This is a genomic window from Paraburkholderia panacisoli, from assembly GCF_008369935.1.
Classification (GTDB): domain Bacteria; phylum Pseudomonadota; class Gammaproteobacteria; order Burkholderiales; family Burkholderiaceae; genus Paraburkholderia; species Paraburkholderia panacisoli.
The window spans coordinates 56,202-113,872 of the sequence record NZ_VTUZ01000026.1; the positions used below are offsets into that span (position 1 = coordinate 56,202).

Here is a 57,671-nt window from a genome sequence, read left to right on the forward strand (position 1 = left end):
TGTAACACCTTGGGTTGCACGTCCCATTTCGCGAATTTCCGACACGCGCGTGCGAATCAGCACACCCGTGTTCGTGATCAGCATGATCTGCGCTTCCGAGTCCACCAGCGTCGCGGCGACGACCTTGCCGTTTCGCTCCGAGGTCTGGATTGCGATCATGCCTTTCGTGCCGCGCCCGTGACGGGTGTATTCGATGATCGGCGTGCGTTTGCCAAAGCCGTTTTCCGTTGCGGTGAGCACCGATTGCTGCTCGTCGCCGGCGACCAGCAACGCGATCACGTTCTGTCCGTCTTCGAGCTGCATGCCGCGCACGCCGCGCGCTTCACGGCCCATGGGGCGCACGTCGTTCTCGTCGAAACGAACCGCCTTGCCCGAATCCGAGAACAGCATGACGTCGTGCTGGCCGTCCGTGATCGCGGCGCCGATCAGGTAGTCGCCGTCATCCAGACCGACCGCAATAATACCCTTGCGCAACACGCGGCCAAAGGCTTCCAACGGCGTCTTCTTTACGGTTCCTAACGCGGTGCCCATAAAGACGAATTTGTCGGCCGAAAATTCCTTGACCGGCAAGACAACCGTAATCTTTTCGCCTTCCTGAAGCGGGAAGATATTGATGATCGGGCGGCCGCGCGAATTCCGCGAACCTTGCGGGACTTCATAGACCTTCACGCTGTAGACGCGACCGCGATTCGAGAAGCACAGAATGTGATCGTGCGTGTTCGCGATGAACAGCGTGTCGATCCAGTCGTCTTCCTTCATCGCCGTGGCCTGCTTGCCGCGACCGCCGCGCTTCTGCGCGCTGTACTCGGACAGCGGCTGCGATTTCACGTAGCCGGCATGCGACATCGTGACGACCATCTCTTGCGGCGTGATCAGATCTTCGGTGTTCAGCTCGGTGGCGTTCAGCTCGATCTTCGAGCGGCGCGCGTCGCCGAATTCGGCCTTGATCGACGTGAGTTCGTCGACGATGATCGCCGTAATGCGCTCCGGGCGAGCCAGAATGTCCAGCAGGTCGGCAATCTGCGCCATCACTTCGCGATACTCGCCGATGATCTTGTCCTGCTCCAGACCGGTCAGGCGCTGCAGACGCATCTGCAGAATTTCCTGAGCCTGGGTGTCGGACAGACGGTAGAGGCCGTCGGACTGCATACCGAACGACGGATTCAATCCGTCGGGACGATAGGCTTCGCGGCCACCCGCCGACGCGTTTTCCGTCTCGGCGCGCGACAACATTTCGCGCACCAGCGACGAATCCCACGGACGCGCCATCAATTCCTGCTTGGCGATCGGCGGTGTCGGCGCGGCTTTGATGATCGCGATGAACTCGTCGATGTTGGCGAGCGCAACCGCGAGGCCCTCGAGCACGTGCCCGCGTTCGCGCGCCTTGCGCAGTTCGTATACAGTGCGCCGCGTTAGCACTTCCCGGCGATGCGACAGGAAGCACGACAGCATTTCCTTCAGGTTCAGCAGCTTCGGCTGGCCGTCGACCAGCGCGACCATGTTCATGCCGAAGGTGTCCTGAAGCTGGGTCGCCTTGTACAGATTGTTGAGAACGACTTCCGGCACTTCGCCGCGCTTCAACTCGATCACGACGCGCATGCCGCTCTTGTCGGATTCGTCGCGGATGTCGGAAATGCCTTCGAGCTTCTTCTCGTTGACCAGCTCCGCGATGCGCTCCAGCAGCGAGCGCTTGTTCACCTGATACGGCAGTTCGTCGACGATGATCGCCATGCGCTGGCCGCGGTCGATTTCCTCGAAGTGCGTGAGCGCGCGCATCACTACGCGGCCGCGGCCCGTGCGATAGCCGTCGCGCACGCCGGCCACGCCGTAGATGATGCCGGCGGTCGGGAAGTCGGGAGCCGGAATGATCTCGATCAGTTCCTCGATCGTGGCTTGCGGGTTTTTAAGCAGGTGCTGGCAAGCGTCGACAACCTCGTTGAGATTGTGCGGCGGAATGTTGGTCGCCATGCCGACCGCGATGCCGGACGAGCCATTGATCAGCAGATTGGGAATGCGTGCGGGCAGGATGGCCGGCTCGTTTTCACTGCCGTCGTAGTTCGGCGTGAAGTCGACCGTTTCCTTGTCGATGTCGGCCAGCAGTTCGTGGCCGATCTTCGCCATGCGGATTTCGGTGTAGCGCATCGCCGCGGCGTTGTCGCCGTCGACCGAACCGAAGTTACCCTGACCGTCCACCAGCATGTAGCGCAGCGAGAAATCCTGCGCCATCCGGACGATGGTGTCGTAAACAGCTGTGTCGCCGTGCGGGTGATATTTACCGATCACGTCGCCGACAATACGCGCCGACTTCTTGTACGCGCGGTTCCAGTCGTTGTTCAGCTCGTGCATCGCGTACAGCACGCGCCGGTGCACCGGCTTCAGGCCATCGCGAACGTCGGGAAGCGCACGCCCTACGATCACGCTCATCGCGTAATCGAGATACGAACGGCGCATTTCCTCCTCTAGGGAGATTGGCAGAGTCTCTTTGGCGAATTGATCCATTATCCGTATCTTTTACGTGCCAAGGCGCCGGGTACCGCGCGCCTTCGCGTAAGCATTGCAGGCGCAATGCATCACACGATTCTAACATGCCGTGAATCCGCGCCCGGCGAGGGTACGTATACCTATTAGCAGGACCTTGGGAACGCGGCCGCCGAGGCCCTGCTTTCGCGCCGTCCAGGCGCGATTCGTGCGTGGGGCAATCCGCCGCTCAGCCAAGACTGGCGGTGCGTTCCGGCGATTACTTCTGTTGCGCATGCACCACAATTGAGGGGCGATTTGATCGGGGGCGGATTTTTTTATCGTCGGAAGGGAACGATATGGCAAAATGCCAACGCACAAAGAGTTAGACACTGCTCGAAGTCTACACACCGAGTTTTTTGTTCCGCACCAATGTTATACTTCGAGCAATGTATGACTTGTCTTCGTCAACAGGCTCGCAGTAAACCTGCGGTAATCTCAATTTCGAGAGGAGAAATATGAATAAACTTTCAAAGCTCGCGTTCATTGCAGCTACCGCGGTTATGGCTGCATCCGCCATGGCACAGTCGGTGCCGGCGTCGCGACAAGCTACGAACGACAACTGGGTGAATGGTACTGGCGAATACGTGTGGATGAACGGCACGAACGAGCTTTGCTGGCGCGATGCATTCTGGACGCCCGCAACGGCCAACGCAAAGTGCGATGGTGCCCTGGTTGCTCAAGCTCCGACGCCGCCGGCCCCGGTCGCACCTGCACCGGCCATCTCTAGCGAAAAGATTACGTATCAAGCTGACGCGTTGTTCGACTTCGACAAGGCAATCCTGAAGCCGGCAGGCAAGGACAAGCTGAGCGAACTGGCATCGAAGATTCAAGGCATCAACCTGGAAGTCGTCGTCGCAACGGGTCACACGGACCGCATCGGTACGGACAAGTACAACGACCGTCTGTCGCTGCGCCGTGCACAAGCTGTGAAGGCATTCCTGGTCAGCAAGGGCGTCGAAGCCAACCGTATCTATACGGAAGGCAAGGGCCGTCGCAACCCGGTCACGACCGGCTGCAACCAGAAGAACCGCAAGCAACTCATCGCCTGCCTCGCACCGGATCGTCGCGTGGAAGTCGAAGTTGTGGGTACGCCGAAGCAGTAAGCTTCAGATTACCGCAGTATCAAAGCCCCGCTTCGGCGGGGCTTTTTTTATGCGCAGTTCGCACGGTGCGATCTCGGGCGCGCCTCCCGTCAGTGAGTGGTGAACGCACGCGCCCCGCGTTCGGGCGACGAGCCACGAAGCGAAGCCGCCCCACAGCCGCGCTTTTGCCGCCCTGTCCCTCGACCTATATACTCAGGGTTTATCCTCGAGCGCCCGCTCAACGCTCTCATCGAGGCAGCTTCCGCCATGACCAACGCCGATCCCCACGAACTACAGAAATTCAGCGACCTCGCGCATCGGTGGTGGGACCCGAACGCCGAATTCAAACCGCTGCACGAACTCAACCCCATTCGTCTGAGCTGGATCGACGCCCACGCGCATCTGGCAGGCAAGAAGGTGCTAGACATCGGCTGCGGCGGCGGCATTCTCTCCGAGTCGATGGCCGGCCTCGGCGCGGATGTGAAGGGCATCGACCTGTCGACCCAGGCGCTCGGCGTCGCCGATCTTCACAGTCTTGAAAGTGGTGTAACCGTCGATTACGAAGAGATCGCCGCCGAGGCACTCGCCGCCCGCGAGCCGGGCACGTTCGACGTGGTCACCTGCATGGAAATGCTGGAGCACGTGCCTCAGCCCGGCGCGATCGTCGAGGCCTGCAAGACGCTCGTCAAGCCTGGCGGCTGGGTGTTCTTTTCCACGCTGAACCGCAACGTGAAGTCGTACCTGTTTGCGGTGATCGGTGCCGAATACATCGCGCGGATGCTTCCCAAGGGCACGCACGACTACGCGCGCTTCATCCGTCCGTCGGAACTGGCGGGCTTCGTGCGCGCCGCCAGCTTGCGCACAGCCGACATCAAAGGCATCGTCTACAACCCACTCAGCAAGCATTTCACACTGTCCGCCGACACGAGCGTGAACTACATGCTCGCCTGCCGGCGTGACGCCTGAGCCGCCCCGACCCGCCACACTGAATTCAACAATGAGCGATCCCACCCCTCTGCCCCAACGCGAAGACAACGACGACGCGCTCGGCCTTTGCCACGCTGTGCTGTTCGATCTCGACGGCACGCTGGCCGACACGGCGCCCGATCTCGCGGCCGCCGTCAACAAGATGCGCCACGACCGCGGACTCCACATGGTGCCGCTCGAAGACCTGCGTCCGCTCGCGTCAGCGGGCGCGCGCGGGCTGCTCGGCGGGGCGTTCGGCATCGGGCCAGACGATCACGAATTCGCGTCGATGCGCGAGGAGTTTCTCGCCAACTACGAAGCGGATTTGTGCATCGAGACCACGCTGTTTCCCGGCATCCCCGAATTGCTCGACGAGCTCGACGCGCGCGGCGTGCGCTGGGGCATCGTCACGAACAAAGTCGCGAGGCTCACCGAACCGCTGATCGCGCAACTGGGCCTTGAAGAGCGCGCGGGCTGTGTCGTAAGCGGCGACACGACCGCGCATTCGAAGCCGCACCCGGCGCCCTTGCTGCACGCCGCGCGCGAGCTGGACGTGGTGCCGGAGCGTGTCGTCTACGTCGGCGACGATCTGCGCGACGTGCAGGCGGGCTTCGCGGCCGGCATGAAGACCGTGGCGGCTGCATACGGCTACTGCGGCAACGACATTCCGCCGACGCAATGGCACGCACAGCATGTCGTGCAATCACCGGTCGAATTGCAGAAGCTGTTGCGCGATATCGGCTGAAGTGCCGCGGCGGCGGCCCGCACCAATGAGTCAGGACGCGGCCGTCAATCTACTGTAAAATCTACGTTGGCTCAGAGAACTTGAGCAACGAACCGCGGGGGCGACCTGGTTTCGACAGGGGTTGCAAAGCGGCTAGGGCATGTCGAGGACCCGTCACCTCGTTAATCAATGGGAAAAACGTAACTGCAAACGACGATACGTTCGCACTGGCAGCCTAAGGGCCGCCGTCCTCTGCCTAGTTCACTGACGGGCTAGTGTCGCAAGACCGGTAGCAATACCGACAGAGGTCATATACGTCAGTTAAGCCTTGGTGGCGTCACGACATCCGGGTCGAAAATTTAGTGAATCGCCTTAGTGCAGCGTGTTCGTCCGCGTCACTGGGGTTAAATCAAATGACAGAACTAAACATGTAGAACTGGTCGTAGAGTGCTTCTGGACGCGGGTTCGATTCCCGCCGCCTCCACCAAACATCCTGCAAGCAACGCTGCTTTGTAAGAAACCCCGCTAGCCTCAGGCTCGCGGGGTTTTTTGTTGCCACAACCCTACCCCGCTCGTCAGCGAGTCGCCGCAAGCGCCTTCTGCTGCGCGAGGCGCAACGCTTCGATCGGGGTCATCGGCGCCGGCCCGGCACTCGCCGTTGTCTGTTGCGCGCTCCGACTGGCGACGCCTTGCTCATTTACCGCAGGCGCCGCGCGCTCCGCCTCCACCGCCTGACGATTCGCCACCGCGCCGCGCCCCTCCGCCGCCCCGGCCAGCAACCCATTCGCCCGCGCCACCTCGTCCAGGTCCAATGTCGCCGTCGCGGCCTTGAGCTGCAGCAACGCCACAATCGCCGTATAGCGCGCCCGAATCAGATCGCGACGACCCGTGTAAAACGAATCCGCTGCCCGCAGCACATCGGTGCTCGTGCGGCTGCCCACCTTGTAGCCCGCCTGCGTCGCGCTCAACGCGGCCCGCGAGGTCTGCGCGACGCGCATCAACCCTTCGACCCGCGTCACGCCGTCATGAAAGCGCGACCAGTTCTCCCGCGCGGTCGCGCCCGCTACTCGAGTTGCGCCAAGCAGTTCTTCCACCGCCTTGTCCTCGAGTGCCCGCGTCTCGTCGATGATCGCGTCCGTCTCGCCCCCCTCGAAAAGTGGAATCGTCACCGACAACATCGCGGTCGTGGTGGTGGTCGGACGGGCGAAGCCGGAGGCCGCGCCGGCCGGCGTATGGTTCGCCGTCAAATTCACGACCGGCAGATTCCTGGCGCGCGCCTTCTCCACTTCAAATTGAGCGATCCGCCGGTCGATCTGCTTCAACTGCACCATGTAGTCGTGCGCTTCAGCCCGCGTGACCCAGCTATCCCGGTCGTCGGGACTAAGGTGCGGCATGAGCGCGGAGTCCGACAAATGCGACAGTCCCGCAAACGGCTCACCCGTGATCTGTTCCAGCGCCAGGCGCCGAAGTCGCAAATCGCTGCGGGCATCGGTCTGCTGCAGCCGGGCCTGCTCGCGCGCCGCTTCGGCGTCCCGCAAGTCGATCACGGTCGCCTCGCCCGCCGCCTGCCTGCGCTGCAACCGCTCGATATGCTGTTCGAGCGCGAGCGTGTAGTCATCGGCGCGCGCCAGTTCGTCTTCGGCGGCGAGTTCGTCGAAGTACGCGCGCACCGCTTGCAGGATGGCCCGTTGCTGAGCGCGCGCAGCGTCGAGCGCGCCGCGCGCGTTGACAAAGTCGGCCTGGCGGTATGTAGTCCAGCGGCTCCAGTCGAAGACCGGCTGCGTCAGCGTGACGGTCCACCCGTTTTGCCAGTAGCTGTCGCTCGGAAGGCCTTCGATGGAGGTTCGGTTGTACGCGCGCCCCCAACCGCCCGACAGTTGCGGCAGCAATGCCGCGCGGGCCTTCGGCACTGCCAGCCGCGCGGCCCTCGAGCCTGCGCGCGACGCCGCCAGGTCCGCGTCGTGAGCGACCGCCTGCTCGGCGACCGTGAGCAGGTCGACGGCCGCCGCGGTGCTCGCGTGAGTGACGCTGGCGAGCGCGATCAGCAAGCCCGGCACCATCCGCCTATTCATCGACGACCGCTTCCGCACTCGCCTCGCACAGCAGCTCGCCGTCGACCAACCGATAACGCGTATCGAACGCGGCGGCGAGCGACATGTCGTGCGTAATCACCACGACGGTCCGCTCGATCCGCCGCAGCAACGCGACGATCTTGCGCACCGACGCGGGATCGAGATTCGACGTCGGTTCGTCGAGCAGCAGCAGTTGGCGTTGCTGGTAAAGCGCCCGCGCGAGCAGCAAACGCTGCCGCTGGCCAGCGGAAATATTCGCGATCGTGTCGCTGATCACGGTGCGGGTGCGCATAGGCAGGCGCATCACGTCCGGCAGCAGGCCGACCTCGTCGAGCAACGCGTGAATGCGCGCTTCGTCCACGTTGCCGGCAAAGAGCGACACGTTATCCGCAATCGAACCGTGCAGAATCAGATCGCCCTGCCGCATATGAACGGCATGCCGGCGGATTTCGTCGACGGTGAGATTGGGCCACGCGATCCCGTTCAGCAGGATCTCGCCTTCCTGAAGCTGTTCGGCCGCGGCGAGCAGCTTGAACAGCGTGGACTTGCCGCTACCCGACGCGCCGGTGATCACGATCTTGTCGCCCTTGCGAATCACGACGTTCGCGTGCTTGAGCACCGGCTGGTCCGACACACCGTAGCGGAACGTGACGTCGCGCACGTCGATACGCTCGAAGCTGCGCACCTCGACGGTCTTGTGCACATCGGCCGGCGGCGTGTAGCGCTCCGCTTCGCCGTCGACGATATCGCCGACCCGCGCGACCGGCACGCTCAGCATGAAATACTCGAAGGCCGCGTTGATCGAGCGCGCGAATCGCTCCGACAGCAACGACTTGTAGATCAGAAACGAATAGAACACGCCCACCGAGATCGCGCCGCCGAGCATCAGGCGCGCGGCAAACCAGGTGATCGCGATCATGTCGGCGTAGTTGACGAGCTTGAGGATCGCGTCGCGCGCGCTGCCGAGGCGGCTGTTGTGCACGACCGCCGCGAAATACGCGCGGTACTTCGCCATGAAGATCGCGGTGCGCCGCGTCTCGCCCTGCGACAGCTTGATTAGCGACGCGCCGCGAATCGTCTCGATCAGCGTGTCGTCGCAACGCGCCGACTCTTCGAGCACGAGCGTGTGCGTGTCGCGCATCCGCGTGAAGAGCGCGAACGACACCACCACGTAGAGCACGAAAACCAGCAGCGCGATCAGCGTCAGTTGTGGGCTTTGCACCAGCATCAGCGCCAGCGCGAGCAGGCCGACGACCAGGTCGATGCCGAGCGCGATCATGGTGCGGGTCGCGTACACGCTGATCTCGTCCTGCGCCTTCACGCGCGCGAACAGATCGCCGACGTGACGCTTCTCGAAGTACGGGATCGGATTGCTCAGCAGTTTCGCCAGCAGGCCCTCGGTCATGTTCATCTGCACGAGGCCGTGCAACAGTTCGACGAGGTAGGTCTCGATGTACTGGCTCAGCGCGCCGACGATGAAGATGCCGGAGAACGTCAGCACCAGCACGTTAAGAAGATTCAGGTTGTCAGCGGCGACTACGTCGTCGAGCACCAGATTGCCGAGATAGGGCATCGCGAGAATCGCGAACTGGCTGCCGAGCGCGATGAACATCACCTTGGCGATCTGCGCGTTGAGCTGCGGATTCAGCGCGCGCACCCGCGCGAGCGCCGCCGGCACGCGCGACTTGTTGCGGATGCGCGGCATCGTCGCAGTCGGCGCGCATTCGAGCAGGTAGCCGGACACGTTGGCGACGAAGGTGTCCATCGAAATGCGCCGCCGGCCGGTCGCCGGATCGATCACTTGCACATAGCCGCGCCCGTACTTCTCGAACACGACGAAATGCGCGCCGCCGAAATGCATGATCGACCCGCGTTTGACGCTCGCCAGATCGCCGCTGCCGAAACGGTAGGCCTGCACCGCCAGCCCGAACTCGACGGCGACGTCGTACAGGTCCATCAACGACAATCCGTTCGCCGAGACCGGCCTGAACGCCTGCAACTCGCGCACTTCGGTCGCCCGGCCGAAGTGCGACAGCACCATCGCCAGACAGGCGTAACCGCATTCGGCGACTTCGTTCTGATAGATCGCGCGCACCGTCAACCTCGCAGCACGCGGAACAGTGGCGCGAGCACCCATTCGGCGATGGTGCGGCGCTCGATCACGATACTCGCCGTCGCAACCATGCCCGGCAGAATGTCGAAGCGCTGGCGCTCGAAGTTGAATGTGTCGCCGCTCAGCGTGGCCCATGCCATGTAATCGCCCTCGGCACTGCGCGGCTCGGAGGCGCCCGCCGGCGACATCGGCGAGCGCACGGTGGTGCGGGAAATCGAGTCGATCCGCGCCGGGTAGCTGCCGAATTTCGCGTACGGAAACGCATCGAACTTGAGCCGCACGATCTGCCCTTCGCGCACGAAGCCGCGCCGCCGCGACGGAATGCGCAGCGCGGCGCGCAGCGCTCCCTTCTCGCCGGTCGAGATGACGAGCGCGACGTCGTCCGGCGCAAGGGTGCGCCCCGGCACCAGTCCGGAATAGGTCACGACGCCCGCTTTCGGCGCGGAAATCGTTGCGTCCTGACGGGTCTGTTCGAAGCGCATGCGAATGTCCTGCAACTCGCGCGCGTGGCGCGCATCCAGTTCGTTGAGCTGGGCGCCGAGGCCCGTTTGGCTGCTCAGCGCGGCACCGAGATCCGCCGCGAGCTGCTGACGACGCGCGGCGCTTTGCGCAAGAGCAACCTTCGCCTGATGCGTATCCCCGCTCGCCTGCTCGATCCGGTCGGCGGTGATGTAGTCGGCCACCGACTCCAGCCGCGCGAGCTTGCGGCTGGCCTCGGCGGAGAGCGCGCGGTTTTGCGCCAACTGCTCGTCGAGCGCGGCGATTTCCGCGCGCCGGCTCTGTGCGGCGAGCCGCGCGGCATCGCGTTGCGCGCTCAGATCAGCCTTGCGCTGAAGGTACTGCGCGTCGCTCGTGCGGATCTGCTCATCGCGATCGTGTTCGTCGAAAGCCTTGCGTTGCAGACCGTTGCTCGCGAGCGAGAAATCGCGGTCGAGACGAAACAGCGGCTCGCCCTGCGCCACGCGCGACGCGCGGCTCACGTAGATATCCGACACGAGGCCGCTCAACCCTTGAATCTTGATTTCGGCCGGCGACACGATTTCGGCGCGCACGTCCTGCTTCAATTCGACATCGTGAACGAACGCGAAGACGATCGCGACGGCCACGAGCGTGGAAGTCGCATACGCGATCCAGCGCCATGAGACGTCCCTGAACTGGGGAAGATTGATGGGTTCCATAGCGTCATTGCCGCCGGTTGGCAACCGGCACTGTGTCTGTCCGCCTGAGGCGGGCGTACTGCCGTGCGGCTGGATTGCCTCACGGATAAGCGTCTAGCGGGTCGGCGCGAACGCGTACATCGACGGATGTCCTGCGACAAGCCAGTCGCGATAGTTGTCGACCACCGCTGTTTCGATACACGTGGCGAGCCGTTGCGGAGCGTCCGGATCGGCGAGCGGCAACGGCTCGAACAATTCGCCGCTGAACCGCCCGCGCTTGAAACGCAAATAGAACGGCAGCAGCACGGCATCGAACGGTGCGCCCAGCCGGAACACGCCGTTATGGATGCGCGCGTCGCGTCCGAATATCGACACGCCGACTGTCTCCATCGGGTAGCGGTGCAGCGTGAAGGGCGGCACATCGGCGAACAGCACCGCGACGCCGTTGCGTCTCAACGTTCGGGCCACCCGCAGGCCCAGCCCGTTGCGGTCGCCGTCGCCGTACGTGTAGAGCACGGTCACGCTGGGGATCAAGGTCTGGTCGTCGCCATACATGTCGCGCGGCACGCCGGACACCACCGAAATCGATTCGAGCCCGAGCACTTCGCGCAGTTCGTCGATCACATAAATGTTTGCGTATTGCGATACGTAGTGAAACGGCGACACGATGACGGGCCGCCCCGGCACCTCGGCCTGCAGTTGGCGGACTTTCCTGGCAAGCGTTGCCGCGACGCCTTGCAGATCCGGCCATGCTTCGCTGCCGCGCGACAGCCTGCCGTAATAGATCCGCTGGTCGATCAGGCTTTCGCGCAGGCTGCCGGACGACACGTGGGTTGCGTTGAACGGCGGCAACCCCAGAACGTCACGGCCGATCTCGCAGCGCGCAATGCCGTTCCAGCGCGTGCGCGCGTCGACGAGACTGTGGATTCTCCACACGGCAGCGGCGAATGGTTCGATTGCCGAAGCCGGCATGCGGGCGATCAACCCGCTTTGCAGTCCGCGCCTTGCGTGCGTAAATCTGATGCGCATCGAAGCCAGCATGACTGACGCGGTGGCCCACGACCCCATGTTTCACTCCACGTTGATGCTTTGGACCGGGGAGGTCCCCATGAGGACTTCCCCGGCATGCCAGACTATTACGCCCTAACGACGGCCTTCACCGGCGTGGCTACTACCGGCGCCGGCTTGGTGGCGGTCTTGCAGCAGCCACCAGCAACAGTGGATTTAGCCAGTTCGTTGCGATTGATCTTTTGCATTTCACGTTCCTTTTTAGTGGTTAAACAGATTAGCTCGTCAGCAATTCCCCGCCTCACTGAGCGACGCAATCCTAGCATTGAAAATTATTCAGATATCGTAATTTTCTTTATTTTACACATTTCATTTTATTTTTTATAAAACGTGCGCTGCCCGCTTGAATTGGCACACAAGCCCGACGTAGTTTCTCTGTTCCGATACAGACCTCTAGCCCCTCTCAAATCGCCGCCCCGAGCCCTACCAGAAGGAAATCCAGCTTTTTAGCCGCCCATTCAAACGATATTTTTCCTCAAACAATAAATTAACCATCTGCTCCACAAAATCGCACTTCCAAATAAGCCCACAAATATGAAAATCCGCAATAATAAATATCCCACGCTCCAAGCAGAAATTTCCCAAATTTCTCCGGATAATTCGCATTGGTCAATAATCACTCATTTTAATTTCACCACTAGAATCGACTCACCTCACCAGGGATCACCCCGACCCGCGGAATATTCACCCGCCCGCATGCGTTTATGGGTGGCAGGCGAACGGCAGCCAGCGAGTGCCCGCCTGCTGCCTATACTCCAACCACACGTTGTCAATTCAGGAGCCCGCATCATGCGCAAGACGATCCTCTTCCTCGCCCCGCTCGCGCTGGTTGCGCTGCAACAGAGCGCGTTTGCCGATCCGCCGAAGGTGAACAACGGCCGCTTCGTCAATGCGGACGGCATGACGCTCTACACGTTCGACAAGGACACCACGCCCGGCGTGAGCGCCTGCACCGGCGGCTGCATGAGCAACTGGCCGGCGGCGACGGCCAGCCCGGCAGACAAGCCGTCAGGCGACTGGACGCTGATTCCGAGCGCCGACGGCAAGCAGCAATGGGCGTACAAGGGCCATCCGCTGTATCGCTACGCGGCGGACAAGCAGGCGGGGGATGCGAAGGGAGACGGCTTCAAGGACATGTGGCACACGGCCAAGCCTTGAGCGCCAGCCGGTGGGTTGCACACCGGCCGTCAAACAGCGGCGCCCGCGTCACGCCGGCGCCGCTGCGAGTGGGATGTCACTCGTCTTTAGGGCACTGCAGATTGCAGCCGTTCGGGTCGCCAAGGTCGCCGCGCTTGCGCCTGGCCGACGTATTGCCGTGTTGATACTTGTCCGAAGGCGCCGACGCGGCGAACGGCATTTGCGGATGCTCGGCCAGGCGGAACTCGTCCTGCAGGATGCCGCCTGGCACGCCGGGCGAATTCTGCGCGAAGGCAAGCGGAGTGGTGGCGAGCAGTACACCCGCCGTCGCGGCGGCGGCACATGCGTTTAGAAGAACTTTCATATCGATTCTGCCGCGGCGTGGCGCGCGGTCAAGGCGGGAACGGAAGCTGAGAGATTAGCCGAAACGGAAGCGATCCGCAGCGGCACGTGCAGCGCGAAGTTTACAGCCTCTTACTGCAGCCCACTCACCGCGGTTTTTACTGCACCGCATCAGCGCGGTTCGCCGAGGCCCGCCGCGAGATCGACCAGCTTCCCGCAGTCGCGTGGATCATAGCCTTCCAGATGTTCGACGCTGTGCAAAAACGCGCTGCCGCGCAGCAACGAGATGACTTCGGCGAGCGGTGCGCGTTCGAGATTCGCGCGGTCGCATGCGAAGTAATAATCCTCGTCGACGACCGGAATGAAGTCGAGCCCGAAGTGATGCGCCGCGGGCTCCACGCCGAAACCCACGTCCGCCATCCCGCTCGCGACGAACGCCGCGATCGCCGAATGCGTGAGTTCGGTCGACGCATAGCCGTTGACCCGATCCGGATCCACGCCGAGCTGGCGCAGTGCGAGATCGAGCAGCATGCGCGTGCCGGAGCCGGGCTGACGATTGACGAAGCGAATGTCGTCGCGCGCGAGATCGCGCAGGCCGGCGATCCGCTTCGGATTTCCCTTGCCGATGAACAGCCCCTGCTTGCGCCGCGTGAGATGCAAGAGCACATGACGCTGCGGATCGAGCCAGCGCCGGTAGGTATCGGCGCAGACCGCGCGGAATTCGCCGAGCGGCAGGTGAAAGCCAGCCAGATCGCATTCGCCGCGCGCCAGTGCGCTGACCGCGTCCGCGCTGTCGCGGTACTTGATGTCGACTGGCAGATCGTTCGCCACCAGCGCCGTCACCAGCGCCGCCACCGCGTAACCGTGCGACGCGTGGATGCGCACGTCGTCGGCGGGCGAAGCAAGCCAGCGGTTCAGGTCGCTTGCCACTTCGCTCGCGAGCGCCTGCATGTTGCCGTTCAGCCGCTCGCCGCACAGGCGCTGCGCCCGCAACACCGCCTGCCCGAGTTCGGAGAGCACCGAGCCGCGTCCGCGCTCCTTCGCGATCAGCGGACCGCCCAGACGCTCTTCGATGCTGCGCAGCAAACCCCATGCGTGGCGGTAGGACAAACCCTTAAGCGTTGCCGCCTGCGCGATGCTGCCGGATTCGTCGACGAGCGCGAGCAGCGGCACCACGTCCGACAGGCTTGCCTCGCGGCCGTCCACGCCCTTCACCACCAACTGCGCCTGACATTCGATCCTGATCATATATGTTCAACTCTTTCCTATTGCGCGCGCCGATTCACCCGCCTATCGTTCGCCTATCCTATATTTAATAAACGAAGCATACGTGCACGCATTATGAATAACAAGTGCATATATGACCTCGAAGGAGCCCCCTTTTGGACGAATCACTCGCCATCGCGCCCGATCAGCTCGTGCAGACTCACGCACGGCCGGGCATGTCGCTGCTCGCAGTGCTGCACGCGATTCAGGACGAACTCGGCTACGTGCCCCCGGCCGCGGTTGCGCCGCTCGCGCGTGCGCTGAACCTGTCGCGCGCCGAAGTGCACGGCGTCATCACCTACTACCACCACTTCCGCAGCGAGCCGGCCGCGCCGGTCACCGTGCAACTGTGCCGCGCGGAAGCGTGCCGCAGCATGGGCACCGAAGCGCTCGCGCAGCACATCGAGGCGCACACCGGCTGCCGCTTCGACGCCGGGCATCAGCATGGCGCGACGGTGGAGCTGGAATCGGTGTATTGCCTCGGCCAATGCGCGCTGTCGCCGGCACTGATGCTCAACGGCACGCTGCACGCCAAGGTCACGCCGCAGAAGTTCGACGCGATCTTCGCCGCGGCAAGCAAATGCGTGGAGGTGACGGCATGACCCGCATCTACGTTCCCTGCGATTCGTCGGCGCTCGCGCTCGGCGCCGACGCGCTGGCCCAGGCTATTCAAACTGAAGCCACGCGCCGCGGTGTCGAGATCGAACTGGTTCGCAACGGCTCGCGCGGCCTGTTGTGGCTCGAACCGCTGGTCGAAGTCGCGACTGCCGAAGGTCGCGTCGGCTACGCGAACGTCGAAGCGCACGACGTGGCGGCCCTCTTCGATGCCGGCTTCGTCGAAGGCGGCGAGCATGCGCGGCGCGTCGGCGTGGTCGACGAGATTCCGTATCTGAAGAAGCAGCAGCGCCTGACCTTCGCGCGCATCGGCATCACCGATCCGCTCTCCATCGACGACTACCTCGCGCACGGCGGCCTCGAAGGCTTGCGCCGCGCGCTGCAAACCGACGGCGACGCCGCCTGCGAAACGTTGATCGAATCCGGTCTGCGCGGGCGTGGCGGCGCGGCCTTCCCCGCCGGCATCAAATGGCGCACGGTGCGCGGCGCGCAGGCGGCGCAGAAGTACATCGTCTGCAACGCCGACGAAGGCGACTCGGGCACCTTCTCGGATCGCCTCGTGATGGAAAGCGATCCGTACATGCTGATCGAAGGGATGCTGATCGCGGGCGTCGTGACCGGCGCGACGGTCGGCTACATTTACGTGCGCAGCGAGTACCCGCACTCGATCGCGACGCTCGAAGCGGCCATCGCCCGCGCGCGCGCCGCCGGCTGGCTCGGCGACAGCGTGCTCGGCTCGCAGGCGCATCGCTTCGAACTGTTCGTCGCGAAGGGCGCGGGGTCATACGTATGCGGCGAGGAAACGGCGCTGCTCGAATCGCTCGAAGGCAAGCGCGGCATCGTGCGCGCGAAACCGCCGGTGCCGGCGCTCGCGGGCCTGTTCGGCCAGCCGACGGTGATCAACAACGTGATCACGCTCGCCACCGTGCCGGTCATCTTCGCGCGCGGCGCGGCGTTCTACAAGGACTACGGCATGGGCCGCTCGCGCGGCACGCTGCCGTTCCAGCTCGCCGGCAACGTCAAGCAAGGCGGCCTCGTCGAACTCGCGTTCGGCGTGACGCTGCGCGAATTGCTGTACGACTACGGCGGCGGCACGGCGAGCGGCCGGCCGGCGCGCGCGGTGCAGGTGGGCGGCCCGCTCGGCACCTATCTGCCGCAAAGCCAGTGGGACATTCCGATGGACTACGAGGCGTATGCGGCCGTCGGCGCGGTGGTCGGCCACGGCGGTCTGGTCGTGCATGACGACACGTCGAATCTTGCCGAACTCGCGCAGTACGCGATGCACTTCTGCGCGATCGAATCGTGCGGCAAGTGCACACCGTGCCGGATCGGCTCGACGCGCGGCGTCGAAGTGATCGGCCGGATTCGCAACGGCGACACGTCCACGCGCCAGGTGCAATTGCTGCGCGATCTGTGCGACACGATGGTGTCCGGCTCGCTGTGCGCGATGGGCGGCATGACGCCGTTCCCGGTGCTGTCCGCACTCGACCATTTCCCCGAAGACTTCGGTCTCGCCGACGTAACTCATCACGCGCCCAAAGCGGCCGCGGCCTGACCCAGGAGCCCACCATGTCCGACGTGATCAACTCCCCCACCGGCGGCTGCGGCTCCGGCAATTGCGCGTGCAAGTCGCAGGCGCAACAACGCGCAAGCCGCTCGTTCTTCGACGACACCGACTACGGGACGCCCGCGCGTCACGCGGACGTCGACGTCACGCTCGAAATCGACGGCCAGGCGGTGACGGTCCCCGCCGGCACTTCGGTGATGCGCGCCGCCGCCGAAGCCGGCGTCAACGTGCCGAAGCTGTGCGCGACCGATTCCCTCGAACCGTTCGGCTCGTGCCGCCTGTGCCTCGTCGAAATCGAAGGCCGGCGCGGCTATCCGGCGTCGTGCACGACGCCGGTCGAAGCGGGCATGAAGGTCCGCACGCAAACCGATCGTCTGCAATCGCTGCGCCGCAACGTGATGGAGTTGTATATCTCCGATCACCCGCTCGACTGCCTCACCTGCCCCGCCAACGGCGACTGCGAACTGCAGGACATGGCGGGCGTGACCGGCCTGCGTGAAGTGCGCTACGGCTTCGACGGCGCAAACCACCTGAAGGACAAGAAGGACGAGTCGAACCCGTACTTCACCTACGACCCGTCGAAGTGCATCGTCTGCAATCGCTGCGTGCGCGCGTGCGAGGAAACCCAGGGGACGTTCGCGCTGACCATCGCGGCGCGCGGGTTCGAATCGCGCGTGGCGGCCAGCGAAAACCAGCCGTTCATGGAATCGGAGTGCGTGTCGTGCGGCGCGTGCGTCGCCGCGTGCCCGACCGCGACGCTGCAGGAAAAGTCCGTGATCATGCTCGGCCAGCCCGAGCATTCGGCCATCACCACCTGTGCGTATTGCGGCGTCGGCTGCTCGTTCAAGGCGGAGATGAAGGGCAACCAGGTGGTGCGGATGGTGCCGTACAAGAACGGTCAGGCCAACGAAGGCCACGCGTGCGTGAAGGGCCGCTTCGCGTGGGGCTATGCGACGCATAAGGACCGCATCACGAAACCGATGATCCGCGCGAAGATCACCGACCCGTGGCGCGAAGTCAGCTGGGAAGAAGCGATCGCTTACGCCGCGTCGGAGTTCCGCCGCATTCAGGCGAAGCATGGGCGCGATTCGATCGGCGGCATTACGTCGTCGCGCTGCACGAACGAAGAAACCTATCTGGTGCAGAAGCTCGTGCGCGCCGCGTTCGGCAACAACAACGTCGACACCTGTGCGCGCGTGTGCCACTCGCCGACCGGCTATGGGTTGAAGACGACGCTCGGCGAATCGGCGGGCACGCAGACCTTCGCGTCGGTCGACAAGTCCGACGTCATCATGGTGATCGGCGCGAATCCGACCGACGGGCATCCGGTGTTCGGCTCGCGTCTGAAGCGCCGCGTGCGCGAAGGCGCGAAGCTGATCGTCGTCGATCCGCGGCGCATCGATATCGTCGATACGGCGCACGTGAAGGCGTCGCATCACCTGCAATTGCGGCCGGGTACCAACGTGGCGATCGTGAACGCGCTCGCGCATGTGATCGTCACCGAGGGCCTAGTGGACGAAGCATTCGTCGCCGAGCGCTGCGAAACGCGTGCGTTCGAGCAGTGGCGCGATTTCGTCGCGCTGCCGGAGAACGCGCCGGAAGCCACCGAAGCGCTAACCGGCGTGCCGGCCCAGCAAGTGCGCGAAGCCGCCCGCCTCTATGCGAGCGGCGGCACTCCCAACGGGACGTCCAGAGGTAACGCCGCGATCTATTACGGCCTGGGCGTCACCGAACACGCGCAAGGCTCGACGATGGTGATGGGCATCGCCAACCTCGCGATGGCGACCGGCAACGTCGGCCGCGAAGGCGTCGGCGTGAATCCGCTGCGCGGCCAGAACAACGTGCAGGGTTCGTGCGACATGGGCTCGTTCCCGCACGAACTGCCGGGCTACCGCCATATCAGCGACACAATCACGCGCACGCTGTTCGAAGAGGCGTGGAACGTCACGCTGCAGCCGGAACCCGGCCTGCGCATTCCGAACATGTTCGACGCCGCGGTCCATGGCACCTTCAAGGGTCTCTATTGCCAGGGCGAGGACATCGTGCAATCGGACCCGAACACGCATCATGTGTCGGCGGCGCTGTCGTCGATGGAATGCATCGTCGTGCAGGACATCTTCCTCAACGAGACCGCCAAGTACGCGCACGTGCTGCTGCCCGGTTCGTCGTTCCTCGAAAAGGACGGCACCTTCACCAACGCGGAGCGCCGCATTTCGCGGGTGCGCAAGGTGATGCCGCCGATCCCGGGCTACGCCGACTGGGAAGTCACGGTGCTGCTCTCGCGCGCGCTCGGCTACGAGATGGACTACACGCATCCGTCGCAGATCATGGACGAGATCGCGCGTCTCACGCCGACTTTCCACGGCGTGTCATACCGCAAGATCGACGAGCTCGGCAGCATCCAATGGCCCTGCAATGAGGACGCGCCGGACGGCACGCCGACCATGCACGTCGATGCCTTCGTGCGCGGCAAGGGCCGGTTCGTGATCACGAAGTTCATCGCATCGCCGGAAAAGGTCACGCGCAAATTCCCGCTGCTGCTCACGACCGGCCGCATCCTGTCGCAGTACAACGTGGGCGCGCAAACGCGCCGCACCGAGAACTCGCGCTGGCACGACGAAGACCGGCTCGAACTGCATCCGCACGACGCCGAGGAACGTGGCATCAAAACCGGCGACTGGGTCGGCATCGAATCGCGTGCGGGACAGACCGTGTTGCGCGCGAAGGTGACCGAGCGGATGCAGCCGGGCGTGGTCTACACCACGTTCCACTTTCCCGAGTCGGGCGCGAACGTGATCACCACCGATAGTTCGGACTGGGCGACCAACTGTCCGGAATACAAGGTGACCGCGGTGCAGGTGACGCCGGTCGAACAACCGTCGCAGTGGCAGCAGGACTATTCGCGCTTCAATACCGAACAGCTCGATCTGCTGAAGCAGCGCGAACTGGCCAACGCTACGTCAGGCAAGTGAGGCGACGATGGACACTGAAAATCTGATCGACATGGCGAACCGCATCGGCGACTTCTTCGATTCGATGCCGGACCGCGAAGAGGCGCTCGCCGGCGTCGCCGATCATATCCGCCGCTTCTGGGAACCGCGCATGCGCCGCGCGCTGCTGGCGACGCTCGACGATGCACCGGACGCGCACGCAACCGCGATGTCGGATTTCGTGAGGGAAGCGCTGCTCAAACATCGCGAACGGTTGATGCCTGCCGCGGTGGCGTCATAAACAGGCGGCGCGCTGGCGGTTCGCACCGCTCGCGCGCCCCGTTGCTTCACGCAGCGCTTGGATCACACAGTCAACGATCGGAAGCACGACTCGAAGGCCGCCGGCATCACAGCGCGGCCTGCTCCGGTATCTCGCCGCCCACCGTGTACCACGCTTCGCAATGCCTCAGCAGCCCGAGCAGATCGGAGCCGGTACGCCCGCGCGCGCTGATATATCCGTCAGGCCGCACCAGATAGAACGACGGCCGCGTGCGTCCATACGATTCGGAGAGCGGCGGGCCCCCGTCGCCGGTCGTATCGGTGATGCGCCAGATCCGCACCGCGCCCGGCAACAGCCGCTCGACCTCGGCGGTGAGCCGCTCCAGCTCCGCGTCCGGCGGCGGCGCATGTTTCGCGGCCGGATCGAGCGGCGTATCGTCGACGGGCAGCGGCGGCACCAGCAGAAACAGCGAGAAGAACGCCGGATCGTGCAAATCGAAAAGACAGCCGACACCCGGCGCGCGCCCAAGCGGTCCGTCCACCACATGCACCAGCGCATCGGGCGCGCGTTCGCCGGCGCGCGGGCCGCCGTCGAGCACCCGTTCAAGCGTGAGCGGACTGCGCCGGTACTGGATCGACAACTCGCTGATGGTCAGACGCGCGGCATCGCGCAGCGGACCGAGCGCGGCCAGCACCGGCATCACGCGCTCGCGCAGCAGCTTCAGCGGCCCATGATCGGCTTCGGCCATCTGTGTGATGAAGCCGGTCTGGCGCAGCACGTCGCGCTCGATCGGATGCCGTTCGAGGTGGTAGGTGTCGAGCAGGCGGTCCGGCGCCGCGCCCTTCAGCACGCGCGCGAGCTTCCAGCCTAGATTGAACGCTTCCTGAATGCCGGTGTTCATTCCTTGGGCGCCGGCCGGACTGTGCACGTGCGCGGCGTCGCCGGCAAGGAAGAGGCGGCCGACACGCAGCCGGTCCACCATCCGGCTATTCAAATGGAAATACGACGACCAGGCCAGCTCGGACACGTCGACACGCTCGCGCACGCGCCGCGCGATCAAGGCCTTGCATTGGTCCAGCGTCGGCGCCGGCACCTGGTCGAGCGGCGGCTCGCCCAGCACCGCGGGGGTCGGGGGCGCAGCGACGGCGCGCGGCTCCACCGCATGATCCGCGATCAGCCGATGGCGGCCGTGACCCATCGGAAACAGTGCCACCAGGCCCTCGCCCGACGCGAAGATATGGAACTCGTCTTCGGGCCAATCGGTTTCGGCGTGCAGATCGGCAAGCAGGAAAGTCTGCTCGAAAGTCTTGCCCTCGAAGTTCAGACCCAGCCGATGACGGATCGAACTATGCGCACCGTCGGCGGCGATCATGTAAGAGGGGCGCAGCGTCTCGGTGTGGCCGTCCGCGCGACGCAGCGTCGCCTGGATGCTCGCGGAGCCTTGCGAGAACATCGTCAGTTCGGTGCCGCGCTCGACCTGCACGCCGAAGGTCGCGAGATGCTCGGTGAGCAGACGCTCGGTTACGGACTGATCGAGAAACAGCAGATACGGATAGCGCGTGTGCAGCGGGTCGAAATCGAGTTGCGCGAGACGCATGCCGTTGGAAAACAGATTGGCGATGCGCGCGCGATGCCCGAGTGCGAGAAACGGTTCGATCAGCCGATGCTGTTCGAGCAGTTCGAGCGTGCGCGCCTGAATGCCGATGGCCCGTGAATACGGGTTCGGCTGCAGCGCTTTGTCGATCAGACGCACGGGGATGTGGGCACGCGCCAGACTCATCGCCGCCGCAAGTCCGGTGGGACCCGCGCCGACGATCAGCACCGGCGCATCGTATGCAGCAGCGTCCATGCGGCACTCCGGAGGCAACAATGCGCTCTAGTGTACGCCGCCGATAATTCAGTCAGCGGTGCGCTGCATCATTGATGAGCCCTCGTGGGCTTGCCGCGTCAGGCAATGTCATGCAGCGTGCATATCGTCGTGCGGTGCCGGCTGCGTCAATGCGCGTGCGGCGCGTGATCCATCGAGCAACGATGGTCGGTGGTGCCGAGATCGACTTGCAGCGTCGCGTGCTGCATCGAAAAGCGCTCGCGCAATGCGATGACGATGCGATCGAGCCACTCGTCGCCGGGATGGCCCGCCGGCATCACCAGATGCGCGCTGAGCGCGTTGCCCGTGGTCGACAGCGCCCACACGTGCAGGTCGTGCACGTCGATCACGCCGGGCTGCGCCGCCAGATAGTCGCGGATGCTTTGCAGATCGACGCCGGACGGCACCGCGTCGAGCGCGAGGCGCAGCGAATCGCGCAACAGGCTCCACGTGCCCGCCACCACCACCGCGACCACCAGCAGGCTCATCACCGGATCGAGCCACAGCCAGTGGGTGTACAGGATCACAAGGCCGCTGAGCGCGACCGCCGCCGAAATGCCGGCATCGGCGGCCATGTGCAGGAAAGCGCCGCGTATGTTGAGGTCCTCCTTCTGACCGCGCATGAAGAGCCATGCGGAAATCCCGTTGATCACCATGCCGATCGTCGCGACGACGAACACCGCGAGCCCGGCCACCGGCGCCGGGTTCATCAGCCGTCCGAGCGCCTCGGCGACGATCACGCCGCATGCGAACAGCAGCAGCCCCGCATTGACAAGCGACGCGAGAATCGACGAGCCGCCATAGCCGAACGTGTAGCGCGCCGACGGACGCCATGTGGCGAGCCACGCGGCGCCCCATGCGAGCAGCAGGCCGAGGACGTCGGAAAGGTTGTGGCCCGCGTCGGCGAGCAGCGCGGTGGAGTGTGCGAGCACGCCGTAGACGGCCTGCATGATGACGATCGCGACGTTCAGCGCGACGGCGACTGCGAAGGCGCGGCCGTGGCCTTCGGCGGGGGTGTGGGCGTGGTGGTGGTGGCCGGCGTGGTTGTGCGCGTGGTTCGCGTGGCTGGCGTTGGTGGACTTGGGGTGGTCGTGCTTGCTGTGGTCGTGCTTGCTGTGGTCGTGCTTGCTGTGGTCGTGCTTGCTGTGGTCGTGGTCGCTGTGGTCGTGATCGCTATGGTCGTGGTCGCCGTGGTCGTGCCCACTCAGGTCGTTGCCGCCGTGCTCGCGGCGATGCCCTTCATGCGCATCGTGCCCGCCAAACCCGCCCTGCTCCGCTCCACGCGCTTCATCATCCCGGTCCGACCTATCGGCTTGGTTCATCACGCGTCCTGGGACAGGTTGTCGGCCGGCTCGGCCACATGTTCGAGCATGGCGGCCAGCATCGCGCTGATATGGCTATCCGCAGCCCGATAGAACACCTGCTTGCCCTGACGCTGCGCGCGCACGATCCGCGCGGCGCGCAGCAACCGCAGGTGATGGCTCACCAGCGACGGCGACAAGTCCAGTCCTTGCGCGATCGCCCCGACCGCGCGCTGCCCGTCGACGCACGCGAGCACGATGCGCAAACGCGTCGGATCGCCGAGCAGGCGGAACAACTCGGCCAGCGGCACGACTGTATCCGCTGCGTCGCCTTGGCCGCTCCCCGGGGACGTAGCCAAAGCGGAAGCGGCGGAAGCCCCCAACGAATTCCCCGTGAAAGTCGGCACCGAAACAGACATGGCAGCCACACATATGAACAGATGTTCAAATGTTATAGATGGCGATCGAACCGGTCAAATCGGGGTGTCGTCCGGCGAGTGTGGGAAAATGCGGCCTCTGCCTCACCCAAATGCCATCCCCCGTCATGCAACCTGTATTTGAGCGCGCCTTCGCGGCGCACCGTGACGGCCGCCTCGACGATGCCGAACGCGGCTATCGCGCGACGCTCGACGGCAATCCCAAGCACGTCGACGCGTTGCACCTGCTGGGCGTACTACGCCACCAGCAAGGCCAGCACGCCGAAGCCGCCGACCTCGTGCGGCGCGCGGTGAACCTGCGCCCGGAAGACGCCGCGCTGCAACTGAACCTCGGCAACGCGCTGAAGGCGCTCGGCCAGATCGACGACGCGATCGAGCAGTTCCGCAATGCGCTGACGCTCGCGCCGTCGTTCCCGATGGCGCACTACAACCTGGGCAACGCGTACGCGTCGCTGGGCCGCCACGAAGACGCCGCCGACGCGTTCGAGAAATCGCTGCGCCTGCAACCCGACGACGCGTCGTCGCACAACAACCTCGGCAACGCGCTGCACGCGCTCGGCCGTCACACCGATGCGATCGCGTCGTTCCGGCGCGCGCTCGAACTGCGTCCCGGCCACGCCGGCGCGTTGAACAACATGGGCATGTCGCTGAACGCGCTGGGTCGCGCGGACGAAGCGATCCCCTGCTTCCAGGCAGCGCTCGCCGCCGAGCCGCGCTTCGTCGCCGCCCACTTCAATCTCGCCAATACGTTCGACGCCACCGGCCGCCCTGCCGAAGCGGTCGCGTCGTTCGAGGCCGCGCTGAGCTACCAGCCGAATCTGCCGCCCGCCATCTACGGGATGGGCAACGCGCTGGCGGCGCTGGGTCGTCACGAGCGGGCGCTGCCGTATCTGGAGCGCGCGGTCGGTCTCGATCCGCAATTCGCGCTCGCGTGGCTGAGTCTCGGCACCGCGCACCAGGCGCTGAACGCGCACGCGCCCGCCGTACGCGCGTTCGACCAGGCGCTGCGGCTGCGCCCCGACCTCGCGTCCGCGCACCTGAACCGCGCGCTCGCGTGGCTCGCGCAGCGCGATTTCGCACGCGGACTGCCGGAATACGAATGGCGATTGCAGATGGCCGCGCAGCCGGTCATCCAGACGCTGCCACGCTGGCACGGCGAGCCGATCGAACAGCGCACGCTGCTGATCCACGCCGAGCAGGGTTTCGGCGACACGCTGCAATTCGTGCGCTTCGTGCCGCTCGCCGCACAGCGCGCCGCGCGCGTCGTGCTCGAAGTACAGCCGCAACTGCTGCCGTTGCTGGCGCCGGCCGCACGGGCCTGGCGCGTGACGCTGATCGCCCAGGGCGCGCCGCGCCCCGCCGCCGATCTGCAATGCCCGCTGCTGAGCCTGCCGCTTGCGCTCGGCAGCAGCTTCGACACGATTCCGGAGCGCACGCCGTATCTCGACGTGCCGCCCGCGTATGGCCGCAAATGGCGCGGCTCGCTCGGCGGCCAGGCCAAACGCAAGATCGGCATCGCGTGGTCGGGACGCATCCAGCCAAACGAAACGCGTTCAATGCCGCTCGACGCGCTCGCGCCGCTGTTCGCGCTTCAGGGCATCGACTGGATCGTGCTGCAGCCCGACCTGAGCGCCGACGAACGCGCGGCGCTCGACGCGCATCCGCGCGCGGCGTCGATCCATCGCTTCGACACGCGGATCGGCGACTTCGCGGACACCGCGGCGATCATCGAGCGGCTCGACGCGGTGGTGTCGATCGACACGTCCATCGCTCACCTGGCCGGCGCGCTGCGCAAGCCGCTGTGGCTGATGCTGCCGTTCGCGGCGGACTGGCGCTGGTTCGATGGCGACACGCGCAGCCCATGGTATCCGGGCGCGACGCTGGTGCGTCAGCCGCAGCCCGGCGCGTGGGGCGAAGTCGTCGACGTAGTGGCGAGCGAATTGCGCCAAGGCTAGCCGGACGCGCCGCTCGTAACGCGAGTCGCGCAATCCTTGCAAGCTGGCGGAGCACACGCGCAACGCGGCGCCACGCCAGCGGGCACCCAACAAAAAACCCCGCGTTCTCACGAACGCGGGGTTTTCCTCAACCAGACCCGCAGCGGGCCAACAGCCCCGTCAAGCCGCCCGATACTGATTGCGCGACTCCGGCGTGCGATACAGCACCAGTGTCGCGATCAGCCCGCAAATCGCCGCCACGCCGAGGAACAGACCCGGCGCCGCCTTGTTGCTCGTGACGTGGATCAGCAGCGTGGCGATCGCCGGCGTGAAGCCGCCGACCGTCGTCGCCAGACTGTAAGCAAGCGAGAACCCGGCGGTGCGCACTTCGACCGGCATCACTTCGGTCAGCGCCACCACCATCGCGCCGTTATAGCTGCCGTACAGGAAGGACAGCCACAACTGGACCGCCAGCAGGCGCGCGAACGACGGCTCGGCGACCAGCCATTGCAGCGCCGGATACGCGGTGACGATGGTCAGGATCGTGAACGCGAGCAACACCGGACGGCGGCCGATACGATCCGACAGCGCGCCCGAGAGCGGCAGCCAGAGCAGGTTCGACAAACCCACGCAGACCGTGACGACGAGCGTGTCGATCGCCGACAGCTTCAGCACTTCCTTGCCGAAGGTCGGCGTGTACGCGGTGATCATGTAGAACGACACGGTGGTCATGATGACCATGCCCATGCCGCCCAGCACGACGCCCCAGTTGGTGGCCATCGACTTCATGATCTCGCCCATGCTCGGACGATGCTTGCGCGCCTTGAATTCTTCGGTTTCCTTCAGCGACCGGCGAATGATGAACAGGAACGGCACGATCAGGCAGCCGATCAGGAACGGCACGCGCCAGCCCCATGCGGTCATCTGGTCGGCGGGCAGCACCTTGTTCAGCAGTACGCCGATCAGCGCGGCGAACACCACGGCGACCTGCTGGCTGCCCGATTGCCACGAGCAGTAGAAGCCCTTGTTGCCCTTGGTGGCGATCTCCGACAGATACACCGACACGCCGCCCAGTTCGACCCCGGCGGAGAAACCCTGCAACAGCCGCCCGAACAGCACGAGCACCGGCGCGAGCAGGCCGATCGTCGCGTAGCCCGGTATCGACGCGACCGTGAGCGTGCCGAGCGCCATCAGGCCGAGCGTGAGGATCAGGCCTTTGCGGCGGCCGTGATGGTCGATGTAGGCGCCCAGTACGATCGCGCCGAGCGGTCGCATCAGGAAGCCCGCGCCGAACACCGACAGTGATAGCATCAGCGACGCGAATTCGTTGCCGCTGGGGAAATAGGTCTTGGCGATCGCCGAGGCGTAATAGCCGTAGACCATGAAGTCGTACATCTCAAGAAAGTTGCCGCTGACCACGCGGAAAACTGTCTTGACCTTGGATTCTTCCTGAGCGGAAATGGCGTGCGACGCAGTAGACATGACATTCTCTGAAAAGCCTGCCGCCATATGGACATGACAGCCAGGCAGTTGAAACGATCCGCCGGGAGTGGCGAGCGGATGCCGCAGGCGAACGGAAAGGAAAGGACGCGCCGAGGGCGCGGCACTGTCATGCTGAACGCATTTACGCGGTATCAGGGTAAACGTTGTAGCTCAGGTAGGAGCCGCGCCAGGTAATGTTACCGTTGATGGCGCTGTTGCGAAATGCATACAATTTGCTTACGGGCCGTACTGCCCGTTGTCACTTTGGGCGACCATCATCGCGGTAGACTTTGCGGTCCGGCATTTCTGTTGAACACGATCCCGATGCGAACCACCCCCGCTCTTTCGCTGCGCCCCGCGACTGTCGACGACGCCGCGCTGATTGCTTCGATCCACAGCGCTAGCTGGCAGGCCACGTACCGGGGGCTGCTGCCCGATGCGTTCCTCGACGGCGAAGTCACACGCGAGCGCGCCGCCTATTGGGAAGCGCGGCTGGGCGCGCCAGGCGGCGAGCGCCGCACCGTGCTGATCGCCGAACTGGCGGGCGAGCCGATCGGCTTCGTGTGCGTCGAACGGCAGCCGGAGTCGGCGTGGGGTGTGCTGCTCGACAACCTGCATGCGCTGCCCGGCTACCAGGGCATCGGCGTCGGCAAGCTGCTGATGCGCGCCGCCGAAGACTGGGCGCGCGCGCAAGGCGAGACGCAACTGTATCTTTACGTGCTCGAAGGCAACACGCCGGCGATCGGCTTCTATGAACGGCAGGGCTGGCAGTTTGTCGGCGCCGAGCCGGATCATATGGGCGGCGTCGACATCACCGCGTTGCGCTACGTGTACCGGCTGAAACGCTGATCGCGCCGCTCGCGGGGCGCGGCCGTCGGCCGTGCATCAGCCGGGCCTGTGCGAAGTGTCGCTATGTTTCAGAACTATCTGATCGCTGAATCGGCGGCCTGCAAGCATCATCGTCTGTAGCCGATGGCTTCACCGTGTCGCGCCCGCGCATTCATCATCTGTACGTGTTGAGCGCTGTGCTTCACGGGCATGCGACATGCGGAGCGGCGCGTTCGCACCGACGTACGGCGTGCATGAAGGCGTTCCGCCCGCATCGCCCCGAGGCCTGAGTCCCTACGACCCCGCAGCCGCCCACCGGCGGCTCCACTACGAGGCGCCGCGAGAGACCAATGTCCACCATTCCGCTCACTTTGATCGATGGCTCCATTGCAATGCCGAGCCTGCGGCCGCTCGATCATCTGCCGGCACCGTTCGGCCGCGACTGGGCGTTGCTGCCGCCGGGCTACAGCTGGCGTGCGGAACTCAAGGCGCTGTATGCAGCGATGCTGCGCACCTTCTGCATGAGCGACCAGACCATTCTGTCGTTTTGCAGATGGGTGCCGTTGAGCGCAAGGCGTGCCCCGACTTCTGCTTCCGCTGCGACGGCGAAGCGTGCAACGGTCTTCGAGGCACCACGCGAACAAGCGCCGTGTGTGCTTGCCGAAGCAACGGTGATACCGGCAGTGGAACAGCCCGCGCTCGCCACCGTTGCGCGGAACGCGCCGCCGCATTGGGGAGCGCTGGCGGGCGGCGTGTGCGCACTCAGCGGCGCGGCAATGCTTACGTGGATCGCGTTCAGTCATCTGGCACATCGCCATACGGCCGACGACGCGAAGCCCGTGGACAGGGTGACGGCAAGCCTCGACGCACAGGTAGTGGAGCGTCGCGTACCTGATGCGGCTACGGTCCACGGGGTGGTCCGCGAAGTAGTCAGTGAAGCGACTGCCGCCAAGGTCGATGCGCGATCTGGAAACATGACATCGGCAAGCGGGCACGTCGTGCCCAACCATGCGCGCCCGCCCGCTTCGACCGAAGCAGCGGCAGCGGCGCCTACCGTAGTCAACGATGCGCTCTCGCGCCGCCGTAATGCGGTCCGCGAAGCGGTGGACAGCCCGCGCGTAAAAAACCGCCGTCACACCGCGCGCCGCGCCGCGGCAAACCCGCTCCCACGAGCCGCGGCAGTGAACGACGACATGCTGCACACCGCCGTCCCGCGGACTACACAGCGAGTGTTGCCCAGACCGTCGGCCGCGGGCGCTTACTCGCCGCGCGCGTCGGCACAGCCCGGTCTCGACGAATACGTCGACGTGACGATGTCCGCCGCGACGCAGCTGCGCGACGTCGCGTCGCCACGCTCCTCCATGTCGAACAATCTGCCGGCAGCCGGTTCGACCGAATGGATGAGTCACCTGTCGCAGCGTCGCGTGACCGAGATCCCGGATCAGTTCGCGAAGTAACCGTCAATGTGCCGCTGCCCGGAAAATGGCGGCACAACAAAGAGCCTGGCTGTTGATAAGCCGGGCTTCTTTCATTCACTGCGGCTGCTTCGAGACCGGCAATCCAGACTCCGTCTGCCGCTGCAACTGCATGATTTCGCTCTGAACCTGACGCAGTTGCGCCTGCGCCTTTTCCTTCTCGGCATGCAGTGTGACCGCCTCACCCAGCGTTTGCCGCTGGTAGTCGTTGACCTTGGCCTGCTGCGTGCGCGCTATGTCGAGATCGACCTGCAAGCGTTTCGCGTGATCCTGCGACATCGCAATGATGTCTTCTATGTACGCTTTCTGCGCCTGCAACCCCACGCGGCGAATTTCGACTTCCGAGAGCTGCGCCGTTTGCTGCGCAAAATCCGCATAGATCGCTTCCGCGCGATCCATGTTCTCCGACTTGATCACGCGCCAGAAATGTTTGCTCTGAAACAACGCGACGTAGTACGTCACCTGCTGCGGATAGAAAAACAGACTCGCGCCATAACTGCCGTTATAGGTGGTGCGCAGTTCGCTCAGCTTTGCGTCGTGAATCATCTGCATCAATTCGGCGACGTTGCCTTGCGCATCGTTGGCCGGCGCGTCCGGCGCGCTCGGTGTGTTCGCCGCGTTTGAAGCGTTCGTTGTGTCGGGCTTGACCGCCTGCGCGCCAGGCAGCTCGGCGAGGTCGGACGACGGCGCGCTCATGACCGGCCGCATACCGGCTATCAATGCCGCTTCTGCGCTTTGCGCCGCGCGCGCCAGGTCGCCATGCTGCAGCGGCGCACACGAGGCCGCGAGTAGCATGACACGTCTCATTATTAAGGAATACTCCATACCTGCTTGCTCCATTCAATTCCGAAACAGCGGCAGATTATCGCGCGGATTTAACGTCAGGCGAAGCACACAAATGGCGCCTGAAAAGGCTCTAATTCGAGATAAACCGGAAGAAAATGATTCCGAGCAAATGTACCCGTCTATCAGGAAATAAACCTGTTCAGATAGGGCAAAACCACGGCAAACTGCCTCGTTCGGACGCTTCCGAATTTTCGATGGATTTGGACCAATCCAACGGCAAGCGCGTTTGCAATATTGCGATGAATAGGTGGCTCGTTCGCGCGAACCGATTTATGGTCTATTGCGATTGCAATCGGTGTATTGAAGGCGTAGCTGAAGCGACGGAAAATTCGCGCGACGAATCCTATATGCTCTAAGGCCGTGCGTGAAAACTCGGAATGCTGATTATCTTGATAACGAGGCCGCGGTGATTCGAACCCGTCGCTGCCGTGTCGGATAGATGAGACCCGGCATCGCGAACTGACCGGGAAAGACGCTTAGGAACCAGACAAGACCAACGTGGGGAACAAAGCAAAGCGCACCGCCCTATACCGCGACGGTGCGCCACACAAATCAGCATCGGGAAACGGCAATTACCGCAAGCTCAAGGGCAGACCCAACCCACGCCGCCCAACTACAAACATCCTAATCCCACCAATCTCAAAACCGCGTCTCACGCGCAACCCGCAGAAAAGTGTCGAGCAAAGGCGTGCAATCGAGCAACTCCGGACCGCCCGCGCGGTGAAACTCCGGATGCCACTGCACCCCCATCACGAATGGCGCGCGCCGATAGCGCACGGCCTCGATGAGGCCGTCCGACGCCGACACCGCTTCGATGTTGAGGTCGCGGCCGAGCGACTTCACCGCCTGATGGTGAATCGAGTTGACGATCGCATCGCGCCGGCCCGGGAACATGTTGACCAGCGTCGAGCCGTCCGGAAAGTGAATCCCGTGCCGGTGCTGATCGTAGTCCTCGTTGACGTGCGCGGCCGCGGTCGGCACATCGGTTGCGATGTCCTGATACAAGGTGCCGCCGAACGCCACGTTGATCAGCTGACAGCCGCGGCACACGCCGAGCACCGGCTTGCCCGATTCGACGAACTCGTGCAGCAACTCCAGCTCGTACATGTCGCGCACGCGGTCGCCGGGCCACTCGTGACTGGTCGCCGCTTCCGCGTATGTCTGCGGCGAGACGTCCGCGCCGCCTTGCAGCAGCAGGCCGTCGAGATGCTTCGCGTAGTCGCGCAGGCGGATATTGCTCGGATGCAACATGCCTTGATGACCGACTGTCGGAATCATGAACACCAGCACGTCGCGCGACATCACCCAATGCGCGATCGACTCTTCGAGGTACTGCAAGGTCTTGCCGCGCAAGCCCTTCGCGCCCGGCTCCGGATGGAAGATGCGTGCCGATACGCCGATGCGCAGCGTGCGCTGCGTGATCCGTTGACCTGCGCGATCGAAGATTTGCCGTGCGCGCGCCGCGACGATGCGGCCGAACACCGTCCACGCCGAATCGTGCTGCTTCAGATAGCGCGGCGGCGAGGGCGGCAACGCGTTGGGCGGCGGCGGATTGGTCGCGGTGAAGTCGGGTGCCGCGCCGAAGCCGGGCGGCGGCGAGCCGGCCGCACGCGCACTGGACGCAGCGGCTGCTTCGGCGGCGACGGTGTCGTCGGTCGACGTGGTCAGCTCGCCGGCAAGCGGCTCGCTGCTCGTCAAGGTAGGCGCGGAAGGCGCGCTCTTCGTGCTCGTGGTGCTGGCCGTGCCCTGCGTGGCCCGCGCGCCTTTCATGATGTCTGGACGCGCGGCAGGCGCGCCAGCCCGCCGCGCCTCGCGCTCATGAACCTCAGCTTCCTGCTTCGCGGTGGATGCCGCAGCCGAGCTGCGCGCTTCGGCCGCGTCGCGTTGCCGGGCCGTTCGTGCATCGGTGGGCGTGACGGCCGACGCGCTGCCGGGATCGTCGGTCGATGACCTCGCCACTGCCTGTTCGGCGGCCGGCGTCAGCGGGTCCTTGATCGGCGACTGGATCGCGTCTTCATGCGAGGGAGGTAGCGAAGCCGCCGGGTCTGCCGGCGCCGCACTGGGTGTCGACCCGCCGGAGATTGCGCCGGACGGCATTGGCGACGCCGAAGGCGACGATGGGCTGCCGGGCGCGCCGGCGTTGTCGGGTTTATTTTCGCTCATGACAGTCAGTCAGGCGCCTTCCACGCGAACGGATGAATATGCCCTGATTATCCGCCAGCGCAGCACGCCCCGCAAACCTGCACACAATTGCTCACATTGTTGCGAAGGGTCAAGAGGCGGTCCCGTTGGGGGCCGCGTTGAACGAGGCCTCCTCAAGGAACCCGGGCGCGGGCCCCAATGACTCAGGGGTCCGGCTGCTCCTCGAAAGTTTCACGCAAGGAGATCTGCATCGCCGCGTGGATCTTCACGCACCAGCGCCACACGAACGCGAGCAGCACCGCCGCGCAGATCAGCACTGCGGCGAGCAAACCGACCGGCGGCAGGATGCTGCCCGAGAGCGCCGCGACCAGCAGAAACACGCCGGCCATCGACACCACCGGCACCAGATCCGAGATCGCATAACGAAGCGCGCTCGTGAAGCGGCCCGCTGTCGCGGGCTGCACGCTGACTTCGGCGAGCAGCAACGCAAGCGATTTCGTCTTGCGATAGACCGCCACCAGAAACGGCATCGACACAACCAGCGCGACACCCCACAGCACCGCGCGCTGGATCGGTTCGGAATCGATCCAGTGCGCGAGCAGCTTGCCCGTGTAAGGCGCGCTATACGACACGCCGAGAAAGATCGCGGCGACCAGCGCGAGATTGACGGCAATCTGCAAGATGATCCGCCGCGTCATGCTGAAGAGCGTCGGCTCGCCGCTTGCCGTGCTGAGGCTGCGCAGCCACTGGCCGTACAGGCCGAACACGTTGGCGAGCGTGCCCGGCATCGCGCGGCCGAGGCGCTGCGTAAACGGATCGGCCGCGCGGATCAGATACGGCGTGAACAACGTGGTCAACGCGGAGACCGCCACCGCGATCGGATACAGAAATGCGCTGGTTACCTTCAGCGTCAAGCCGAGCGACGCGATGATGAACGAGAACTCGCCGATCTGCGAAACGGTCATGCCGACGCGCATCGACGTGCGCGCGTCCTGCCCCGAGAGAAAGGTGCCGAGCCCGCACGAGACGATCTTGCCGACAATCACCGCCACCGTGATCACCGCGATCGGCCATGCGTAGTCGAGCAGCACGGCCGGGTTCAGCATCAGCCCGATCGTCACGAAGAAGATCGCGGAAAAGGCGTCGCGCAACGGCGCGATCAGATGTTCGATCCGATGCAGATGGCGCGATTCGGCCATGATCGCGCCGATCAGGAACGCGCCGAGCGCGATGCTGTAGTCGAGCTTGACCACCAGCAGACAGAAGCCGAAGCAAAAGCCGAGCACCGACACCAGCAGCATCTCGTCGCTGCGCGTGCGCGCCACGTAGTTCAGCGCGCGCGGGACCACCAGCACCCCGACCAGCAGCGACACCGTCATGAACAGCAACAGCTTGCCGAGCGTGACCATCGCGAGGCCGGCGCTCAACTGCCCGGTCTGCGCGATGCCGGTCAAGAGCACCAGCATCGCGATGCCGAGAATGTCCTCGACGATCAGAATGCCGAACACCAGTTGCGCGAAGCCCTCGCGCTTCAAGCCCAGCTCGGACAGCGCCTTGACGATGATGGTGGTCGACGAGATTGCGAGGATCGCGCCGAGGAACAGCGAATCCATCGAACTCCAGCCGAACGCGCTGCCGATCTCGTAGCCGATCCACAGCATCAGCACGATCTCGGAGAGCGCCGCGACGATTGCCGTCGCGCCGACCTGGAAGAGCTTGCGCAGGCTGAATTCGAGCCCTAGCGAAAACATCAGGAACACCACGCCGAGTTCGCCGAGCGTCTGGATGGTCTGCTCGTCGTGGATCAGCTGGAACGGCGGCGTGTACGGTCCGATGATCAGGCCGGCGGCGATGTAACCGAGCACCACCGGCTGCTTCAGGCGATGGAACAGCACGGTGACGACGCCGGCGAGCGCCATCACGACCGCCAGATCCTGAATGAAGCCAATGCCTTGGTGCATGAATGCGTCCCTTACAAAAAGTAATCTACAAGAGCGCAGTGTAACAGCCGAAGCGGACCCGTCGAATCGCGCAAAGCGCCGAAGGACGCGGGATTGCGGGTGGGCGTCGAGCCCCCGCGCCGTCGGCGGACTCAAAAATGTTTTTGACAGGCTGGACTCCTGTGAAATATCACAATAATATTTGTCGAATATTTTTCTGGGAGTCGAGTGATGCGGCAGTTGTCGTTCAATGTTATAGACCGCGCGGGCCAAGGCCGCGCCGAGCATGTCGAAGTGGGCCGTCTGACGATTGCCGGGTGGGCCGGCCGCGATCAGGCGGCCATCGAGCATCACATTGCCGAGCTGGCCGAACTGGGCGTGAAGCGTCCGTCCACCACGCCGTGCTTCTACCGCCTCGGCGCGGAACTGCTGACGCAGGCCGAACAGATCGACGTGGTCGGCGTGAAGTCCAGCGGCGAAGCCGAATGCGTGCTGGTGCAGTCGCCGGCGGGCCTGCTCGTCACGATCGGCTCCGACCACACCGACCGCGAAGTCGAGGCCTACGGCGTGACCGTTTCCAAGCAGGTCTGCCCGAAGCCGCTCGCACGCGACGCATGGCGTTTCGACGAGGTCGCCGGCCACTGGGATCAACTGGAACTGCGCGCCTATGCGCTCGCGAACGGCGAGCGGCGCGTCTATCAGCAAGGCAGCGTCGCGTCGCTGCTGCCGGCCGCCGATCTGCTCGCGCGCGCGCCGCTCGCGAACGGCGCCGCGATGTTCTGCGGCACGCTGGCGGTGCTGGGCGGCATCGTCGGGATGGCCGACGGCGACGCGCTGGAACTCGAACTGCACGACCCTATCCTGAACCGCACGCTGCGTCACGCCTATCGCGTGCGCGCGCTACCTATCGTCGAATGAGGCACGCATGAACTCCCCCTCGCTCTCCGTCGGCGCCGACGCGTCGTCCGACGCGTGGCTCGAAGCCACCGCGTTGCGCAAGATCACCTGGCGCATCATGCCGTTCCTGTTTCTCGTCTACGTGCTGTCGTACCTGGACCGCGTCAACATCGGCTATGCGAAGCTCCAGTTCACCGGCGACCTCGGCCTGTCGAACGCGGCCTACGGACTCGGCGCGGGGATCTTCTTCTTCGGCTACTTCGTGTTCGAGGTGCCGAGCAATCTGCTATTGAAGAAGTTCGGCGCGCGCGCCACGATCGCCCGCATCACGATGCTGTGGGGCCTGCTGTCGTGCCTGATGATGTTCGTGCGCAGCGAAACGATGTTCTACGTACTGCGCTTTTTCCTCGGCGTGGCCGAAGCCGGGCTGGTGCCGGGCGTGGTGCTGTATCTGACCTTCTGGTTTCCGTCCGACCGGCGCGCGCGGATGGTCGCCGTGTTCATGGCGGCGATTCCGGTGGCGGGCATCATCGGCGCGCCGCTGTCGGGCTTTCTGATGTCGGCGCTGCACGACGCGCACGGGCTGCGCGGCTGGCAGTGGATGTTTCTGATCGAAGGCATTCCGTCGATTCTCGCCGGCTTCTGGGCGCTCGCCGTGCTGCGCAACACGCCCGCCGAAGCCACGTGGCTCAGTGCCGACGAAAAGCGCGTGATCACAGGCCGCATTGCGCGGGAAAACAGCGCGGCGCAGGCGGCCGGCGCCGAACACAATCTCGCCACCGCGTTGCGCTCGGGCCGCTTCTGGCTGCTCACGCTGATCTACTTCTGCCTCGTCACCGGCAACGCGGGCTTCTCGTTCTGGCTGCCGCAGATCGTCAAGGATCTCGGCGTGACGAACCTCGTCACCAATGGCTTCGTCACCGCGATTCCGTATCTGGCGGCGGGCATCGGCATGATCCTGATCGGGCGCTCGTCGGACATCACGGGCGAGCGGCGCTGGCATTACGCGGTGTGCTGCTTCATCGGCGCGGCGGGGTTGCTCGGCAGCGCATCGGTGACGAACTCGATTCCGCTCGCCGTCACCGGCCTGTCGATCGCGTATGTCGGCATCCTCGCGGGCTTCGGCATCTTCTGGTCGATGTCGACGACGTTCCTGCAAGGCACGGCCGCCGTCGCCGGGATCGCGGTGATCAACTCGATCGCGAACCTCGCGGGCTATGTGAGCCCGTACGTGCTCGGCATCGTCAAGGACGCGACGCACAGCGTGACGTTCGGGCTGGTGTTGATCGCGGGGGCGTTGATCGTCGGCGGGCTGGTGACGCTGATGATGCCGCGTGTGAAGGTGCAGCACGCGGCTGCGGTTTCGCCGCGGCGTGCCTGAGTCGCGGTCGGGTTGCGGTTGAGGCGCGCCTCGCGCACGCCGATCGCACCTGCCACGCCGATCACCCCACCCCGCCCACGCAAAACCTTGCTCTACAATGCGGACGACATTGCCCGCTTGCCTTCCACATGACGCTTTCGCAGACCGCCCGCCCTTCCCAGCCCACCCGCGCGACCGCCGCCGCGAGCCTCGCCGAGCAGGCGTATGCGTTCGTCAAACGCGAGATCATCACGATGCGGCTGCGGCCGAGCGAAGTGCTCAACGAAGCCGAACTGATGGCGCTGACCGGGATCGGCAGAACGCCGGTTCACCAGGCGCTGCATCGCCTCGTGCACGAGGGCATGCTGACCATCATGCCGAGAAAGGGCATCATGGTGCGGCCGGTTTCGCTCGACGACGTGCTGGCGATCATCGACGTGCGCCTCGTCAACGAAAGCTACTGCGTCGAACTCGCCGCGCGCCACGCGCAGCAGCACGATTACGATGCGATGCAGGCGCTGCTGGAGCGTTCGTCGGGGTGCGTCGCCGCGCACGACATCGAAGGCATGATGGACATCGACCGCGAGTTTCATCTGGCGATCTCGGCCGCCTCGCGCAACCCGGTGCTGGCCGATATCCTGCGCGGCCTGCATGAACGCTCGCTGCGCTTCTGGTTCATTTCGCTGTCCGAGCCGCATCATCTCGTAGACGTGCACGAAGAACACCTCGAATTGTTTCGCCTGCTGCGCGAGCGCGATGCCGAAGGCGCGCGTCGATCGGTGCAAAAGCATATCGAAGCGTTTCGTGCGACGCTGTTCAATCGCATCTGAACGCATGCAACGTAGCGAGCCGCGCACCGTGCCCCGACCCGCATCACCCCGACCCTTTGCCAGCGACCGCGTTTCTCCGATCAACCGGCTTCACCCCGTTCAACCGGATTCTTACCGACATCATGGCCACTGAATTCACGCCCTTCCCACCGCTTGCCCAGCTTGCCGCCGACCTCGCCGCCGGCCGCACCATGAGCCGCGCGCTCGTCGAAACCGCGCTCGAACGGATCGCCGATCCGGCCGGCCAGGGCGCGGTCGCCTTCATGCACGTCGACGCCGACAGCGCCCGCGCCGCCGCCGACGCGCACGACCGGCTGCGCGCCGCCGGCACCGTGCTGTCGCCGCTCGCCGGGATTCCGGTGTCGGTCAAGGACCTGTTCGATATCGAAGGCCAGCCGACCCGCGCCGGTTCCGTCGTCCTCGCCGACGCTCCCGCCGCGCAAGCGGACGCCGTCGCGGTCGCGCGCCTGAAGCGGGCCGGCGCGGTGATCGTCGGGCGCACCAACATGAGCGAGTTCGCGTTTTCCGGACTCGGGCTGAACCCGCACTACGGCCATCCGCTGTCGCCGTACCAGCGCAACGTGAAAGGCGACGAGCGGATTTCGGGCGGCTCGTCGTCGGGCGCGGCGGCGTCGGTCGCGGACGGCATGGCGGCCGTCGCGCTCGGCACCGACACCGGCGGCTCGATCCGCATCCCGGCCGCGCTGTGCGGCCTGACCGGTTTCAAGCCGACCGCCGCGCGCATCCCCAAGCAAGGCGGCGTGCCGCTCTCGCCGACGCTCGACTCGTTCGGCCCGATCGGCGTGTCGGTCGCGTGCTGCGCGCTGGTCGACCGGATGCTGGCGGGCCTCGAACCGCGCATCCCGTCCGCCCGTCCGCTCGAAGGCGTGCGCCTCGGCGTGCTGACCAATTTCGTCACCGAGGGCGTCGAACCGGCGGTCGCCGCCGCGATCGACACGGCGCTGAAACATCTGGAAGCAGCCGGCGCGATCGTCAGCGAAGTGCGTTTCGCGCCGCTCGACCGCTTGCCCGAGATCAACCGCTTCGGCTTTTCGCCGATTGAAGCGTATGCGTGGCATCGTCCGCTGCTGGAAAAGCATCGCGAGCAATACGACCCGCGTGTGCTCACGCGCATTCTGAAGGGCCAGCCAGCCAGCGCCGTCGACTATCTGGATCTCGTCGCCGAGCGCGGCGCGATGCTCGGTGAAGCCGCCCGCACGCTGTGGCAGCGCTTCGACGCGGTGGTCGCGCCGACGGTGCCGGTCGTACCGCCGCGCGTGGCCGACCTGATTGATGACGACGACGCGTTCGGCCGCACCAACGCGCTGATCCTGCGCAATCCGAGCGTGTTCAACTTCCTCGACAGCTGCGCGCTGTCGCTGCCCTGCCATCTGCGCGGCGACCCGCCGGTCGGTCTGATGCTGGCGGCCGCGCCGCACGCCGACGACGCGTTGCTGGCGATCGGCCGCGGCGCCGAGGCGGTGCTCAAAGCGATCCGTTGAGGAAGCGGAGCGCGCGGGCGGCCCGCTCAATAGTGCGATAAGCGCCGGGGTGAGGGTTCGCGCTAGAATCGCGGGCACCCGCCCCTTTCTGATTCGAGACCGCTCCAACGATCCATGAATAACGACATTGCGATGCTGCGCCGCGAGCGCTCCCTGCTGGTTCTGCTTGGCCTGATCTGCGTCGCCCTGGTGGGCGGCGCCTTGTACCTGCAGTATTTCCTGCACGAAGACCCGTGCCCGCTGTGCATCATCCAGCGTTATTTCTTTCTGCTGATCGCGGTCTTCGCGTTCCTCGGCGCGCGCTTCAATAGCTGGCGCGGCGTGCGCCTGCTGGAGGTGCTGGCGGCGTTGTCGGCGCTCGCGGGCATCGTCACCGCCGCGCGGCATGTGTACGTGCAGGCCAATCCCGGCTTCAGCTGCGGCTTCGACGCGCTGCAGCCGGTAGTCGACAGCTTGCCTCCCGCCCATTGGCTGCCGGGCGTGTTCAAGGTCGCCGGCCTGTGCGAAACGGCTTATCCGCCGATTCTCGGCCTGACGCTGCCGATGTGGTCGCTGGTCGCGTTCGTGGTGGCGTTCATCCCGCTGGCGCTGAGCCTCGTGCGCAATCGCCGCCGGTTCGTCTGATTTCGCTGCACGCTTAGCTCCTTCCCGCGCTGACACCAGGCCGGACTTCGCGTCGCCCTCCACGGCGGCCGAAGGCCGGCTTTTTTGCGCCTGCGCGGTCCCCGCGCTTACCCCGCCGCCCCAGCCGTGCCCGCCAGACCCCGCCCCGCCGGGCCTCGCGCCATCCCGCCCGCGCCCGCAGCAACTTCCCGGCTTCGCGCGAATCGTACTGACGTGACAAGCGGTCATGACCGTTGCCGCATATGCTTCATGCGATACGGGAAATATTTTCGGCACGCGGTAATGCTATCTTCGGAACTGGATGGCGATCTACGTGCGCGAGGCCGGCTTTGGCGACCCCCTGCGTAACGCGCGCCCGGTCCGCACTGTCTTTCGGATTCGCCATGACAACGCAAACCATCCGCTTTTATCACCAGGGGGCCATCCGCGAGGTCGCGGGCGTCCCGGCTACGCGCACCGTGCTTCAGCACCTGCGCGAGGATGTCCATTGCACCGGCACCAAGGAAGGCTGCGCGGAAGGCGACTGCGGCGCCTGCACGGTGGTCGTCGGCGAACTGGACGCGCGCGGCGCGCTCGCGCTGAAGGCGGTCAACGCATGCATCCAGTTCCTGCCCACGCTGGACGGCAAGGCGCTCTTCACCGTCGAAGACCTGCGCGCCGCCGACGGCGCGCTGCACCCCGTGCAACAGGCGCTGGTCGACTGCCACGGTTCGCAATGCGGCTTCTGCACGCCCGGCTTCGTGATGTCGATGTGGGCGCTGTACGAAAACCAGCCGGCCGACGCCGGCCTGCCCACCCGCGACGAAATCAACGCCGCGCTGTCCGGCAACCTGTGCCGCTGCACCGGCTACCGGCCGATCGTCGAGGCGTCGCAGAAGATGTTCGACTATTCGCAGTACCCGCGCGTGACGCTCGACCGCCAGGCCGTCGCGGACACGCTGCGCGGCCTGCAACGCGACGACACCTTCGAATACGGCGCGCCCGACACGCGCGGCGCGGCGTTCGGCTCATCCACCTTCCGCGCGCCGCTCACGCTCGACGCATTCGCCGCACTGCGCGCAGCCCACCCGCAGGCGCGGCTGCTGGCCGGAAGCACCGACGTCGGCCTGTGGGTCACCAAGCAGTTTCGCGATCTCGGCGACATTCTGTACATCGGCAACGTCGCCGAACTGAAGACCATCGAGCGCGATGCGCAAACGCTAACGATCGGCGCGGCCGTCACGCTCGAAGACGCGTACGCGGCGCTCGCCGCCGACTATCCCGAGGTCGCCGAACTCTGGACCCGCTTCGCGTCGCTGCCGATCCGCAACGCCGGCACGCTCGGCGGCAATATCGCGAACGGCTCGCCGATCGGCGATTCGATGCCGGCGCTGCTCGCGCTCGACGCCGAAGTCGTGCTGCGCCACGGCGCGAAAACCCGCACGCTGCCGCTCGACGCGTTCTACGTCGGTTATCAGAAAACCGCGCTCGCGGCCGGCGAATTCGTCGCGGCGCTGCGCGTGCCGCGTCCGGCGGCCCATTTGCGCTTTCGCACGTACAAGGTGTCGAAGCGTTACGATCAGGACATCTCGGCGGTATGCGCGGCGTTCGCGCTGCATCTCGGTGACGACGGCACGATCCAGGACGCCCGCATCGCGTTCGGCGGCATGGCGGCCACGCCCAAGCGTGCCGCGCAGACCGAAGCCGTGCTGAACGGCGCACCATGGAACGAAGGCACCGCGCGGCAAGCCATGAACGCACTCGCCGCCGATTACCAGCCGCTCACCGACATGCGCGCGTCGAGCGCATATCGGCTGAAGGTGGCGCGCAACCTGCTGTGGCGCTTCCACCTCGAAACGCGCAATGACGCGCCGCTCGCCCTTCTCGACGTGAATGTGTTCGCATTCGCAGCCGGTATGCCGGGACTGTCGGGCACATCGGACGCGACCGTTGCGAAGGAGTCGCCGTGATGAACCGCACTGATGCTTTCGTCGAACACGCCGGCGGGACGCTTGCCGCGAAGCCCGCCGCCGCGCATGACCACGAACACGACGCGGCGATCGGCGTGTCGCTGCCGCATGAATCGGCCGCGCTGCACGTGAGCGGCGAGGCCACCTACACGGACGACATCGTCGAACTGCAAGGCACGCTGCACGCGGCGCTCGGCCTGTCGCGCCATGCGCACGCGCGGATCGTATCGATGGATCTGGACGCGGTCAGACGTGCGCCCGGCGTGATCGCGGTGCTGAGCGCCGAGGACATTCCCGGCGAAAACAATTGCGGCCCGGTGCTGCACGACGACCCGATTCTCGCCGACGGCGAAGTGCTGTATCTCGGCCAGCCGGTGTTCGCGGTGATTGCCGAGAACCACGAACTGGCACGCCGCGCTGCGGCGCTCGCGAAAAGCGACGACGTGATCCGCTACGAACCGCTCGAAGCCATCCTCACTCCGGCCGAAGCGAAGGCCGCCAGGCAGTTCGTGCTGCCGCCGCTGCATCTCAGACGCGGCGATCCCGACGCGAAAATCGCCGCCGCGCCGCACCGGATCACGGGAACGTTCGACGTGGGCGGCCAGGAGCAGTTCTACCTGGAAGGCCAGGTCGCGTACGCGGTTCCTAAGGAAATGGACGGCATGCTCGTCTACAGCTCGACGCAGCATCCAAGCGAAATGCAGCAGGTGGTCGCGCACATGCTCGACTGGCCCGCGCACAACGTGGTGTGCGAATGCCGGCGCATGGGCGGCGGCTTCGGCGGCAAGGAATCGCAGTCGGCGGTGTTCGCGTGCGTGGCGGCGCTGGCGGCGCAACGGCTGCGCCGTCCGGTCAAGCTGCGCGCCGACCGCGACGACGATTTCATGATCACCGGCAAGCGCCACGACGCGGTCTACGAGTATGAAGCCGGCTTCGACGGCGACGGCCGCATTCTCGGCGCGCGCGTCGAAATCGCTTTACGCGCGGGCTATTCGGCCGATCTTTCAGGCGCCGTCGCGACGCGCGCGGTATGCCACTTCGACAACGCGTACTACCTGTCCGATGTCGATATCGTCGCGCTGTGCTGCAAGACCAACACGCAATCGAACACCGCGTTCCGCGGCTTCGGTGGTCCGCAAGGCGCGCTCGTGATGGAAGTGATGCTCGACAGCATCGCGCGTCAGTTGAACTGCGATCCGCTCGACGTGCGCCTCGCCAACTACTACGGCATCGGCGAGCGCGATACCACGCCATACGGTCAGCGCGTCGAGGACAACATCATCGCGCCGCTCACCGACGCGCTGCTCGACAGCAGCGACTATCGCGCGCGCCGCGCGGCGCTCGCGGCCTTCAACGCGGACAGCCCGGTGCTCAAGCGTGGAATCGCGTTTTCGCCGGTCAAGTTCGGCATCTCGTTCAACGTGCCGTTTCTGAACCAGGCCGGCGCGCTGGTGCATGTGTACAAGGACGGCTCGGTGCTCGTCAACCATGGCGGCACCGAGATGGGCCAGGGGCTCAACACGAAGGTCGCGCAGGTCGTCGCCAATCAGTTCGGCTTGCCGCTGTCGCGCGTGCGCGTCACCGCAACCGATACGTCCAAGGTCGCGAATACATCGGCGACCGCGGCCTCGACCGGCAGCGATCTGAACGGCAAGGCCGCCGAGGCCGCCGCGCAGACGATCCGCGCGCGGCTTGCGGAACTCGCGGCCAAACAGCTCGGCGGCAACGCGCAAGACGTGCAATTCGCCCACGGCGCGGTGTCGGTGAACGGCGGCGCGATGCCGTTCGAGCAACTGGTCGGCGCGGCGTATCTCGCGCGCGTGCAGTTGTGGTCGGACGGTTTCTACACGACGCCGAAAGTGCATTGGGATGCGAAAACGCTGACGGGTCATCCGTTCTACTACTTCGCGTATGGCGCGGCGGTGTCGGAAGTGGTGATCGACACGCTGACCGGCGAATGGAAGCTGATGCGCGCGGACGTGCTGCACGACGCCGGCCAGTCGATCAATCCGGCGATCGACATTGGCCAGGTGGAAGGCGGCTTCATTCAGGGCATGGGCTGGCTCACCACCGAGGAGCTCTGGTGGAACCGCGATGGCCGTCTGATGACGCACGCGCCGTCCACGTACAAGATTCCCGCGGTGAGCGATACGCCCGCCGCGTTCAACGTGCAGCTCTACCGGAACCAGAACGCGGAGCCGACCGTGTTCCACTCGAAGGCCGTCGGCGAGCCGCCGTTGTTACTGCCGTTCTCGGTGTTCCTCGCGATTCGCGACGCGATCGCGGCAGCGGTGCCGGGCGCGCAACATGCGCCGCCGTTGCGGGCGCCGGCCACGCCCGAAGCGATACTCGATGCGCTGGACGCGTTGCAGGCCGGGTGCGCAACAGACCCCGCCGCGGAGCCGGCCATCACCGACACGACGGCCTGAAACCGGGCGCCATAAACTGATGCGAATGATCGAAACGAAATGACTCCACGGCCTGACGCGACACGAACGCGCCGGGCCGCACGCAGACTCAAAAGCGCACAAACGCAACCGGCCGCACGGACACCCCGCGCGGCCCCCTCTGGAGAACCGCCGGATGCAAGCCTGGCTACCTGACCTGCAACAACTGCTCGCGCACGGCGACGCCGCCGTGCTGGTGACGGTCGCGCGCGTCGAAGGTTCGGCGCCCCGCGAAGCCGGCACCAAGATGATCGTCACGCGCGACTCGGCCAGGCATACGATCGGCGGCGGCCACCTCGAATGGAAAGCAATCGAGACCGCGCGCCAGGTGCTGCGCGACGGCATGCGCTCGCCGCACATGCGGAGGCTTGAGCGCTTCGCGCTCGGCCCGAGCCTCGGCCAATGCTGCGGCGGCGCGGTGATTCTCGCGTTCGAGCGGCTCGACATCGGCGACCTCGGCTGGATCACGTCGCTGGCAAAGCGCGTGGCCGCCGGCCTTTCGACGGTGCGTAGCGTATCATTCGGCCCCGCACCGGATGCGGTGATGCTGTCCGACCCCGAGCCGGGTGTCGATGCCGCCGACTGCTTGCTATGGGACGGCGCCGGTTTCGACGACAGCAGCGCGCTGCTCACCGAAACCATCGCGCCGGGCGACTTCGCCGTCGTGCTGTTCGGCGCCGGCCACGTGGGCGCCGCGCTGGTGCGCGTGCTGGCCACGCTGCCCTGCACGGTCCGCTGGGTCGACGAGCGCGATGCGCAGTTCCCGCCCGTCGAATCGCTGCACGCGCCGAACGTCAAGCTCGATCCGAACGACGCGCCCGACGAAGCCATCGATGAGGCTGCGCCGCACACGTACTTCATCGTGATGACGCACAACCATGCGCGTGATCTCGAGTTGGCCGAGCGCATTCTGCGGCGCGGCGACTTCGCGTTCTTCGGCATGATCGGCTCGCACAGCAAGCGCAAGCAGTTCGAACACCGGCTGGCGGCGCGCGGCATCGACCCGTCGCGGATCGCGCGGATGAAGTGCCCGCTCGGCGTCGACGGCATCGTCGACAAGTCGCCGGAAGTGATCGCGATCTCGGCGGCCGCGCAGGTGCTGCAAGCCGTCGAGGCGAACGCGGGCGCGCATCATCACACGACCCAGGCGGTGTGAAGCGCGGCGTCGCGGCTATCGCCACATCGCCGCGCATCCGCTGTCGATCAGATCCGGCGCGAACCGACTCCAACAAACTCATAACCGACCATGACTACAACGACCGCTACCACCCCAACGCTCACCGATAAAACCGCGCGGGCTCCGAAGGCCGAGCTGCATATCCATATCGAAGGCTCGCTCGAACCCGAGCTGATCTTCGCGCTCGCCGAGCGCAACGGCGTGAAGCTCGCGTATGACTCGATCGACGCGTTGCGCGCGGCGTATGCGTTCACCGATCTGCAATCGTTCCTCGACATCTACTACGCGGGCGCGAGCGTGCTGCTGCACGAGCAGGACTTCTACGACATGACGATGGCGTACGTCGAACGCTGTCTTGCCGACAACGTGGTTCACAGCGAAATCTTCTTCGACCCGCAGACGCATACAGAACGCGGCGTGCCGATCGCGACCGTGGTGGCCGGCATCGAACGCGCGCTCGCCGAGGCGGAAGAGCGCGGCATGTCGAGCAAGCTGATTCTGTGCTTCCTGCGCCATCTGTCGGAAGAGGACGCGCTCGCCACCTTCGAAGAAGCGCGGCCGCTGTTCGAGCAGTACAAGCATCGGCTGATCGGGGTCGGGCTGGATTCGTCGGAGCGCGGCCATCCGCCTTCGAAGTTCGAGCGCGTGTTCGCGAAGGCGCGCGCGCTCGGTCTGAAGCTCGTCGCGCATGCGGGCGAGGAAGGTCCGCCCGCGTACATCTACGAAGCGCTCGATCTGCTGAAGGTGGACCGCGTCGATCACGGCGTGCGCAGCATCGAGGACCCGGCGCTCGTCACGCGGCTGGCCGACTCGCGCGTCGCGTTGACTGTGTGTCCGCTGTCGAACCTGAAGCTGTGCGTGTTCGACGACCTCACCAAACACACGCTGAAGGACCTGCTCGATCGCGGCGTCGCGGTGACGGTGAATTCCGACGACCCGGCCTACTTCGGCGGCTACGTCAACGCCAACTACTTCGCCACCATCGACGCGCTGAAGCTCGACGATGCCGAGGTCTACACCATCATCCGCAACGGCTTCGAAGCGTCGTTCGTGACCCCCGAGGAACGCAGCGCGCTGATCGCGAAACTCGACGCGCACTGGCATCAAAGCGGCCCGCACTGACGGGCCGATATAAGGCAGCCGGCGGCGGCGCGGGTTCTCTGGGGAGCCCGCGATAAACCACTGTCCGCGCTGCTCGGCTTTTCACATTCGGAGACGGTTTTTCCATGACTCAATCGACTAACCCGGCCAGCCCGGCCAAAGCAGCGCAGTCGGCATTTCGCGCGCAACTGCTGACCTTCAACGGCGACCCCGCGCAATCGCCCGATGCGGCGGTCTTCCACGAGGACGGTCTGCTGATCGTCGAAGACGGTCATGTGGCGGCGGCGGGCGCGTATGCGGCGCTCGCGTCGCGGCTCGCGCCGGGCACCCAGGTAGAGGACCTGCGCGACAAGCTGATCGTGCCGGGTTTCATCGACACGCACATTCATTTCCCGCAAACGGACATGATCGCGTCGCCGGCGCCGGGTTTGCTGCCATGGCTCGACACCTACACGTTCCCGACCGAGCGCCGCTTCGCCGACCCCGCGTATGCGCGTGACACCGCGAGCTTCTTCGTCGACGAACTGCTCGCGTGCGGCACGACCACCGCGCTCGTGTACTGCACGGTCCACAAGGAATCCGCCGACGCGCTCTTCACCGAGAGCGACGCGCGCAATCTGCGGATGGTGGCGGGCAAGGTGCTGATGGATCGCAACTGCCCCGAGTTCCTGCGCGACACTGCGCAATCGGGCTACGACGACAGCGCCGAGCTGATCGGCCGCTGGCACAATCGCAGGCGCCAGATGTACGCGCTCACGCCGCGTTTCGCACCGACTTCGACCGAAGCGCAGCTCGAAGCGTGCGGCGTGCTGGCGCGCAAGCATCCGGATGTGTTCATCCAGAGTCACGTCGCGGAAAACACCGACGAAGTGAAATGGGTCGCCGATCTGTTCCCCGGCCACCGCAGCTATCTGGACATCTACGATCACTACGGCCTGCTGCGCCGCCGCGCGGTGTACGGTCATTGCATCTACCTCGACGAGGAGGACCGCAAGCGCATGGCCCAAACCGGCACGGTCGCCTCACATTGCCCGACCTCGAACCTGTTTCTCGGCAGCGGCCTGTTCGACTTCGACAAGGCCGACGCGGCGGGCATGCCGATCGCGCTGGCAACCGACGTCGGCGGCGGCACCTCGTTCTCGATGCTGCAAACGATGAACGAGGCGCACAAGGTCGCGCGTCTGGGCGGCCATCATCTGAGCGCCACGCGGATGTTCTATCTGGCGACCGCGGGCGCGGCCGAAGCGCTCGACCTCGCGGACAAGGTCGGCACGTTGAAGCCGAACTCGGAAGCGGACTTCGTCGTGCTCGATCCGCAGGCGACGCCGCTGCTCGCGCGCCGCACCGCACGCAAGGAATCGCTGGAGGAGTTGCTGTTTGCGTTCGCGCTGCTCGGCGATGATCGCGCGGTTTATGAAACGTATGCGGCCGGCAAGCGGGTGCATCGTCGTGACGACGCGCGGCAGCATGCGCAGGGGGCGGCGAGAATCGCGGCTTGATGGTGCGTGGATCGATTCACGCGGCTGGATAAGAAACGGCGCTTCGTTCCCGAAGCGCCGTTTTTATTTGCTCTGGATTCCAGATCAATTTGTGGCGCCACTCATCGCTGCACACACACCGCATGCAACGCCGTGAGCCGTCGCACCGGATCGGCGACATACGGATTCGATTCATCCCACGCGTATCCCGCTAGCACCGCGGTGATCATGCGCCGGATCGACGGCGCCTGATCCGGATGATAGATGATGTCCTGCAACTCGCCGGTGTACCAGCGCTCGACGAACGCGCGGAACGTGTCGATGCCCTTGCGCAACGGCACGTCGTAGTCCGCGGACCAGTCGACCGCCGCGCCGTCCAGTTGCCGGTTCAGCGTGTGCGCCGCGAGATGCGCGGAACGCAGCGCGATCGTCACGCCGGACGAGAACACCGGATCGAGAAATTCGCCCGCATTGCCGAGCAGCGCGTAGCCGGGCCCATGCAGACGCTCGACGTTCGCCGCGTACCCGCCGATATGACGCACCGGCATCAAGAACGGCGCGCCGCCGATCAGCCGGTTCAGCGTCGACTCCTGCTGGATCAGCGCGCGCAGCGTCGCGTCGCGCTCCGCTTCGGGCACGTCGAGAAAGCTGGCCTCGGCGACACAGCCCACCGACGAGCGCCCGCCCGCCAGCGGAATCATCCAGAACCACACGTCGCGGCGCTCGGGATGCGTCGCGATGCAGATCTTGTTGCGATCGCTCGCGTCGACCGGAATGCCGTCGCGCACGTGCGTGAAGAGCGCGGCGCGCGTGGGCATGCGCGTCGGCGATTCGAGATTCAGCAGACGTGGCAGCACGCGCCCGAAACCGCTCGCGTCCAGCAGGAAGCGCGCTTCGATCTGGTATGCGTTGTCGGCTTCGTCGACCACGTCGACGAGCGGCATGAGACCCGTATGGACCGCGCGCACCGTGTGGCCGAAGCGCACGTCGGCGCCCTGCCCGGCGGCGCAGCGAATCAGGATGTCGTCGAACACCGCGCGCTCGACCTGATAGGTGGTGCCCCACCCGGGCGAATGCTTGTCGCGGAAGTCGAACGACGACGACTGGTCGCGATACACGAAGTGCGCGCCGTTCTTGTACTGGAAGCCCGCTTCGACCACGGCTTGCAGCATGCCGGCCTCTTCGAGGTAGGCCATGCTTTGCGGCAGCAGGCTCTCGCCGATCGAGAAGCGCGGAAAATGCTGACGCTCCAGCACGAGGACCGAACGGCCCGCTTTGCGTAACAGCGCGGCTGCGACCGCGCCGGACGGACCGGCGCCGATGATCGCGACGTCGACGGTGGTCCGCTTTGACGAATGTTGATTCACGTGTACCTCAGTGCGTGCAAATGCGTGCTTGCAAATGCGTGGGTTTGCCTGCGCGGCGCGGCCATCTCAAGCGCCCTGCCATGCTTCGAACATCAGGCTCGCGCAACTGCCGCCGAACCCGAATGACACCGACAACGCCGTGTCGATGCGCGCGGCGCGCGTCGCGCGCACGAGCGGCATGCCGCGCACTTCCGGCTCCGGTGTCCCTGTATCCGCCGTGCCCGCGATGAACCCGTCGCGCATCATCAGCAGCGTGTAGATCGCCTCGTGCGCGCCGCACGCGCCAAGCGAATGCCCGGTCATGCCTTTGGTCGACGAAAACGCCGGCACCGGCTGCCCGACCACTGCGCCGAATACCTCATTCAACGCGCGCAGTTCCTCGAGATCGCCGAGCGGCGTCGACGGCGCGTGCGTGTTGACGTAGTCGGGGCGCTTGCCGGCTTCGTCCAGCGCGCCGCGCATCGCCCGCGCAATGCCTGCCGCGCGCGGCGCGACCATGCCGGCGCTGTCCGTGCAAGCGCCGAATCCGGTGAGCTCCGCATAGATGCGCGCGCCGCGCGCCACCGCGTGATCGAGCGCTTCGAGCACCAGCACGCCGCCGCCCGACGCGATCACGAAACCGTCGCGCTGCGTGTCGTACGGACGCGATGCATGCTGCGGCTCGTCGTTGAAGTGGCGCGACAGCGCGCCCATCGCGTCGAACAGCAGCGTCGTGTTGTCGTGCAGCGCGTCGCTGCCGCCGGCCAGCACGATCTGCTGCCGGCCGGTCTGGATCAACTGCATCGCCTGGCCGATCGCGAGCGCCGAGGTCGTGCACGCCGATGACGGCGAATAGCTCACCCCTTCGAGCCCGAACAGCTGCGCGACATTGGCCGACGCGGTGCTGCTCATCGTCTGCGGCACGGTGTACGGCGGCACCTTGTCGACGCCGCGCGCGTGCGCGATCGCCAGCGCCGCGTCGTAACTCGACAGCGAGCCGACGCCCGAGCCGATCACCGCGCCCGCGCGCGGCGAGCGCATCACGGCCGCCGCGAGCCCGGCATCGTCGATCGCGTGGCGGGCGGCATGGCACGCGAAGCGCGCGGTGTCGCCCATGAAGCGTTCGAGTTTGCGCTCGAACGGCGGCTCTTGCGCGACCGACGCGACGCCCGCCACCTGCGACGCGAACCCGCGCTCGCGCCACGCGTCGATCCGCTCGATGCGCGAGCGGCCCGCGCGCAACGCGGCGGCCACATCGTCGAGCGTATTGCCGAAGCACGACACGATCCCCATGCCGGTGACGACCACGCGTTGCAGCGCGACGCTCATCGGACGCGCCTGAAAATCAGCGACGTGTTGATGCCGCCGAACGCGAAGTTGTTGCTCATCACATGTTCGGCGTCGATCTCGCGCCCCGTGCCGACGATGTAGTCGAGCGTCGCACACGCCGGATCGAGGTTGTCGAGATTGAGCGTCGGCGCGAACCAGTTGCGCTTCATCATCTCGATGGTCCACCACGCTTCGAGCGCGCCGCACGCGCCGAGCGTATGGCCGACGTAGCTCTTGAGCGAACTGATCGGCATGCGCGCGCCGAAGGTCTGCGCGGTCGCGTGGCTTTCGGCGATGTCGCCGCGATCCGTCGCGGTACCGTGCGCGTTCACGTACGCGATCGCGTCCGCCGGCAGTTGCGCGTCGCGCAGCGCAAGCTGCATCGCGAGCGCCATGGTGTCGGCGGTCGGCTGGGTCATGTGCGCGCCGTCCGAGTTGCAGCCGAAGCCGACGATCTCCGCGTGAATCCGCGCGCCGCGCGCCACCGCGTGCTCGTATTCTTCGAGCACCAGCGTCGCCGCGCCTTCGCCGACCACGAGGCCGTCGCGCGCGGCATCGAAAGGACGCGGCGTCAGATGCGGCGCATCGTTGCGCGTGCTGGTCGCGTACAGCGTGTCGAACACCGCGACCGCCGGGCCCGACAGTTCCTCCGCGCCGCCCGCCAGCATCAGCGTCTGCTTGCCGGACTGGATCGCCTCGAACGCGTAGCCGATCGCCTGGCTGCCCGACGCGCACGCGCACGAGGTCGGAATGATGCGCCCTTTCAGATCCCAGAACAGGCTGACGTTGACCGCCGTGGTGTGCGGCATCATCTGCACGTAGCTGTTCGACGTCACGTTGTTCATCGAGCCGGTTTCGAGCATCGTGCCGAACGCGCGGATCGGCTGCACCGAGCCCGACGACGAGCCATACGCGACGCCCATGCGGCCATCGGCGATGCTCGGGTCGTCGGCGAGGCCCGCGTCGGCGAGCGCCAGCTCGCTCGCGCGCACCGCATACATCGACACCGGCCCCATCGCGCGCGTCTTCTTTCGCGGATAGTGGGCGGGCACGCTGAAGTCCGGCAGCGGACACGCGAGCCGCGTATGCAGCGACTCGAAGTAATCCCACTCGGGCATGCGCCGCACCGCATTTGCGCCGCTTTTCAGGCGCGCTTCGATCGCGTCCCAGCTATCGCCGAATGCGGTGACGCCGCCCATGCCGGTAATGACGACGCGCTTCATCACACCATCCCGCCGTTCACGCCGATCACCTGGCGCGTCACATACGAGGCCGCATCCGACATCAGGAAGCTGACCACCGACGCAACTTCTGCTGGCTGACCGACGCGGTTCATCGGCACCGTCTTCAATGCCTGTTCGAGCGGCATCTGCTCGAGCATGCCGGTTTCGATCAGACCCGGCGCGACGCAATTGACGGTGATGTTGCGCGACGCCAGCTCCACCGCGAGCGCCTTGGTCGCGCCGATCAGCCCGGCCTTCGCTGCGCTGTAGTTGACCTGGCCGCGATTGCCCATCACCCCCGACACCGATGCGATCGTGACGATGCGCCCGCCGTTGCGGGCGCGCACCATCGGCATGGTGAGCGGATGGACGACGTTGTAGAACGCGTCGAGACCCGTCTCGATCACGATGTCCCAATCTTCTTCGGTGAGCGCGGGAAACGCGGCATCGCGCGTCACACCCGCGCTGCACACGATGCCGTAGTACGGACCGTGCGCGGCGACATCCGCTTCGAGCACGGCGCGGCATGTGGCGCGTTCGCGCACGTCGAATTGCAGCACGCGCGCCGTGCCGCCTTGCGCGGCGATGCCCGTCGCAACCGCGTCGGCTTCGCTGCGTCCCGTGCGGCAATGCACGCCGACCGCGAAGCCATCGGCGGCCAACTTGTACGCAATTGCGCGGCCAATGCCGCGGCTTGCGCCGGTAACGAGAACACGCCGGCTCATGAACTGACACTCCCTTCGATGAATGACTGAAAATCGGGCGGTTGAAAAATCTTGATGACGGCTTCGGCGCAACACACGCCGTCTTCGTGGATCGTGCATTCGTACGCGCCGTGGCCCGCTTCGGCACGCAGCAGCTCGCTCACGTGGATCAGCAGATGCGCGCCGCGGGCGAACGCCGGCCGCAGCGCGTGGTAGCTGCGCGAGCCGAGCAGCACGCCCGGCCGCGCGCGGCCGCCGCCGCGCATCGCCAGCAGCGCGACGTGCGCGGCGATCGCCTGCGCCATCAGTTCGATGCCGATCCACGCGGGCATCGCGCCGTCGGCGCCGGCGTACCACGCGTGCGGGTCGACGGTGGCGCGCGCGTTCAGCGTGGTGTCGCTGAAGCTGTCTACGCCGTCGATCAGCAGCATGGTGCCGCGATGCGGGATGATCGCTTCGATCGGTTGCTGCACGAGTTGCTCGTCGCCCGGTGGCGGAGTCGTCATGTGCGTCACCGGGCGAGGATCAGGCTGACATTGCTGCCGCCAAACGCGAACGAATTGCTCATCACGTATTGCGTGCCCCCGCCGCGCGGCAGGAAGCGTTCGCTTTCCACCAGGTCGAGCGTGGGCAACGCGGGATCGGCTTCGCCGTCCCACAGATGACGCGGCAGCGGCACGTCGTCGCGCGCGAGCGTGAGCCACGCGAAGCCGAGTTCGGTCGCGCCCGCCGCGCCGAGTTGATGGCCGGTCAAGGGCTTGGTGCCGCTCGTCGCCACGCCGTTCGCGAACACCCGCGCCATCAGCTTCGCTTCCATCTCGTCGTTCTTCGGCGTGGCGGTCGCGTGCAGGTTCACATAGCCGAGCGCGGCCGGTGCGATGCCCGCGTCGGCGAGCGCTGCGCGCAACGCGAGTTCGCCGCCCGTGCCTTGTGGGTCCGGCGACGAAATGTGATGCGCGTCGCTCGATTCGCCGACGCCCGCGAGCCGCACCGCCGCTTCGTCGCGGCTCATCAGAAAGACGGCCGCGCCCTCGCCGACATTGATGCCGCAGCGGTTGACGCTCATCGGATTGGTGCGCACGGCGCTGGTCGATTCGAGCGACGCGAAGCCCTGCATCGTCAATTCGCAAAGCGAATCGACGCCGCCCACCACCACGGCATCGCACAGTTGCAATTGCAGCAGCCGGCGCGCCGACGCGAAGGCTTTCGCGCTCGACGTGCACGCGGTCGAGATCGTGAAGGCCGGCCCTTGCACGCCGAGCGCGGCGGCGGCGAACGGTGCGGCCGTGCCGATTTCCATCTGACGGTAGTTGAAGTTGTCGGGCAGTTCGCCCGCTTTCGCGTGATAGACGAACGCCGCTTCAGCCGCCTCGATGCCCGACGTGCTGGTGCCGAGCACCACGCCGATCCGCGCCGCGCCGTAGCGTTCGCGCGCGGCATCGATGGCAGGCGCGATCTGCGCGAGCGCGGCCAGCAGCAAGCGGTTGTTGCGGCAGTCGTAACGCGCGAGGTCGGCGCGCGGCGCCAGTTCCAGCGGCGCGAGCACGCTGCCGGCAAACGCGTCGCCGATGCCCGTGTGCACGTTCGCCATGCCGGGCGCACGCGTGGCGGCGAGCGCCGGCACGATCTCGTCGACGTTGCCGCCGAGCGCGTTGATCATGCCGAGCGCGTGCAAATAAACTGATGGCGCACTCATGCCGCCCTCCTCGATTCCAGTGGCATGCCGATCGGTGCAAGCAGCACCGCGACCGCGATGCCGAGTGCCAGCGTCGCGCCGAAGCTCTTCAGCGCAGGCATCGCACTCATGGCGAGCATGCCGAACGACAACAGCGTGGTGGCCGCCGACAGCAGCACGCCGGTCCACACCGCGCCGAGATCCGCGTCCGCGCGCAGACAGCCTTCGCGCAGGAACACCGCATAGTTTGCGCCCACGCCGAGCACCAGCATCAGCGCGAGCCAGTTGAACAGATTGAGCGGTACACGCGCATAGCCGAACACCGCGAGCGTGACGCCGATTGCGAGCAGCACCGGCAAAGTGGTGGCGATGCCGCCGCGCAGGCGGTCCCTTGAGCTGACTTCCTTCGACGCGTAGCGCAGGGTCAGTAGAACGAGCACCAGTGCGAGTGCGCCGCCGAGCCACCAGCCGCTGTCCACCCGATAGGCGCCGAACAGCTTCGACACGCTGGCGGCCTTGTCGACGAACGCGACGCCCGGCAAGCGCTGCGCGAGTGCGAGCAACGCGGGCTCATTGCGTGGCGTCACGCCTTGCGGAATCACGACTGCCGCATACTCGTGCGTGGCGGCATCCACTTCGCCGAGCCACAGATGCCGGTACGGTTGCGACCATGACGCGGCCAGCCAGCGCGCGACGGTGAGCGGCGGCTGCGCCTGCGCGAACGCGGCGAGCCACGCATCGGCGACTTCATCCTTGAAGCCCGCTCGCAGCAATGTGGCACGCAACGCGGCGCGGTCGTCGAACACATGCTGCGCGAGCAGCGCGCGGTCTTCGCCCTGCTGCTTCGCGGACGGCACGAATTGCGTCACCGACTGATAACCGCCGACCTGGTTCGCCGTGCCGTCCAACGCGTCCAGCTTCGCGCCCAGCGCTTCGGTACGTTGCAGCACCGCTTCCGGCGTGTCGCCGCGCACCACGAAAAACTGCGCGCTGTTATCGACGCCCACCGCGTCGCGCACCTTGTCCTCCTGCGCGACGAGCGACGCATCACGCTGGATCAGCAGATGGATATCGTCGTCACTGGTCAGGCGCAGCCAGCCGGGAAGCGCGACGATCAGCAACAGCGCCGCGACATACCATGCGCGCCGCCCGCCGATCGCGCGCTGCCAGAGCGACAGCAAACGCGCCGCCCCCGCGAACACGCGTTGCGGGCTGCGCTTCGGCGCGCGCGTCAGCAACGCAGGCAACAGCCACAGCACGGACGCGAACGCCGTCGTAATGCCGACCATCGCGAAGCACGCGATCTGCTTGAGCGCGGGAAACGGCACCCACATCAGGATTGCGTAGCCGAGCAGGCTCGTCAGCAGCGCGACCGTCAGCGCGGGCCGCACGGTGCGCGCGCCGCGCCGCGCGTCCCAGTCGCGCTGCGCGCCGAGATACACGACGAAGTACTGGATCGAATAATCGACGGCCTCGCCGATCAGGCTCGCGCCGAACACCAGCGTCAACAGATGCAGCTTGCCGAACACCAGCAGCGTCACGGCGAGCGCGCAGACGATGCCGAGCGCCGTTGACACGAAGCCGAGCAGCAGCAGGCGCGGCGAGCGGAACACCCACAACATCAGCAGCGCGATCCCGCACAGCGACGCGACGCCGATCAGGTGCACTTCGCGTTCGGCGGCGCTGCGCGCCGATTCCGCGTAGAACACCGCGCCGGTGCGCGCCACCGACACATCGGGAAACGCCTGTCGCAACGCACTTTCGCTTTGGGCGAGCGCCGCGTGCACCGCGCGCTGCGTTTTCGTTTCGTAGGCCGAGCCCGGCAACGTCGCGACGAGCAGCACGCTGGTCGCGGCGCCGCGATGCGCGACCAGCAGGTTGTCTTCGACTTCGAGATTGGAGGTTGCGAGCGGCAGGCCACCGAGCCAGCGTTCGAGCCAGCCGAACGGATCGTCGGCGAGCGGGGTGCTCAGGCCGCCGTGCAACGGGCTGTAGATGCGCTGCGCGAGCGTGTCGCGCAAGGTCGTGCTGGATGTGCCCGCTGCGCCGCCGGCGAGCGCCGCGCGGTCAACCGGCGCGAGCAGGCCGAAGCGATACGGCAGGTATAACGCGGCGATCTGCGCGAGATCGAACGGCGGCAACTCCGCCGTCACCGAGCCGAACGCCCCGCTCTTTTGTAGCGACGCGCCTAGCTGCTTCGCCGCCGCTTTCGCATGCGTGTCGTCGTTGCTGGTGACGAGCAACACCGTGCGGTCGCCGAGCGCGCTCGCCAGCGTGTCGACCGCATTTTCGGCGACCGGGTCCGCTTCGGTGGCGGGCAAGAGCGCGAGCAGATCGGTCTGCAACGGCGACGGCCCCGCGAAGCGCCATGCGCAGTACAGCGACGCGGCCAGCGCGAGCAGCAGCCACGCGGCGCGCACGCCCCACGTCTGTTTCGCGGACCGCTGTGGCGGCGCCTTGCGGGTATCGCGCACGTCCCGCATGTTCATTACGGCGCTCCGAGCAGGCTGCGTTCAGCCGCAGTCGGTTCGGTCAGCGCCTCGCTCTTCGTGAAGTCGAGCTTGGTCACGTCGCCGTTCGCCAGCGTGATGCGCAAGCTTTGCAGGTAGTCGCCGCCGCCCATCTCCAGATTCTTGATCGACTGCGCGAGCTGCGGCTGATTCGGCGTCAGTTGCATGCGCCATTGCGCGGCGCTGCCTTCGGCCTGCACGTCGAACTGCGAGTACAGCGCCGACAGGTCGCCGCCGAGCATCGCGCGCATCATCTTCGAGACCTGCGCCACACCGCGTGTGCCTTGCGCGCTGTGGGCGCTCACGCGCCGGCCAGCGGCGTCGACCTGGGTGACGCCCGCGTCGGTGATCACATAAGTGGCTTTGTAGGGCGTATCGATCCGCCAGATCACGCCGCGCTCGCGAAAGAACAGCAACGCACCGCTGCTGACGAGCGGCTGTTTCATCGCAGCGAGTGTCTGCGTCTGCGTGAATTGCGCTCGAACGCCCTTGGCCTGAGCGAGATGGGCGGCGATCTGCGAGACGAGTGCCGGGTTGCCGGCGGTCGATGCGGGTGCCGTGGTCGCCGCAGCCGCGCCGTTTGCCGAGGCCGGCCATGCCGCCATGCCGATCGCACCGGTCACGCTCAATGTGCTCAACGCACTCAACAGCAGCGCGCGCAATGTCATCGTCCCCATACGCGCTCCAGCTTTTCGAATACGACCGGCGGCGACACGAACTGCAACTCCTGGGTGGCGGCATCGACCGCGACCTGGATCGTGTAGCCCTTCGTCAACCGCGTACCGGACGCGCAATCGATAATTTCATAGCCTATTTTCAGGCGGTTTTCGTGTTCGAGCAGTTGCGTGCGCACGTCGAGCCGCTGACCATACACGGCCGGGCGCACATACTTCAGATGCGCCTCGACGATCGGCCACAGATAACCCGACGCCTGCATCTCCCGATAGTCGTAATCGAATGCGCGCAGCAGCGCCGCGCGGCCGATCTCGAAGTACTTCAGATAGTGGCCGTGCCAGCACACGTTCATCGCGTCGACGTCGTGGAACGGCACTTCGACCGTCGCGCTCGCGCTCAGCACTTTCGGCGTCGCGCTCATGCGTTCGACCCTCCGCGATAGTCGTCGAGCAGATCGCACGCGGCAATGCGCGCGGTCAACGCGCGCAGTTCGCTTTCCAGCGCGCGGTCTTCATCGACGAACGGCGAGCCCGTGCTCACGTTGTCGATAAACCGTTGCAGCGGCGCCGGCACCGGCGTCGCGCTGTCGATCCGCAAACGCAGACGCGCGGCCTGCACCGTCGCGAGCGTATGCGCGGCGGCCACCTGCTCGGTCAACTCCAGCACGCGCAAACAGTCGCGCGCGGCGATCGTCCCCATGCTGACCTTGTCCTGGTTGTGCGATTCGGTCGAGCGCGAAAAGACGCTGGCGGG

General features: G+C 65.7%; 45 protein-coding genes and 1 other RNA gene (2 of these 46 cut by a window edge). 22 read left to right on the plus strand and 24 right to left on the minus strand.

Annotation, left to right across the window (positions count from 1 at the left end; all coding sequences use genetic code 11):
- Positions 1-2,499: the 5' portion of a DNA gyrase subunit A gene (gyrA, locus tag FVF58_RS31250; protein ID WP_149673632.1), read on the minus strand. It extends 138 nt beyond the left edge of the window; the window shows 2,499 of its 2,637 coding nt (coding positions 1-2,499); its start codon is at positions 2,497-2,499; the stop codon falls past the left edge of the window.
- Positions 2,500-2,975: 476 nt separating this feature from the next.
- Here gyrA and ompA point away from each other — a divergent pair, with 476 nt between their 5' ends.
- The 4 genes from ompA (at position 2,976) to ssrA (ending at position 5,779) form a co-directional block, all read left to right on the plus strand.
- The gene (gene ompA / locus FVF58_RS31255; protein ID WP_149673633.1) at positions 2,976-3,623 is read left to right on the plus strand and encodes an outer membrane protein OmpA; all 648 of its coding nucleotides are present in this window, start codon (positions 2,976-2,978) and stop codon (positions 3,621-3,623) included.
- A 246-nt stretch (positions 3,624-3,869) separates the two neighbouring features.
- Complete coding sequence (gene ubiG, locus FVF58_RS31260; RefSeq protein ID WP_149673634.1) at positions 3,870-4,568, plus strand: bifunctional 2-polyprenyl-6-hydroxyphenol methylase/3-demethylubiquinol 3-O-methyltransferase UbiG; 699 nt, start codon at positions 3,870-3,872, stop codon at positions 4,566-4,568.
- Positions 4,569-4,599: 31 nt separating this feature from the next.
- Positions 4,600-5,313 (plus strand): phosphoglycolate phosphatase, encoded by a 714-nt coding sequence (gph, locus tag FVF58_RS31265; protein WP_149673635.1) that lies wholly within the window; start codon positions 4,600-4,602, stop codon positions 5,311-5,313.
- A 96-nt stretch (positions 5,314-5,409) separates the two neighbouring features.
- Positions 5,410-5,779, plus strand: a transfer-messenger RNA (tmRNA) gene (ssrA, locus tag FVF58_RS31270).
- An 88-nt stretch (positions 5,780-5,867) separates the two neighbouring features.
- On the opposite strand, the gene FVF58_RS31275 is transcribed toward ssrA, so the two are convergent.
- From FVF58_RS31275 to FVF58_RS31290, 4 genes are all read right to left on the minus strand, one after another.
- The gene (locus tag FVF58_RS31275; protein ID WP_149673636.1) at positions 5,868-7,364 is read right to left on the minus strand and encodes a TolC family protein; all 1,497 of its coding nucleotides are present in this window, start codon (positions 7,362-7,364) and stop codon (positions 5,868-5,870) included.
- Positions 7,357-9,459: a peptidase domain-containing ABC transporter gene (locus FVF58_RS31280; RefSeq protein WP_149673637.1), complete on the minus strand. Its 2,103-nt coding sequence runs from the start codon at positions 9,457-9,459 to the stop codon at positions 7,357-7,359. Before FVF58_RS31280 ends, FVF58_RS31275 begins: the two co-directional genes overlap by 8 nt.
- 2 nt (positions 9,460-9,461) lie before the next feature.
- Entirely contained in the window at positions 9,462-10,655 is a 1,194-nt protein-coding gene (locus FVF58_RS31285; RefSeq protein WP_149673638.1) for an HlyD family secretion protein, read from the minus strand.
- A 93-nt stretch (positions 10,656-10,748) separates the two neighbouring features.
- Positions 10,749-11,702: a lysophospholipid acyltransferase family protein gene (locus FVF58_RS31290; protein ID WP_246217248.1), complete on the minus strand. Its 954-nt coding sequence runs from the start codon at positions 11,700-11,702 to the stop codon at positions 10,749-10,751.
- Between the two features lie 789 nt (positions 11,703-12,491).
- On the opposite strand from FVF58_RS31290, the gene FVF58_RS31295 reads away from it, so the two are divergent.
- Positions 12,492-12,860 carry a COG4315 family predicted lipoprotein gene (locus FVF58_RS31295; RefSeq protein ID WP_149673639.1) on the plus strand — a complete coding sequence of 123 codons (369 nt, stop codon included), beginning with the start codon at positions 12,492-12,494 and terminating at the stop codon, positions 12,858-12,860.
- A gap of 76 nt (positions 12,861-12,936) precedes the next feature.
- Here FVF58_RS31295 and FVF58_RS31300 read toward each other — a convergent pair whose 3' ends face one another.
- Positions 12,937-13,203 (minus strand): hypothetical protein, encoded by a 267-nt coding sequence (locus FVF58_RS31300; RefSeq protein WP_149673640.1) that lies wholly within the window; start codon positions 13,201-13,203, stop codon positions 12,937-12,939.
- 149 nt (positions 13,204-13,352) lie between these two features.
- A complete protein-coding gene (locus tag FVF58_RS31305) occupies positions 13,353-14,429 on the minus strand; it encodes a substrate-binding domain-containing protein (protein WP_149673641.1) in 1,077 nt (358 codons plus the stop codon).
- A 134-nt stretch (positions 14,430-14,563) separates the two neighbouring features.
- Here FVF58_RS31305 and FVF58_RS31310 point away from each other — a divergent pair, with 134 nt between their 5' ends.
- From FVF58_RS31310 to FVF58_RS31325, 4 genes are read left to right on the plus strand one after another with little or no spacing between them, the layout of a single operon-like run.
- The gene (locus tag FVF58_RS31310; RefSeq protein WP_149673642.1) at positions 14,564-15,049 is read left to right on the plus strand and encodes an NAD(P)H-dependent oxidoreductase subunit E; all 486 of its coding nucleotides are present in this window, start codon (positions 14,564-14,566) and stop codon (positions 15,047-15,049) included.
- Complete coding sequence (locus FVF58_RS31315) at positions 15,046-16,617, plus strand: formate dehydrogenase beta subunit (RefSeq protein WP_149673643.1); 1,572 nt, start codon at positions 15,046-15,048, stop codon at positions 16,615-16,617. The genes FVF58_RS31310 and FVF58_RS31315 overlap by 4 nt, the downstream gene beginning before the upstream one ends.
- A 14-nt stretch (positions 16,618-16,631) precedes the next feature.
- On the plus strand, positions 16,632-19,601 hold the full coding sequence (gene fdhF, locus FVF58_RS31320) for a formate dehydrogenase subunit alpha (protein WP_149673644.1): 2,970 nt from the start codon (positions 16,632-16,634) through the stop codon (positions 19,599-19,601).
- Positions 19,602-19,608: 7 nt separating this feature from the next.
- A complete protein-coding gene (locus tag FVF58_RS31325) occupies positions 19,609-19,860 on the plus strand; it encodes a formate dehydrogenase subunit delta (protein WP_149673645.1) in 252 nt (83 codons plus the stop codon).
- Between the two features lie 106 nt (positions 19,861-19,966).
- Here the strand turns inward: FVF58_RS31325 and FVF58_RS31330 are convergent, their stop codons facing one another.
- From FVF58_RS31330 to FVF58_RS31340, 3 genes are all read right to left on the minus strand, one after another.
- Positions 19,967-21,688: an FAD-dependent monooxygenase gene (locus FVF58_RS31330; RefSeq protein WP_149673646.1), complete on the minus strand. Its 1,722-nt coding sequence runs from the start codon at positions 21,686-21,688 to the stop codon at positions 19,967-19,969.
- 146 nt (positions 21,689-21,834) lie between these two features.
- A complete protein-coding gene (locus FVF58_RS31335; RefSeq protein ID WP_188130973.1) occupies positions 21,835-23,028 on the minus strand; it encodes a cation diffusion facilitator family transporter in 1,194 nt (397 codons plus the stop codon).
- On the minus strand, positions 23,028-23,426 hold the full coding sequence (locus tag FVF58_RS31340) for an ArsR/SmtB family transcription factor (protein WP_149673647.1): 399 nt from the start codon (positions 23,424-23,426) through the stop codon (positions 23,028-23,030). Before FVF58_RS31340 ends, FVF58_RS31335 begins: the two co-directional genes overlap by 1 nt.
- Positions 23,427-23,551: 125 nt before the next feature.
- Between FVF58_RS31340 and FVF58_RS31345 the strand changes: the two genes are divergently transcribed.
- A complete protein-coding gene (locus tag FVF58_RS31345; RefSeq protein ID WP_149673648.1) occupies positions 23,552-25,399 on the plus strand; it encodes a tetratricopeptide repeat protein in 1,848 nt (615 codons plus the stop codon).
- Between the two features lie 159 nt (positions 25,400-25,558).
- Here FVF58_RS31345 and tcuC read toward each other — a convergent pair whose 3' ends face one another.
- Positions 25,559-26,860 carry an MFS transporter gene (tcuC, locus tag FVF58_RS31350; RefSeq protein WP_149673649.1) on the minus strand — a complete coding sequence of 434 codons (1,302 nt, stop codon included), beginning with the start codon at positions 26,858-26,860 and terminating at the stop codon, positions 25,559-25,561.
- A gap of 324 nt (positions 26,861-27,184) precedes the next feature.
- On the opposite strand from tcuC, the gene FVF58_RS31355 reads away from it, so the two are divergent.
- Both FVF58_RS31355 and FVF58_RS31360 read left to right on the plus strand, forming a co-directional pair.
- Positions 27,185-27,709, plus strand: coding sequence for a GNAT family N-acetyltransferase (locus tag FVF58_RS31355; RefSeq protein ID WP_149673650.1), 525 nt, complete (start codon positions 27,185-27,187; stop codon positions 27,707-27,709).
- Between the two features lie 329 nt (positions 27,710-28,038).
- Complete coding sequence (locus tag FVF58_RS31360) at positions 28,039-29,145, plus strand: hypothetical protein (RefSeq protein WP_149673651.1); 1,107 nt, start codon at positions 28,039-28,041, stop codon at positions 29,143-29,145.
- Positions 29,146-29,220: 75 nt separating this feature from the next.
- On the opposite strand, the gene FVF58_RS31365 is transcribed toward FVF58_RS31360, so the two are convergent.
- From FVF58_RS31365 to FVF58_RS31375, 3 genes are all read right to left on the minus strand, one after another.
- Positions 29,221-29,988, minus strand: coding sequence for a DUF2968 domain-containing protein (locus FVF58_RS31365; RefSeq protein ID WP_149673652.1), 768 nt, complete (start codon positions 29,986-29,988; stop codon positions 29,221-29,223).
- A 660-nt stretch (positions 29,989-30,648) separates the two neighbouring features.
- On the minus strand, positions 30,649-32,172 hold the full coding sequence (locus tag FVF58_RS31370; RefSeq protein WP_149673653.1) for a gamma-glutamyl-gamma-aminobutyrate hydrolase family protein: 1,524 nt from the start codon (positions 32,170-32,172) through the stop codon (positions 30,649-30,651).
- A gap of 182 nt (positions 32,173-32,354) precedes the next feature.
- Complete coding sequence (locus FVF58_RS31375; RefSeq protein ID WP_149673654.1) at positions 32,355-34,112, minus strand: cation:proton antiporter; 1,758 nt, start codon at positions 34,110-34,112, stop codon at positions 32,355-32,357.
- Positions 34,113-34,322: 210 nt separating this feature from the next.
- Here FVF58_RS31375 and FVF58_RS31380 point away from each other — a divergent pair, with 210 nt between their 5' ends.
- The 10 genes from FVF58_RS31380 to guaD all read left to right on the plus strand — a co-directional run bounded on the left by FVF58_RS31380 (position 34,323) and on the right by guaD (position 47,477).
- Positions 34,323-35,009, plus strand: coding sequence for a DUF2848 domain-containing protein (locus FVF58_RS31380; protein ID WP_149673655.1), 687 nt, complete (start codon positions 34,323-34,325; stop codon positions 35,007-35,009).
- A 7-nt stretch (positions 35,010-35,016) separates the two neighbouring features.
- Positions 35,017-36,369 (plus strand): MFS transporter, encoded by a 1,353-nt coding sequence (locus FVF58_RS31385; protein ID WP_149673656.1) that lies wholly within the window; start codon positions 35,017-35,019, stop codon positions 36,367-36,369.
- Positions 36,370-36,497: 128 nt separating this feature from the next.
- Positions 36,498-37,178, plus strand: a complete 681-nt coding sequence (locus FVF58_RS31390) for a GntR family transcriptional regulator (protein ID WP_149673657.1) — start codon at positions 36,498-36,500, stop codon at positions 37,176-37,178.
- Positions 37,179-37,300: 122 nt separating this feature from the next.
- Positions 37,301-38,680, plus strand: a complete 1,380-nt coding sequence (locus tag FVF58_RS31395) for an amidase (RefSeq protein ID WP_149673658.1) — start codon at positions 37,301-37,303, stop codon at positions 38,678-38,680.
- Positions 38,681-38,794: 114 nt separating this feature from the next.
- The gene (locus FVF58_RS31400) at positions 38,795-39,304 is read left to right on the plus strand and encodes a disulfide bond formation protein B (RefSeq protein ID WP_149673659.1); all 510 of its coding nucleotides are present in this window, start codon (positions 38,795-38,797) and stop codon (positions 39,302-39,304) included.
- Between the two features lie 383 nt (positions 39,305-39,687).
- Positions 39,688-41,253, plus strand: a complete 1,566-nt coding sequence (xdhA, locus tag FVF58_RS31405; protein ID WP_149673660.1) for a xanthine dehydrogenase small subunit — start codon at positions 39,688-39,690, stop codon at positions 41,251-41,253.
- Positions 41,253-43,682 carry a xanthine dehydrogenase molybdopterin binding subunit gene (gene xdhB, locus FVF58_RS31410; protein WP_149673661.1) on the plus strand — a complete coding sequence of 810 codons (2,430 nt, stop codon included), beginning with the start codon at positions 41,253-41,255 and terminating at the stop codon, positions 43,680-43,682. Before xdhA ends, xdhB begins: the two co-directional genes overlap by 1 nt.
- 154 nt (positions 43,683-43,836) lie before the next feature.
- Entirely contained in the window at positions 43,837-44,856 is a 1,020-nt protein-coding gene (gene xdhC, locus FVF58_RS31415) for a xanthine dehydrogenase accessory protein XdhC (RefSeq protein ID WP_149673662.1), read from the plus strand.
- A 90-nt stretch (positions 44,857-44,946) separates the two neighbouring features.
- Positions 44,947-45,999, plus strand: coding sequence for an adenosine deaminase (locus FVF58_RS31420; protein WP_149673663.1), 1,053 nt, complete (start codon positions 44,947-44,949; stop codon positions 45,997-45,999).
- Between the two features lie 104 nt (positions 46,000-46,103).
- Positions 46,104-47,477 (plus strand): guanine deaminase, encoded by a 1,374-nt coding sequence (gene guaD, locus FVF58_RS31425; protein ID WP_149673664.1) that lies wholly within the window; start codon positions 46,104-46,106, stop codon positions 47,475-47,477.
- A 101-nt stretch (positions 47,478-47,578) separates the two neighbouring features.
- Here the strand turns inward: guaD and FVF58_RS31430 are convergent, their stop codons facing one another.
- The 10 genes from FVF58_RS31430 to FVF58_RS31475 all read right to left on the minus strand — a co-directional run.
- Entirely contained in the window at positions 47,579-48,823 is a 1,245-nt protein-coding gene (locus tag FVF58_RS31430) for an NAD(P)/FAD-dependent oxidoreductase (protein WP_149673665.1), read from the minus strand.
- A gap of 66 nt (positions 48,824-48,889) precedes the next feature.
- Positions 48,890-50,131 carry a beta-ketoacyl-[acyl-carrier-protein] synthase family protein gene (locus FVF58_RS31435; protein ID WP_149673666.1) on the minus strand — a complete coding sequence of 414 codons (1,242 nt, stop codon included), beginning with the start codon at positions 50,129-50,131 and terminating at the stop codon, positions 48,890-48,892.
- Entirely contained in the window at positions 50,128-51,354 is a 1,227-nt protein-coding gene (locus tag FVF58_RS31440; RefSeq protein ID WP_149673667.1) for a beta-ketoacyl-ACP synthase, read from the minus strand. The genes FVF58_RS31435 and FVF58_RS31440 overlap by 4 nt, the downstream gene beginning before the upstream one ends.
- Complete coding sequence (locus FVF58_RS31445; protein WP_149673668.1) at positions 51,354-52,079, minus strand: 3-ketoacyl-ACP reductase FabG2; 726 nt, start codon at positions 52,077-52,079, stop codon at positions 51,354-51,356. The genes FVF58_RS31440 and FVF58_RS31445 overlap by 1 nt, the downstream gene beginning before the upstream one ends.
- Positions 52,076-52,564, minus strand: coding sequence for a hotdog family protein (locus FVF58_RS31450; protein ID WP_149673669.1), 489 nt, complete (start codon positions 52,562-52,564; stop codon positions 52,076-52,078). Before FVF58_RS31450 ends, FVF58_RS31445 begins: the two co-directional genes overlap by 4 nt.
- A gap of 5 nt (positions 52,565-52,569) precedes the next feature.
- A complete protein-coding gene (locus FVF58_RS31455) occupies positions 52,570-53,754 on the minus strand; it encodes a beta-ketoacyl-[acyl-carrier-protein] synthase family protein (protein WP_149673670.1) in 1,185 nt (394 codons plus the stop codon).
- Positions 53,751-56,216: an MMPL family transporter gene (locus FVF58_RS31460; RefSeq protein ID WP_149673696.1), complete on the minus strand. Its 2,466-nt coding sequence runs from the start codon at positions 56,214-56,216 to the stop codon at positions 53,751-53,753. The genes FVF58_RS31455 and FVF58_RS31460 overlap by 4 nt, the downstream gene beginning before the upstream one ends.
- 5 nt (positions 56,217-56,221) lie before the next feature.
- Entirely contained in the window at positions 56,222-56,920 is a 699-nt protein-coding gene (locus FVF58_RS31465; RefSeq protein ID WP_149673671.1) for an outer membrane lipoprotein carrier protein LolA, read from the minus strand.
- Positions 56,908-57,339, minus strand: coding sequence for an acyl-CoA thioesterase (locus FVF58_RS31470; protein ID WP_149673672.1), 432 nt, complete (start codon positions 57,337-57,339; stop codon positions 56,908-56,910). Before FVF58_RS31470 ends, FVF58_RS31465 begins: the two co-directional genes overlap by 13 nt.
- A protein-coding gene (locus tag FVF58_RS31475; protein WP_149673673.1) for an HAL/PAL/TAL family ammonia-lyase crosses the window boundary here: on the minus strand, positions 57,336-57,671 show its end. Its footprint extends 1,284 nt past the window's final position; the window shows 336 of its 1,620 coding nt (coding positions 1,285-1,620); its start codon lies off the right edge, out of view — the gene reads right to left on this strand; its stop codon occupies positions 57,336-57,338. The genes FVF58_RS31470 and FVF58_RS31475 overlap by 4 nt, the downstream gene beginning before the upstream one ends.

Excerpts from the sequence above, each read along its gene's own strand:
- FVF58_RS31335 (WP_188130973.1), bottom strand. The coding sequence starts at position 23,028 with ATGAACCAAGCCGATAGGTCGGACCGGGATGATGAAGCGCGTGGAGCG.
- FVF58_RS31360 (WP_149673651.1), top strand. The coding sequence starts at position 28,039 with ATGTCCACCATTCCGCTCACTTTGATCGATGGCTCCATTGCAATGCCG.
- FVF58_RS31315 (WP_149673643.1), top strand. The coding sequence starts at position 15,046 with ATGACCCGCATCTACGTTCCCTGCGATTCGTCGGCGCTCGCGCTCGGC.
- tcuC (WP_149673649.1), bottom strand. The coding sequence starts at position 26,860 with ATGTCTACTGCGTCGCACGCCATTTCCGCTCAGGAAGAATCCAAGGTC.
- guaD (WP_149673664.1), top strand. The coding sequence starts at position 46,104 with ATGACTCAATCGACTAACCCGGCCAGCCCGGCCAAAGCAGCGCAGTCG.
- FVF58_RS31435 (WP_149673666.1), bottom strand. The coding sequence starts at position 50,131 with ATGAGCGTCGCGCTGCAACGCGTGGTCGTCACCGGCATGGGGATCGTG.
- FVF58_RS31380 (WP_149673655.1), top strand. The coding sequence starts at position 34,323 with ATGCGGCAGTTGTCGTTCAATGTTATAGACCGCGCGGGCCAAGGCCGC.
- FVF58_RS31345 (WP_149673648.1), top strand. The coding sequence starts at position 23,552 with ATGCAACCTGTATTTGAGCGCGCCTTCGCGGCGCACCGTGACGGCCGC.
- FVF58_RS31365 (WP_149673652.1), bottom strand. The coding sequence starts at position 29,988 with ATGGAGTATTCCTTAATAATGAGACGTGTCATGCTACTCGCGGCCTCG.
- FVF58_RS31295 (WP_149673639.1), top strand. The coding sequence starts at position 12,492 with ATGCGCAAGACGATCCTCTTCCTCGCCCCGCTCGCGCTGGTTGCGCTG.
- xdhC (WP_149673662.1), top strand. The coding sequence starts at position 43,837 with ATGCAAGCCTGGCTACCTGACCTGCAACAACTGCTCGCGCACGGCGAC.
- FVF58_RS31300 (WP_149673640.1), bottom strand. The coding sequence starts at position 13,203 with ATGAAAGTTCTTCTAAACGCATGTGCCGCCGCCGCGACGGCGGGTGTA.
- FVF58_RS31375 (WP_149673654.1), bottom strand. The coding sequence starts at position 34,112 with ATGCACCAAGGCATTGGCTTCATTCAGGATCTGGCGGTCGTGATGGCG.
- gph (WP_149673635.1), top strand. The coding sequence starts at position 4,600 with ATGAGCGATCCCACCCCTCTGCCCCAACGCGAAGACAACGACGACGCG.
- FVF58_RS31370 (WP_149673653.1), bottom strand. The coding sequence starts at position 32,172 with ATGAGCGAAAATAAACCCGACAACGCCGGCGCGCCCGGCAGCCCATCG.
- FVF58_RS31330 (WP_149673646.1), bottom strand. The coding sequence starts at position 21,688 with ATGGACGCTGCTGCATACGATGCGCCGGTGCTGATCGTCGGCGCGGGT.
- FVF58_RS31290 (WP_246217248.1), bottom strand. The coding sequence starts at position 11,702 with ATGGGGTCGTGGGCCACCGCGTCAGTCATGCTGGCTTCGATGCGCATC.
- FVF58_RS31390 (WP_149673657.1), top strand. The coding sequence starts at position 36,498 with ATGACGCTTTCGCAGACCGCCCGCCCTTCCCAGCCCACCCGCGCGACC.
- FVF58_RS31450 (WP_149673669.1), bottom strand. The coding sequence starts at position 52,564 with ATGACGACTCCGCCACCGGGCGACGAGCAACTCGTGCAGCAACCGATC.
- FVF58_RS31325 (WP_149673645.1), top strand. The coding sequence starts at position 19,609 with ATGGACACTGAAAATCTGATCGACATGGCGAACCGCATCGGCGACTTC.
- ubiG (WP_149673634.1), top strand. The coding sequence starts at position 3,870 with ATGACCAACGCCGATCCCCACGAACTACAGAAATTCAGCGACCTCGCG.
- FVF58_RS31455 (WP_149673670.1), bottom strand. The coding sequence starts at position 53,754 with ATGAGTGCGCCATCAGTTTATTTGCACGCGCTCGGCATGATCAACGCG.
- xdhB (WP_149673661.1), top strand. The coding sequence starts at position 41,253 with ATGAACCGCACTGATGCTTTCGTCGAACACGCCGGCGGGACGCTTGCC.
- FVF58_RS31470 (WP_149673672.1), bottom strand. The coding sequence starts at position 57,339 with ATGAGCGCGACGCCGAAAGTGCTGAGCGCGAGCGCGACGGTCGAAGTG.
- fdhF (WP_149673644.1), top strand. The coding sequence starts at position 16,632 with ATGTCCGACGTGATCAACTCCCCCACCGGCGGCTGCGGCTCCGGCAAT.
- FVF58_RS31465 (WP_149673671.1), bottom strand. The coding sequence starts at position 56,920 with ATGGGGACGATGACATTGCGCGCGCTGCTGTTGAGTGCGTTGAGCACA.
- FVF58_RS31420 (WP_149673663.1), top strand. The coding sequence starts at position 44,947 with ATGACTACAACGACCGCTACCACCCCAACGCTCACCGATAAAACCGCG.
- FVF58_RS31385 (WP_149673656.1), top strand. The coding sequence starts at position 35,017 with ATGAACTCCCCCTCGCTCTCCGTCGGCGCCGACGCGTCGTCCGACGCG.
- FVF58_RS31305 (WP_149673641.1), bottom strand. The coding sequence starts at position 14,429 with ATGATCAGGATCGAATGTCAGGCGCAGTTGGTGGTGAAGGGCGTGGAC.
- FVF58_RS31445 (WP_149673668.1), bottom strand. The coding sequence starts at position 52,079 with ATGAGCCGGCGTGTTCTCGTTACCGGCGCAAGCCGCGGCATTGGCCGC.
- FVF58_RS31395 (WP_149673658.1), top strand. The coding sequence starts at position 37,301 with ATGGCCACTGAATTCACGCCCTTCCCACCGCTTGCCCAGCTTGCCGCC.
- FVF58_RS31460 (WP_149673696.1), bottom strand. The coding sequence starts at position 56,216 with ATGCGGGACGTGCGCGATACCCGCAAGGCGCCGCCACAGCGGTCCGCG.
- xdhA (WP_149673660.1), top strand. The coding sequence starts at position 39,688 with ATGACAACGCAAACCATCCGCTTTTATCACCAGGGGGCCATCCGCGAG.
- FVF58_RS31275 (WP_149673636.1), bottom strand. The coding sequence starts at position 7,364 with ATGAATAGGCGGATGGTGCCGGGCTTGCTGATCGCGCTCGCCAGCGTC.
- FVF58_RS31400 (WP_149673659.1), top strand. The coding sequence starts at position 38,795 with ATGAATAACGACATTGCGATGCTGCGCCGCGAGCGCTCCCTGCTGGTT.
- ompA (WP_149673633.1), top strand. The coding sequence starts at position 2,976 with ATGAATAAACTTTCAAAGCTCGCGTTCATTGCAGCTACCGCGGTTATG.
- FVF58_RS31340 (WP_149673647.1), bottom strand. The coding sequence starts at position 23,426 with ATGTCTGTTTCGGTGCCGACTTTCACGGGGAATTCGTTGGGGGCTTCC.
- FVF58_RS31355 (WP_149673650.1), top strand. The coding sequence starts at position 27,185 with ATGCGAACCACCCCCGCTCTTTCGCTGCGCCCCGCGACTGTCGACGAC.
- FVF58_RS31440 (WP_149673667.1), bottom strand. The coding sequence starts at position 51,354 with ATGAAGCGCGTCGTCATTACCGGCATGGGCGGCGTCACCGCATTCGGC.
- FVF58_RS31285 (WP_149673638.1), bottom strand. The coding sequence starts at position 10,655 with ATGGAACCCATCAATCTTCCCCAGTTCAGGGACGTCTCATGGCGCTGG.